Source organism: Microbispora sp. NPDC046933, assembly GCF_040644635.1.
GTDB lineage: Bacteria > Actinomycetota > Actinomycetes > Streptosporangiales > Streptosporangiaceae > Microbispora.
On sequence record NZ_JBEYWW010000052.1, the window covers coordinates 1 to 53,274 of the forward strand.

At 71.3% G+C, this 53,274-nt stretch carries 49 protein-coding genes, 1 pseudogene and 2 riboswitches; of the genes and pseudogenes, 16 read left to right on the forward strand and 34 right to left on the reverse strand.

Going from position 1 to position 53,274, the window contains the following annotated elements:
- Positions 1-567: 567 nt before the first annotated feature.
- The 3 genes from ABZ857_RS40550 to ABZ857_RS40560 form a co-directional block, all read right to left on the reverse strand.
- Positions 568-912 (reverse strand): Lsr2 family protein, encoded by a 345-nt coding sequence (locus tag ABZ857_RS40550; RefSeq protein WP_357055037.1) that lies wholly within the window; start codon positions 910-912, stop codon positions 568-570.
- A 1,302-nt stretch (positions 913-2,214) separates the two neighbouring features.
- The gene (locus tag ABZ857_RS40555; RefSeq protein WP_357055040.1) at positions 2,215-3,582 is read right to left on the reverse strand and encodes an RDD family protein; all 1,368 of its coding nucleotides are present in this window, start codon (positions 3,580-3,582) and stop codon (positions 2,215-2,217) included.
- Positions 3,583-3,729: 147 nt separating this feature from the next.
- The gene (locus tag ABZ857_RS40560; protein WP_357055042.1) at positions 3,730-4,281 is read right to left on the reverse strand and encodes an amino-acid N-acetyltransferase; all 552 of its coding nucleotides are present in this window, start codon (positions 4,279-4,281) and stop codon (positions 3,730-3,732) included.
- Positions 4,282-4,682: 401 nt separating this feature from the next.
- A riboswitch (cyclic di-AMP (ydaO/yuaA leader) is annotated at positions 4,683-4,836 on the forward strand.
- Positions 4,837-4,989: 153 nt separating this feature from the next.
- Here ABZ857_RS40560 and ABZ857_RS40565 point away from each other — a divergent pair.
- Positions 4,990-5,949 (forward strand): NlpC/P60 family protein, encoded by a 960-nt coding sequence (locus ABZ857_RS40565; protein ID WP_357055045.1) that lies wholly within the window; start codon positions 4,990-4,992, stop codon positions 5,947-5,949.
- A 36-nt stretch (positions 5,950-5,985) separates the two neighbouring features.
- Here the strand turns inward: ABZ857_RS40565 and ABZ857_RS40570 are convergent, their stop codons facing one another.
- Together ABZ857_RS40570 and ABZ857_RS40575 are read right to left on the reverse strand one after the other, a co-directional pair.
- Positions 5,986-6,234: a LuxR C-terminal-related transcriptional regulator gene (locus ABZ857_RS40570; protein ID WP_357055048.1), complete on the reverse strand. Its 249-nt coding sequence runs from the start codon at positions 6,232-6,234 to the stop codon at positions 5,986-5,988.
- Positions 6,235-6,307: 73 nt separating this feature from the next.
- Positions 6,308-6,718 carry a helix-turn-helix domain-containing protein gene (locus tag ABZ857_RS40575; RefSeq protein WP_357055051.1) on the reverse strand — a complete coding sequence of 137 codons (411 nt, stop codon included), beginning with the start codon at positions 6,716-6,718 and terminating at the stop codon, positions 6,308-6,310.
- A gap of 95 nt (positions 6,719-6,813) precedes the next feature.
- Here ABZ857_RS40575 and ABZ857_RS40580 point away from each other — a divergent pair, with 95 nt between their 5' ends.
- Entirely contained in the window at positions 6,814-7,737 is a 924-nt protein-coding gene (locus tag ABZ857_RS40580; RefSeq protein ID WP_357055054.1) for an NADP-dependent oxidoreductase, read from the forward strand.
- A 318-nt stretch (positions 7,738-8,055) separates the two neighbouring features.
- Here the strand turns inward: ABZ857_RS40580 and lysS are convergent, their stop codons facing one another.
- The 4 genes from lysS to ABZ857_RS40600 all read right to left on the reverse strand — a co-directional run bounded on the left by lysS (position 8,056) and on the right by ABZ857_RS40600 (position 13,812).
- Positions 8,056-9,741, reverse strand: coding sequence for a lysine--tRNA ligase (gene lysS / locus ABZ857_RS40585; RefSeq protein WP_357055057.1), 1,686 nt, complete (start codon positions 9,739-9,741; stop codon positions 8,056-8,058).
- Between the two features lie 59 nt (positions 9,742-9,800).
- Positions 9,801-10,583: a type III pantothenate kinase gene (locus tag ABZ857_RS40590; RefSeq protein WP_079319601.1), complete on the reverse strand. Its 783-nt coding sequence runs from the start codon at positions 10,581-10,583 to the stop codon at positions 9,801-9,803.
- 7 nt (positions 10,584-10,590) lie between these two features.
- Positions 10,591-13,095 carry an L-aspartate oxidase gene (locus ABZ857_RS40595; RefSeq protein ID WP_357055060.1) on the reverse strand — a complete coding sequence of 835 codons (2,505 nt, stop codon included), beginning with the start codon at positions 13,093-13,095 and terminating at the stop codon, positions 10,591-10,593.
- 66 nt (positions 13,096-13,161) lie between these two features.
- Positions 13,162-13,812: a helix-turn-helix domain-containing protein gene (locus ABZ857_RS40600; protein WP_357055063.1), complete on the reverse strand. Its 651-nt coding sequence runs from the start codon at positions 13,810-13,812 to the stop codon at positions 13,162-13,164.
- A gap of 60 nt (positions 13,813-13,872) precedes the next feature.
- Between ABZ857_RS40600 and ABZ857_RS40605 the strand changes: the two genes are divergently transcribed.
- Complete coding sequence (locus tag ABZ857_RS40605; RefSeq protein WP_357055066.1) at positions 13,873-14,517, forward strand: class I SAM-dependent methyltransferase; 645 nt, start codon at positions 13,873-13,875, stop codon at positions 14,515-14,517.
- A gap of 1 nt (position 14,518) precedes the next feature.
- Here ABZ857_RS40605 and panC read toward each other — a convergent pair whose 3' ends face one another.
- On the reverse strand, positions 14,519-15,373 hold the full coding sequence (gene panC / locus ABZ857_RS40610) for a pantoate--beta-alanine ligase (RefSeq protein WP_357055069.1): 855 nt from the start codon (positions 15,371-15,373) through the stop codon (positions 14,519-14,521).
- Entirely contained in the window at positions 15,364-16,254 is an 891-nt protein-coding gene (locus ABZ857_RS40615) for a DUF2520 domain-containing protein (RefSeq protein ID WP_357055072.1), read from the reverse strand. The genes panC and ABZ857_RS40615 overlap by 10 nt, the downstream gene beginning before the upstream one ends.
- 161 nt (positions 16,255-16,415) lie before the next feature.
- Here ABZ857_RS40615 and ABZ857_RS40620 point away from each other — a divergent pair, with 161 nt between their 5' ends.
- Positions 16,416-17,384: an SAM-dependent methyltransferase gene (locus ABZ857_RS40620; protein ID WP_357055075.1), complete on the forward strand. Its 969-nt coding sequence runs from the start codon at positions 16,416-16,418 to the stop codon at positions 17,382-17,384.
- On the opposite strand, the gene ABZ857_RS40625 is transcribed toward ABZ857_RS40620, so the two are convergent.
- Entirely contained in the window at positions 17,374-18,573 is a 1,200-nt protein-coding gene (locus ABZ857_RS40625; RefSeq protein ID WP_357055078.1) for a cytochrome P450, read from the reverse strand. The genes ABZ857_RS40620 and ABZ857_RS40625 overlap by 11 nt on opposite strands.
- 76 nt (positions 18,574-18,649) lie before the next feature.
- Between ABZ857_RS40625 and ABZ857_RS40630 the strand changes: the two genes are divergently transcribed.
- Complete coding sequence (locus tag ABZ857_RS40630; RefSeq protein WP_357055081.1) at positions 18,650-19,327, forward strand: pentapeptide repeat-containing protein; 678 nt, start codon at positions 18,650-18,652, stop codon at positions 19,325-19,327.
- A 60-nt stretch (positions 19,328-19,387) separates the two neighbouring features.
- A riboswitch (SAM riboswitch) is annotated at positions 19,388-19,503 on the forward strand.
- 44 nt (positions 19,504-19,547) lie between these two features.
- Positions 19,548-20,825 (forward strand): aminotransferase class V-fold PLP-dependent enzyme, encoded by a 1,278-nt coding sequence (locus ABZ857_RS40635; protein ID WP_357055084.1) that lies wholly within the window; start codon positions 19,548-19,550, stop codon positions 20,823-20,825.
- Between the two features lie 42 nt (positions 20,826-20,867).
- Here ABZ857_RS40635 and ABZ857_RS40640 read toward each other — a convergent pair whose 3' ends face one another.
- Together ABZ857_RS40640 and ABZ857_RS40645 are read right to left on the reverse strand one after the other, a co-directional pair.
- Positions 20,868-21,215, reverse strand: coding sequence for a helix-turn-helix transcriptional regulator (locus tag ABZ857_RS40640; protein ID WP_357055087.1), 348 nt, complete (start codon positions 21,213-21,215; stop codon positions 20,868-20,870).
- A 2-nt stretch (positions 21,216-21,217) separates the two neighbouring features.
- On the reverse strand, positions 21,218-21,454 hold the full coding sequence (locus tag ABZ857_RS40645; protein ID WP_357055171.1) for a type II toxin-antitoxin system RelE/ParE family toxin: 237 nt from the start codon (positions 21,452-21,454) through the stop codon (positions 21,218-21,220).
- Between the two features lie 259 nt (positions 21,455-21,713).
- Here ABZ857_RS40645 and ABZ857_RS40650 point away from each other — a divergent pair, with 259 nt between their 5' ends.
- Complete coding sequence (locus ABZ857_RS40650; protein WP_357055174.1) at positions 21,714-22,898, forward strand: NADH-quinone oxidoreductase subunit D; 1,185 nt, start codon at positions 21,714-21,716, stop codon at positions 22,896-22,898.
- Positions 22,899-22,915: 17 nt separating this feature from the next.
- On the opposite strand, the gene ABZ857_RS40655 is transcribed toward ABZ857_RS40650, so the two are convergent.
- The 7 genes from ABZ857_RS40655 to ftsH all read right to left on the reverse strand — a co-directional run bounded on the left by ABZ857_RS40655 (position 22,916) and on the right by ftsH (position 28,261).
- A complete protein-coding gene (locus ABZ857_RS40655; RefSeq protein WP_357055090.1) occupies positions 22,916-23,365 on the reverse strand; it encodes a DUF3180 domain-containing protein in 450 nt (149 codons plus the stop codon).
- A gap of 18 nt (positions 23,366-23,383) precedes the next feature.
- On the reverse strand, positions 23,384-23,884 hold the full coding sequence (folK, locus tag ABZ857_RS40660; protein ID WP_357055093.1) for a 2-amino-4-hydroxy-6-hydroxymethyldihydropteridine diphosphokinase: 501 nt from the start codon (positions 23,882-23,884) through the stop codon (positions 23,384-23,386).
- On the reverse strand, positions 23,881-24,261 hold the full coding sequence (gene folB, locus ABZ857_RS40665) for a dihydroneopterin aldolase (protein ID WP_357055096.1): 381 nt from the start codon (positions 24,259-24,261) through the stop codon (positions 23,881-23,883). The genes folK and folB overlap by 4 nt, the downstream gene beginning before the upstream one ends.
- Positions 24,258-24,701: a nuclear transport factor 2 family protein gene (locus ABZ857_RS40670; RefSeq protein WP_357055098.1), complete on the reverse strand. Its 444-nt coding sequence runs from the start codon at positions 24,699-24,701 to the stop codon at positions 24,258-24,260. The genes folB and ABZ857_RS40670 overlap by 4 nt, the downstream gene beginning before the upstream one ends.
- A gap of 4 nt (positions 24,702-24,705) precedes the next feature.
- Complete coding sequence (gene folP / locus ABZ857_RS40675) at positions 24,706-25,578, reverse strand: dihydropteroate synthase (protein ID WP_357055101.1); 873 nt, start codon at positions 25,576-25,578, stop codon at positions 24,706-24,708.
- A gap of 74 nt (positions 25,579-25,652) precedes the next feature.
- Positions 25,653-26,252, reverse strand: a complete 600-nt coding sequence (gene folE, locus ABZ857_RS40680; protein ID WP_357055104.1) for a GTP cyclohydrolase I FolE — start codon at positions 26,250-26,252, stop codon at positions 25,653-25,655.
- A 2-nt stretch (positions 26,253-26,254) separates the two neighbouring features.
- Positions 26,255-28,261 (reverse strand): ATP-dependent zinc metalloprotease FtsH, encoded by a 2,007-nt coding sequence (ftsH, locus tag ABZ857_RS40685; protein WP_357055107.1) that lies wholly within the window; start codon positions 28,259-28,261, stop codon positions 26,255-26,257.
- Between the two features lie 446 nt (positions 28,262-28,707).
- Here ftsH and ABZ857_RS40690 point away from each other — a divergent pair.
- Positions 28,708-28,900, forward strand: a pseudogene (locus tag ABZ857_RS40690) (transposase); the annotation flags it as partial.
- Positions 28,901-28,930: 30 nt separating this feature from the next.
- Here ABZ857_RS40690 and hpt read toward each other — a convergent pair.
- From hpt to dacB, 4 genes are all read right to left on the reverse strand, one after another.
- A complete protein-coding gene (gene hpt, locus ABZ857_RS40695; RefSeq protein ID WP_357055110.1) occupies positions 28,931-29,488 on the reverse strand; it encodes a hypoxanthine phosphoribosyltransferase in 558 nt (185 codons plus the stop codon).
- Between the two features lie 12 nt (positions 29,489-29,500).
- Positions 29,501-30,529, reverse strand: coding sequence for a tRNA lysidine(34) synthetase TilS (tilS, locus tag ABZ857_RS40700; protein ID WP_357055113.1), 1,029 nt, complete (start codon positions 30,527-30,529; stop codon positions 29,501-29,503).
- Positions 30,530-30,596: 67 nt separating this feature from the next.
- Positions 30,597-31,646 carry a zinc-dependent metalloprotease gene (locus ABZ857_RS40705; RefSeq protein WP_357055116.1) on the reverse strand — a complete coding sequence of 350 codons (1,050 nt, stop codon included), beginning with the start codon at positions 31,644-31,646 and terminating at the stop codon, positions 30,597-30,599.
- Positions 31,647-31,703: 57 nt separating this feature from the next.
- Positions 31,704-33,089 carry a D-alanyl-D-alanine carboxypeptidase/D-alanyl-D-alanine-endopeptidase gene (gene dacB, locus ABZ857_RS40710; protein WP_357055118.1) on the reverse strand — a complete coding sequence of 462 codons (1,386 nt, stop codon included), beginning with the start codon at positions 33,087-33,089 and terminating at the stop codon, positions 31,704-31,706.
- Positions 33,090-33,175: 86 nt separating this feature from the next.
- Between dacB and ABZ857_RS40715 the strand changes: the two genes are divergently transcribed.
- Complete coding sequence (locus ABZ857_RS40715; protein WP_357055120.1) at positions 33,176-33,679, forward strand: inorganic diphosphatase; 504 nt, start codon at positions 33,176-33,178, stop codon at positions 33,677-33,679.
- 84 nt (positions 33,680-33,763) lie between these two features.
- Here ABZ857_RS40715 and ABZ857_RS40720 read toward each other — a convergent pair whose 3' ends face one another.
- The 5 genes from ABZ857_RS40720 to ABZ857_RS40740 all read right to left on the reverse strand — a co-directional run bounded on the left by ABZ857_RS40720 (position 33,764) and on the right by ABZ857_RS40740 (position 40,937).
- Positions 33,764-34,918 carry an NlpC/P60 family protein gene (locus tag ABZ857_RS40720; protein ID WP_357055123.1) on the reverse strand — a complete coding sequence of 385 codons (1,155 nt, stop codon included), beginning with the start codon at positions 34,916-34,918 and terminating at the stop codon, positions 33,764-33,766.
- Positions 34,919-35,057: 139 nt separating this feature from the next.
- Positions 35,058-37,151, reverse strand: a complete 2,094-nt coding sequence (locus ABZ857_RS40725) for an RNA polymerase sigma factor (protein ID WP_357055126.1) — start codon at positions 37,149-37,151, stop codon at positions 35,058-35,060.
- Between the two features lie 164 nt (positions 37,152-37,315).
- Positions 37,316-38,413 carry a saccharopine dehydrogenase gene (locus ABZ857_RS40730; RefSeq protein ID WP_357055129.1) on the reverse strand — a complete coding sequence of 366 codons (1,098 nt, stop codon included), beginning with the start codon at positions 38,411-38,413 and terminating at the stop codon, positions 37,316-37,318.
- Between the two features lie 47 nt (positions 38,414-38,460).
- The gene (locus tag ABZ857_RS40735) at positions 38,461-39,234 is read right to left on the reverse strand and encodes an FxLYD domain-containing protein (RefSeq protein WP_357055132.1); all 774 of its coding nucleotides are present in this window, start codon (positions 39,232-39,234) and stop codon (positions 38,461-38,463) included.
- A gap of 92 nt (positions 39,235-39,326) precedes the next feature.
- Positions 39,327-40,937: an ABC-F family ATP-binding cassette domain-containing protein gene (locus ABZ857_RS40740; protein WP_357055135.1), complete on the reverse strand. Its 1,611-nt coding sequence runs from the start codon at positions 40,935-40,937 to the stop codon at positions 39,327-39,329.
- A 598-nt stretch (positions 40,938-41,535) separates the two neighbouring features.
- Here ABZ857_RS40740 and ABZ857_RS40745 point away from each other — a divergent pair.
- The 5 genes from ABZ857_RS40745 to ABZ857_RS40765 all read left to right on the forward strand — a co-directional run bounded on the left by ABZ857_RS40745 (position 41,536) and on the right by ABZ857_RS40765 (position 47,082).
- Complete coding sequence (locus tag ABZ857_RS40745) at positions 41,536-42,111, forward strand: RNA polymerase sigma factor (protein ID WP_357055138.1); 576 nt, start codon at positions 41,536-41,538, stop codon at positions 42,109-42,111.
- Entirely contained in the window at positions 42,104-43,282 is a 1,179-nt protein-coding gene (locus tag ABZ857_RS40750) for a CU044_5270 family protein (protein ID WP_357055141.1), read from the forward strand. Before ABZ857_RS40745 ends, ABZ857_RS40750 begins: the two co-directional genes overlap by 8 nt.
- 178 nt (positions 43,283-43,460) lie before the next feature.
- Positions 43,461-44,555, forward strand: coding sequence for a phenazine antibiotic biosynthesis protein (locus tag ABZ857_RS40755; protein ID WP_357055144.1), 1,095 nt, complete (start codon positions 43,461-43,463; stop codon positions 44,553-44,555).
- Positions 44,555-45,925 carry an aldehyde dehydrogenase family protein gene (locus tag ABZ857_RS40760; RefSeq protein WP_357055146.1) on the forward strand — a complete coding sequence of 457 codons (1,371 nt, stop codon included), beginning with the start codon at positions 44,555-44,557 and terminating at the stop codon, positions 45,923-45,925. The genes ABZ857_RS40755 and ABZ857_RS40760 overlap by 1 nt, the downstream gene beginning before the upstream one ends.
- 32 nt (positions 45,926-45,957) lie before the next feature.
- A complete protein-coding gene (locus ABZ857_RS40765) occupies positions 45,958-47,082 on the forward strand; it encodes a prolyl oligopeptidase family serine peptidase (RefSeq protein WP_357055150.1) in 1,125 nt (374 codons plus the stop codon).
- Here the strand turns inward: ABZ857_RS40765 and ABZ857_RS40770 are convergent.
- Positions 47,069-47,791: a GNAT family N-acetyltransferase gene (locus ABZ857_RS40770; protein ID WP_357055153.1), complete on the reverse strand. Its 723-nt coding sequence runs from the start codon at positions 47,789-47,791 to the stop codon at positions 47,069-47,071. The genes ABZ857_RS40765 and ABZ857_RS40770 overlap by 14 nt on opposite strands.
- A 538-nt stretch (positions 47,792-48,329) precedes the next feature.
- Between ABZ857_RS40770 and ABZ857_RS40775 the strand changes: the two genes are divergently transcribed.
- Both ABZ857_RS40775 and ABZ857_RS40780 read left to right on the forward strand, forming a co-directional pair.
- A complete protein-coding gene (locus ABZ857_RS40775) occupies positions 48,330-48,986 on the forward strand; it encodes a class I SAM-dependent methyltransferase (protein ID WP_357055156.1) in 657 nt (218 codons plus the stop codon).
- Positions 48,987-49,241: 255 nt separating this feature from the next.
- Positions 49,242-50,291 carry a hypothetical protein gene (locus tag ABZ857_RS40780; protein ID WP_357055159.1) on the forward strand — a complete coding sequence of 350 codons (1,050 nt, stop codon included), beginning with the start codon at positions 49,242-49,244 and terminating at the stop codon, positions 50,289-50,291.
- An 83-nt stretch (positions 50,292-50,374) separates the two neighbouring features.
- Here the strand turns inward: ABZ857_RS40780 and ABZ857_RS40785 are convergent, their stop codons facing one another.
- From ABZ857_RS40785 to ABZ857_RS40795, 3 genes are all read right to left on the reverse strand, one after another.
- Positions 50,375-51,019: a permease-like cell division protein FtsX gene (locus ABZ857_RS40785; protein ID WP_357055162.1), complete on the reverse strand. Its 645-nt coding sequence runs from the start codon at positions 51,017-51,019 to the stop codon at positions 50,375-50,377.
- A 109-nt stretch (positions 51,020-51,128) separates the two neighbouring features.
- The gene (locus ABZ857_RS40790) at positions 51,129-51,656 is read right to left on the reverse strand and encodes a sigma-70 family RNA polymerase sigma factor (protein WP_357055165.1); all 528 of its coding nucleotides are present in this window, start codon (positions 51,654-51,656) and stop codon (positions 51,129-51,131) included.
- A gap of 187 nt (positions 51,657-51,843) precedes the next feature.
- On the reverse strand, positions 51,844-53,274 hold a 1,431-nt coding region (locus tag ABZ857_RS40795; RefSeq protein WP_357055168.1), incomplete at its 5' end, for a DUF11 domain-containing protein.

Below are 53,274 nucleotides of genomic sequence, written 5' to 3' on the forward strand. Positions count from 1 at the left end.
TGCTCAGTACCGATGTAGTTGTGGTTGAGCATCCGGGCCTCTTCCTGGGCCAGGACGACAACCCGCCGCGCACGGTCGGTGAACCTCTCGAACATCTCGTCGCTCCTCACAGAGCGGTCAGGCGAGCACGGGAGATCCGGCCCGTCGTTCCGCATGGTAGCCCCGGCCCAGTGACCCGCTCCTTGGCAAGAGGGTTCCCCAAGCGCAGGGCGTTCATGCTCTATCCAACCCCCTGCCGGGGGTGACATGTTCCCGATACGCCGCAAGCGAACGAGGTTTTAAGGGAGCGCAAACACAATCGCGCGGTTATGCGATCGTCAGGTCCTCCGACGACCGGCATAACCGCGCGATCAAGGTTGGAGTTAGAGAGTGTCCCGCAGATCTTGCCGTAGCGAGGATCGTCCATGTGGATGCGTCGCAAGGGGGAGGAGCCAATAGCGGAGGTATTGGCCACTCCGGGCCCCGCGAAGATTCCGAGTCTGCAAGGAATCTTCGCAGGTGGGCTGACAACGCAGCCAGGCGCCACCTGGACGACCGCAGGAGGCAGAAGATCTAAGGGACACGCCCTTAGTGCGCGTCCTCGTACGCCTGGACGATCGAGGCGGCAATGCGGCCGCGCTCGCTCACGGGGTGTCCGTGAGCCTTCGCCCAGGCGCGGATCTCCGCGCTCTTCTCGCGAGTCATGGCTCGCTGGCCTCCGCCGCCCGCACCACGACGGCGCCCACGGGCCTGCCCGCTGTCCGCGCGCCGCGCGCTGGTGACGAAAGGCGACAGGGCCTCGCGAAGCCGCTTCGCGTTGCCGTCGCTCAGGTCAATCTCATAAGACGTGCCGTCAATCGCGAAGGTGACCGTCTCATTGGCCTCGCCGCCATCGAGATCGTCGATGAGAATCACCTGCGTGTGCTTGGCCATCCGGCAATCCTTTCGCAGCCCATAGTTTGATTCGTCAGCCAAACATATACCCGGTTTCCCCTGGCTGACAATTCAAGATTGCGGATTCTCAGGAACCTCTGAGTCCGGTGACTTCTCGCGTGGCTCCCGTGCCGTGCGGAGGCCGGCCGCGTCGGAACGTACCAACTTTACGATGCCGTAGACGACCGCGCCGGCGACGACCGCGGAAGGTATCAAGGCGGACAATACCTCTGTCATTCTGCCTCGCTCGTGCCGGGGGTGTCATTAGGTGCACCCGAGGAAATTCCGAGGACGTGGCAAGGCCGCCGGCCTCTTGCCGGGCCGGGCGCCCTGATACGACCATAGCGCCGGGAGGGACCAGACGCGCCTTCCGGGGTGCCCCCGGAGGGCCGAGGTAATCCTCGTCTCTCCAGCGGCCTTACCGGATGCACTCGAAATCGTACCCAGAATGCCGACCCCGGCGGTCACCGATCCGGGGCCGCCCGGCCGTTTCAGCCGCTTGCGCACTTCCCCGGCGACGGCGGGCGGCGGGGGCCGCACACCCTCGGGTTCCCCGGTTCCCGCACCGTAGCCGCAGGTGAGCGGCTTGCCGACGGGGACGGACAGGCACGCACCGACAAGCGTGAAGCGGCAAACACGTCCTGCGGAAAAGACCGGACCGGGACCTACGAGCGTTGAAGAGCCGGGTGAAACGAGGAGCCCCTGTCACGGCGGCAGGATCTTCACAAGGGGTCCGGCGCCCTTCTCGTAGGGCGCGCACGCCTTGCCGGGATATACGCGCAAGCAGATCGCCACAGCCCGGAAGCCTCGCAAAAAGAGAGGACCGGCCGGTTCCGTCAAGATCGACGAGCGGGACGTCTGAAGATCGAAAAAAGGAGCGGGGGCACAATCAGGCGGACGGCCCGGGCGGCCCTGGCGTCAGAGTTTCCCACGGCCAAACGATCCCCGCATTCCACGGGCCGCGCCTGCGGCCGGGTAGAGCGGGCGAGCATCCGGGAGCGCCATAAGGGCCTGTGCGGCTCCATACGGCCCCATAAGCGCCCCTGACGGTTCCTTAAGCCGCCCGTGGACGGATATGACCCCCCTGGGACGGCGAGGACCCACCTTAAGGATTGGCGCCGGGGGCGGTCTCGCGGTCATTGGGCACCTCTCGGGACGGTGAACCCAAGCATGGCATGCCCGGGCCGCCGCGCAAGGTTTTTCCGTCACAGCAGGGTTGAGCGGGCGGTGCGGACGGAGCCATAGCGACCCCATACAAAAACGGGGCCGATGGTCCGTTCCCATCGGCCCCGCCTGTCGTGGTTACTTGACCTTGACCACCACCGTGTTGGCGACCTTGTCATGCAGTGCCTGATGCAGCGGCTTGTCCCACAGCAGCCACAGCACGTTCAGAAGGGAGGCGAGGCTCGCGAGGTAGCTGATAACGGGAATCCACTGCAGGAACTCGAATCCGAAGAGCACGCCGGCGCGCTTCACCGCCACGTCCTGGGGAAGCCCGCCCGCGTCGAGAGTGCCGCCGACCGGAACGACCTTGATGCCCATGACTTTCTTACCGAGCGTCTGCCCCTGCGCCCGCAGCATGAGGAATTCGTAGGCGACCATGACGATGCCGCCCAGAATCGCGGTGAGCAGCGACGCCAGGAAGTAACCGCCTCCGGCGTCCACCACCCCGCTGGTCATGTTGATGCTCGGGGCGGTGACGACGATCCCCGTGATCACGAGCGTGATGATCCAGAAGGGAATCCCGACGATCACGCCGTCGATGATGCGGGCGACGAGGCGCTGCCACCACTCCGCGAGCGGGGCCGGTGCGCCGGGCGGGATCTGGCCCGCCGCCCCGTACGGCTGCGCGAAGCCGGGCTGACCGTACCCCTGCTGGCCGTACTGCTGGCCATAGCCCTGCTGCTGCCCGTAACCCTGCTGCGGGGCCTGCTGTGCGTACTGCTGGCCGTAGCCCTGCTGCTGGCCCTGCTGGGCGCCGTAGCCCTGCTGCTCGTACTGCTGCTGCCCGTAGCCGGGTTGCTGACCGTAGCCCTGCTGCTGACCCTGCTGCTGACCCTGCTGGGCGCCGTAGCCCTGCTGGCCGTACTGCTGCTGCCCGTAGCCCGGTTGCTGGCCGTAACCCTGCTGCTGACCGTAGTCCTGCTGCTGGCCGTAGTCCTGCGGGGCGGCCTGCTGGCCGTAGCCGCTCTGGGACGGCTGACCGTACTGCTGCTGGCCCTGCTGGGCGCCGTAGCCCTGCTGGCCGTACTGCTGCTGCCCGTAGCCCTGCTGCGGGCCGGTCTGGCCATAACCCTGCTGGCCGTAGCCCTGCTGCGGGGGCTGCTGCGGGCCGGTCTGCCCGTAGCCCTGCTGGCCGTACTGCTGCTGCCCGTACTGCTGCTGGCCGTAGCCCTGCTGCTGGGCGGCCTCCTGGCCGTAGCCCTGCTGCGGGCCGGTCTGGCCATAGCCCTGCTGGCCGTACTGCTGCTGGCCGTAGCCGCCCTGGGCGGGGTCGTAGCCGGGCGGCTGCTGCGGGCCCGTGTGCTGCCCGGGGTGGCGATAACTGACGACCGTGACGTCGGGGTCGTAGTCCTGGGCCTGTCTGTCCGTGTTGTACCCGGGGTTCGATGACGGCGGTGGCGTCCCGTCCGACTCGTCCTGGGGGTACGGCGGCTGTCCGGTGCTCACCGTGTCACCTCGTTTCGAAGACGCATGCGCCGCATGTCTGTAGCACACGCTGATATTGCCAAAAGTAGCGACAGGTGTATCAACAGTCACCTTTGCAGCAGATGACAATCACCGTCAAGATCGATGATCAATGCCCATCAATGGCGATCAATGACGGTCGAGGTGCAGCAACATCCGGGTGTTCCCCAGCGTGTTCGGCTTGACGTGCTCCAGGTCGAGGAACTCGGCGACACCCTCGTCGTACGACGCGAGCAGTTCCGCGTACACCTCCGGAGAGACCGGGGTGCCCTGGATGGGCCTGAAGCCGTGCCTGGCGAAGAACTCCACGGCGAACGTGAGGCAGAAGACCCTCCGCACGCCGAGGTCCCTGGCGGTCTCGATGAGCGCGGCGACGATCCGGTGGCCGACGCCCCCGCCGCGTGCCGTGGGGTCCACCGCGACGGTCCTGATCTCGGCCAGGTCCTCCCACAGCACGTGCAGCGCGCCGCAGCCGACGACCTGCCCGCCCGTCTCGGCCACCCAGAACTCCTGGACGTCCTCGTACAGGGTGACCGTGCTCTTCTTGAGCAGGCGGGGACCGGAGCCCGAGTACGCGTCGACGAGGCGCCGGATCACCCGGACGTCCGGCGTCCTGGCCCGGCGCACCGTCACGGCCGTGGCACCCGATCCGCTGGATGTCTGCGCGGCGACCTGCTCCATGGTCGGCCAGCCTAGCCGGACCTCCGCCGATCCCATGGGGTCGGCGCGGAGCGTCTTCCTCGCGTCTTCCTGGATAACGGTCATTCCCAAACGCCGCATCCGACATGGCGCCTGACCGTCCGTAGCCTCCAGGATACGGACGGATGCACAGCCGCACCCCGAGGTGGCCGTTCCAGTTCGTCCCACTTTTTCCAGCAGTCCGAGCAGCACATCCAATGCCTCAGATCGCTCTAAACCCAGGTGAACACGGACGCATCACTACCGAGCCCGTGACCCGACTGTGATCGTTTGGTTGTCAAACGTAGACGGGTTTCGGAGTTCTGGTTGAGCAAGAACTCGCCGTGCACTATCGTCCAGCGACGATGCCGGTCATCGTGAGCGCTCACGGCGACCGGGCGCCGAATCTTCGAGCACCGAGTGCGAAGGGGAACCGGGGACCCAACTGCAGGATCAGGATCGGTTCGGTCTGAGATCGTCAAGGGGTGAATCCGCCAAGGTAGGGCTACTCCGGCCCGAACCCGTCAGCTAACCCGGTAGGCGCTCAGTAGTGCCCCGCAGTACGGCCCCGTCCCGACGACACGGGCCCGCCGGCGGGGCACATGTGGGAGAGGAGCTCGGTTGCGCATGCGTGGAGGACGGCCGACGGGCAGGCACGCCCGCCGCCGACGGTCCGGATCCGGCACGGCCGGTCCGGGTGCCATCCGCCGCTTGGCGTTCGTCGGCGTCGCGCTCACCGCGATCACGTTCGGCGCCCCGGTGGTCCGCGCCACCGCCGACCCCAAGCCGAGCCTCAAGGAGCTCACCGAGCAGGTCGAGAGCCTCTACACCGAGATCGAGACCCTCACCGAGCAGTACAACGGCGAGCGCGTGCGTCTGAAGGCGGCCGAGCGGTCCGCCGACCTCGCCAAGAAGAACCTCGCCAAGAGCGAGGCCGAGCTGGAGGTCCGCCGGCAGAAGGCGAGCGCCCTCGCGCAGCACTCCTACATGACCAACGGGCTCGGCAACGCGCTCGTGCTCATCGACAGCGACGCCGACCCCCGGCAGTACCTGGACCAGGCCTCCACGCAGTACGCGCTGGAGCTGCAGGAGAGCCAGGAGGTCGCCGAGGTCACCAAGGCCATGGACGCCGCCGCACGGGCCAGGGAGAGCGCCTCCGCCCGGCAGGCCGAGGTCAAGAAGCTCCTCAGCGGCCTCGACTCGCAGCGCGACAAGATCACCAAGCTGATCAAGAAGACCGAGAGCAACCTTTACCGGCAGGTCTCCCGGACGGTCGGCAGCGAGACGCGCAGGAGGATGTCGTTCCCCATCGTGGGCGACGGCAAGGCCGCCCAGGCGGCGCGCTGGGCCCTCGCGCAGCAGCTCAAGCCGTACGTGTGGGGCGCCGAGGGGCCCGGCTCCTTCGACTGCTCCGGCCTGGTCATGGCGGCCTACCAGTCCGTCGGCATCAGCCTGCCCCACTACACGGGCGACCAGTGGACGGCCGGCACGCACATTCCCCGTGACCAGCTCCGCCCCGGCGACCTGGTGTTCTTCTACTCCGACCTGCACCACGTGGGCATCTACATCGGCGGTGGCTACATGATCCACGCGCCGCGCACGGGAGACGTCATCCACATCGCGAAGATCGCCGGGCGGCCGTTCGCGGGAGCGGTGCGCGTCGCCGACTGAGCCTCCCCAGAGGGAGGCCGTGGGGGCGGAACGCGGTCAGATGAGGCGGCGGCGCGCCGCCCAGGCGACCGCCTCGATCGCGGTCGCGACGCCGATGCGGTCGCAGATGCACCGCAGCCGGCGCCGCACGGTGCGCCCGCTGACGTCGAGACTGCGGCCCACCCGGTCGGCGGTCACGCCCTTGGCCAGCTCCGCGAGGAGAAGCAGGTCCTCTTCGGTGAGACCGGCACGGTCAAGCTCCGAGGCGAGATTGTCACCTCGGTAGACGACCTCGGGAACACCCATCGTCCGCCCTCCCCCACGACGATGATTCGTCGGCCCACCCTTCAGGGACGGTAAACGCCTGCAATGAAGGTCGTCAAGGTTCGGGGTCGAGCCGCCGGTCGTACGCCTCCCTGGCCGCCTCCACATCCTCCATGTGAACCTCGGCCCAGCGCTTGATCGCTTCCAGCAGCGGCATGAGGTCCTCGCCCAGCGGCGTGAGCCGGTAGTCGACCCGGACCGGCACCGAGAGGGTGACCGTACGGGAGACCAGGCCGTCGCGCTCCATCGTCCGCAGCGTCTGCGTGAGCATCTTCTGGCTGACGCCGGCGATCGTCCTCGCCAGCTCGCTGTACCGGAGCGGGCCGTGGGCGAGCGCGGTGAGCGCCAGGCTCACCCACTTGTCGCTGAGGGTGTCGAGCAGCTTCCGCGACGGGCAGGTCGCGACGTACGCGTTGTACCGCTGGCGCGCCTCCTCGCGGCGCTCGGCCGCCGTCCGGGTGGCCATGTCTTCCCTCCGCCTCCCTTACGCACTTTCAGGTGCCTTCTTACCCGGAGAGAGTAGCTCTCCCTACCCTGCTTGCCGTACGGAAGGAGGAATTCATGAGAGCACTGGTGGCACAGGGCGGCGCCGTACGGGTCGTCGACGTCGCCGAACCCGAGCCGGGGCCGGGACAGGTGCGGATCAGGGTCGAGGCGGCGGCCGTGAACCCCGTCGACCTGCTCACGGCCGCGGGCGCCCTCGCCGATCACAAGCTCATGCCGCACCAGGAGACGTACGCACTCGGCTGGGACGTGGCGGGCGTGATCGATCGCGTCGGTCCGGGCGTGACGGGCATGCGCCCGGGGGAGCGGGTCATCGGACTGTCGGACCGGCTGACGGATCCACTCAAGGCCCAGGCGGACCTGGTGGTGCTGGACGAGACGGCCGTCGCGCCCGCGCCCGCCGGAGTGGCCGCGCCCGAGGCGTCGACGCTGCCGCTGAACGCGCTCACCGCCGCCCAGGCGCTCGATCTCGCCGGGCTCGCCGAGGGTGGGACCCTGCTCGTCACGGGCGCGGCCGGTGGCCTCGGCGGCTATCTCGTGGAACTGGCCGTGGCACGGGGGATCAGGGTCGCCGCGGTCGCCGCGCCCGGCGACGAGTCACTGGTGCGGGGCTTCGGCGCCGAATGGTTCGTCCCGAGAGGCGCCGACCTGGCCGGGGCGGTCAGGGCCCTCGTTCCCGGCGGTGTGGACGGTCTGGTGGACGCGGCGGTCGTCGGCCTGCCCGCCCTGGACGCCGTGCGCAACGGGGGCGCGTTCGTCGCCGTCGGCGCCGGGCAGGCCCCGATCCCGCTGCGCGGCATCCGGGTCTCGACGGTGTTCGTCCGCGCCGACGCGGCCCAGCTCCGGGACGTCGCCAAGCTGGCCGAGGCGGGACGGCTGACCACGCGGGTCGCCGGCACCTATCCCCTGGAGCGGGCGGCCGAGGCGCACGAACGCCTGCGGAGGGGCGGCCTGCGCGGCCGGCTGGTGCTGTTGCCCTGAGTTGCCGAACACCCTGAGTTGCCGAACACCCTGAGTTGCCGAACACCGTCACCTGCCGGACACCCCGAGCTGCCGGCACCCTGAACTGCCGGGCACCCTGAACTGCCGGGCACCTTGAACTGCCGGACACCCTGGCGTGCGGGTCCCTGCCTTTTGGGCGCTCTGACGCCGCCACCGGTCCGCGAGGCGACCCGGAGGCGTCCCGGAGGCGTCCCGGAGGCGTGTCGGCACGGCCGCGGGCCGGACGGCCGTGCCGTCCGGCCCGCGGCGCCGGCGTTCAGGCGGTGTGACCCGCCTCCAAGGAATCCGACACGCCGATCAGGCGCGACCGAGCAGCTCGCGCACCCGGTCGCGGCCCACGGCCAGCAGCAGCGTGGGCAGCCGCGGGCCGGTGTCGCGGCCGACGAGCAGCCGGTAGAGCAGGGCGAAGAACGCGCGCTGGGCCGCCTTCAGCTCGGGCGTGGCCGCCTTGGCGTCCATGTCGAGCCCGGCCTGCACCTTCGGCACGCCGTACACGAGCGTGGTCAGCCCGTCGAGCGACCAGTGCTCGTCGAGGCCCTCCGCCAGCAGGCGCAGCGACTCCCGGTCCTGCTCGCCGAGCGTGTCGAGCAGCTCCTTGTCGGGCGTCTCGCGCACCTGCGTGCGGTCCTCCGCGGGCACGTACGTGTTCACCCAGTGCTGGGCGCGGTCGAGCCGCGGCCGCAGCTCGTCCAGCCCGGCGATCTCCGGGTCGAACGCGCGCAGGATGCGCAGCGTCTGCTCCTCGTGCCCGGTGGCGATGTCCACGACCGAGGCGAGCGTCCGGTACGGCAGCCGCCGCGGCGTCTCCGGCAGGACCCGGGAGGCCGTGCTCGACGCGCGGCGGTAGGCCGACTGGTCGGCCGGCAGCGCCGTGCCGTCCTGCACCTTCTTGGTCAGCGTGTCCCACTCGTCGTACATGCGCTGGATCTCCTGGTCGAAGGAGACCTTGAACGACTGGTTGGGGCGGCGGCGGGCGTACAGCCAGCGCAGCAGCGCGGGCTCCATGATGGACAGAGCGTCGGCCGGGGTCGGCACGCCGCCCTTGGAGCTGCTCATCTTGGCCATGCCGCTGATGCCGACGAAGGCGTACATCGGCCCGATCGGCTGCGGGGCGTCGAACACCTCGCGGACGATCTGGCCGCCGACGACGAACGACGAGCCCGGCGAGCTGTGGTCCACACCCGACGGCTCGAAGACCACGCCCTCGTAGGCCCAGCGCATCGGCCAGTCGACCTTCCACACCAGCTTGCCGCGGGTGTGCTCGGACAGCAGGACGGTCTCGCCGTGGCCGCACACACAGGTGTAGGACATCGCGGTGGTCTCGTCGTCGTACGACGTGACCGTGGTCAGGTCGCGGTCGCAGGCCGAGCAGTAGGGCTTGTAGGGGTAGTAGCCCCCGGCGCCGGAGCCGTCGTCCTCACTCGCGGCCCCCGAGCCCTCCAGGGCGGCAGCCTCGTCGGCGTCCACGACCTCCTTGGCCTTCGCCTTCTTGGTGCGGTACTGGTCGAGGATCGCGTCGATCCGCCGCCGCTCCCGCATGGCGAGCAGCACCTGCTCCCGGTACGCCCCGGAGGTGTACATCTGCGTCTGGCTGATGCCGTGGAACTCCACGCCCAGCTCGTTGAGCGCGGCGATCATCGGCGCCTTGAAGTGCTCGGCCCAGTTGGGGTACTCGCTGCCGGGCGGGGCCGGGACGGTGGTCAGCGGCTTGCCGATGTGCTCGTTCCAGGCGGGGTCGATGCCCACGGGAACCTTGCGGAAGCGGTCGAAGTCGTCCCACGAGATGATGTGCACGCACTCGTAGCCGCGCCGCCTGATCTCGTCGGCCACCAGGTGCGGGGTCATGACCTCGCGCAGGTTGCCCAGGTGGATCGGGCCGGACGGGCTGAGGCCGGACGCGCAGACGACGGGTTTGCCCGGTGCGCGCCGTTCAGCCTCGGCGATGACCTCATCGGCGAAACGCGCCACCCAGTCGGCGTCCATCACGTCAGTCCTCTCTGAACGGGATCCTGCCTTCTATGGTCCCGTACGCGAGGGAGTCGTCAGGACGCGTTACGGGCGTAGACCAGCCGCAGGCCGATCAGCGTGAGCCAGGGCTCGTGCACGTCGATCGTACGGGCCTCGCCGATGACGAGCGGCGCACCGGTGCCCGTGGCGACCACGGTGACGTCGTCGGGGTCGGAGGCCAGCTCGGCCGTCATGCGGTCGACGATGCCGTCGACCAGGCCCGCGAAGCCGTAGATGATGCCCGACTGGAGCGCCTCCACGGTGTTCTTGGCGATCACGGACCGCGGCCGGACCAGCTCGACCTTGTGGAGCTGGGCCCCGGCCGTGGCCAGCGCGTCCACCGAGATCTCCAGGCCGGGCGCGGTCACCGCGCCGACGTACTCGCCCCGGGCCGAGACGGCGTCGAACGAGGTGGCCGTGCCGAAGTCGACGATCACGCACGGCCCGCCGTACAGGGTGGTGGCGGCGAGCGCGTTCACGATGCGGTCGCTGCCGACCTCCTTGGGGTTGTCCATGCGGACCGGAACGCCGGTGCGCACGCCGGGCTCGACGACCACCGCCGTGACGTCGCCGTAGTAGCGCCGGGACATCTCCCGCATCTCGTTGAGCACCGACGGGACCGTGGAGCAGATCGCGATGCCGCTGATGTCGGCGTCCTTGAGCAGCGGCGACTGCCCGAGCAGACCCTGGAGCACCACCGCGATCTCGTCCGCCGTACGGCGGGGGTCGGTGGCGATCCGCCAGTGCTCGATCACCTCTTCACCCTCGAACAGGCCCAGCACCGTGTGGGTGTTGCTGACGTCGATGGTGAGCAGCATTCCCTGATTATGCATCACGAAGATCTAGACCCAGGTCGAGTGCCGGGGCCGAGTGCGTGAGCGCGCCGACGGCCAGGTAGTCGACCCCGGTCTCGGCGACCGCGCGGGCCGCGTCCAGGGTCAGCCCGCCGCTCGACTCCAGCCGCGCCCGCCCGGCCACCAGCCGTACGGCCTCGGCGAGCTGGTCCACGGTGAAGTTGTCGAGCAGGATCTCGTCGGCGCCCTCGGCCAGGACCGGCTCGATCTGGTCGATCCTGTCCACCTCGACCTCGATCGGCAGGCCGGGGAAGGCCTGCCGTACGGCCCGGAACGCCTCGGCGACGCCCCCGGCGGCGACGACGTGGTTGTCCTTGATCAGGGCGGCGTCGTGCAGGCCCATCCGGTGGTTGACCCCGCCGCCGGCCCGGACGGCGTACTTCTCCAGGGCCCGCAGCCCGGGCAGGGTCTTGCGGCTGTCGCGGACGCGGGCGCCGGTGCCCTCGACGGCGTCCACCCAGCGGCGGGTCTGGGTGGCGATGCCGGACAGGTGGGTGAGGAAGTTGAGCGCGGTGCGCTCCAGCGTGAGCAGGTCCCTGGTCGCGCCCCGCACGGTCATCACCACGTCGCCGGGGCGCACGCGGTCGCCGTCGGCGGCGTGCCGCTCGACCTCGACCGGCACGGCGGCCTGGCGGAAGACGGACTCGGCGACGGCCAGGCCGGCGACCACGCCCTCCTTGCGGGCCACCACGTCGGCGACGGCCCGCTGGTCGGCGGGGATGGTGGCGACCGAGGTCACGTCCTGCCCCCCGGCCAGGTCCTCCTCCAGCGCGGCGCGGACGAGACGCAGCACGGCGTCCGGGTCGAGGCCGGCCTTCTCCAGTTCGGTCCGCGGTTCCTCGTGGGGCGCGTACGTCAAGGTCAGTCCCTCCGCTGTCAGGGCGATGTCGATGTGCGCCCGCCAGCGGGCGTCGTCGCGGTCGGGGTGGTCCTCCCGCCAGTGCGAACCGCGGGTCTCCTCGCGCACGGCCGCCGCGGCGACCAGCGCGGAGGCCACCGTGAGGAGGTTGGTGGCCTCCCACGACTCGGTGCAGGGCTCGACCTCGACCGGCGTCCAGCGGGCGTCCGAGAGCGCGCGGGCGACCTGCGCGAGGGTCCGGTCGCTGCGGAGCACCCCGGCGCCCCGGCTCATGTGGCTCTGGACCCTGGGACGCGTACGCGGGTCCACCAGGCCCTCGGGCCGGTCGTCGCGCTCGGCGGGCTCGCGGGGCGCGAGGTCGCGGGCGGCCAGATCGGCGGCGATGCGCTCGCCGTAGACGAGCCCTTCCAGCAGCGAGTTGGAGGCCAGCCGGTTGGCGCCGTGCACGCCCGTGCAGGCCACCTCTCCGCAGGCGTACAGGCCGGGCACGCTGGTCCTGCCGTACAGGTCCGTGCGCACGCCGCCGCTCGCGTAGTGGGCGGCCGGGGCGACGGGGATGGGCTCGGTGACGGGGTCGATGCCGTGCTCCCGGCAGACCGCGAGGATCGTGGGGAACCTGGTTCGCCACTTCTCCTCGCCGAAGTGGGTGGCGTCGAGGTAGACGTGGTCGGCGCCGGTTCGCGCCATCTGGCGCATGATCGCCTTGGCGACCACGTCGCGGGGCGCGAGGTCGGCCAGCTCGTGGACTCCCTGCATGAAGCGCTTGTGCTCCGAGTCGATCAGCACGGCGCCCTCGCCGCGCACGGCCTCGGAGACGAGGGGCTGCTGGCCGGTCGAGCCCTCCCCCAGCCACAGGACCGTGGGGTGGAACTGCACGAACTCGATGTCCCTGACCACCGCGCCGGCCCGCAGAGCCAGTGCGACACCGTCCCCGGTGGACACGACGGGGTTGGTGGTGGCCGCGTAGACCTGGCCCATGCCGCCGCTGGCCAGCACCACGGCCCCGGCCCGTACGGCGCCGACGCCGTCGCGGGCGCCCTCCCCCATCACGTGGAGCGTGACCCCGCAGGCGTGGCCCTCGGCGTCGAGGAGGAGGTCGAGCGCGAGGGCGTGCTCGATGACCTCGATGCGGGGCTCGGCCAGCACGGCCTCGGCGAGGGCCCGCTGCACCTCGGCGCCGGTCGCGTCGCCGCCCGCGTGCACGATGCGGTTGCGGTGGTGGCCGCCCTCGCGGGTGAGCTGGAGCTCGCCGTCGGTGTCGCGGTCGAACTCGGCGCCGTGGCTCATCAGCCGCTTCAGCGCGTCGGGGCCCTCGGTGACCAGGACGCGTACGGCCTCCTCGTCGCACAGGCCGACCCCGGCGACGAGCGTGTCCCTCAGGTGCTCGTCGGGGGTGTCCTCGGGGTCGAGGACGGCGGCGATGCCGCCCTGGGCCCAGCGGGTGGACCCGGCCGACAGCACGTCCTTGGTGACCACGAGCACCCGCGCCCGGGGGTCGAGTTCGACGTGGCGCAGCGCCACGGTGAGGCCGGCGATGCCGGACCCGATCACGACCGCGTCGGCCTCGACGGTCCAGCCGGGTGCGGGGGCGGTGAGTCTGCGTGCGAGCGCCACCATGAGGGGATCCCCTTTCGTCATAATGACGATAACGCCCCCCGGGCGATGGTGACGCCCCGGCCCCTCCTACAAGGGGCGCACCGCGGGGTCGGCGCAGAGTTGGGCGGTCAGAGTGGCGTAGGCCCATTCCTCCCACCGGTCCGGCGACCAGCCGCGGTCCTGGACGAAGAGCAGGTACAGCTGCGGGCTGAGCAGGCAGAACAGCAGGTCCGCGGCCATCGCGACGGAGACGTCCGGGCGGGCGCCGGGCTTGCCGGCCAGCGCCTGGGCCGCGGCGTGCTGCACGATGTAGCGCGGATCGGGCCCGTCGGGCCACTGCGCGGCGATCTGCGGATCGGCGGCCCCGGCGGACTCGATCATCGGCATGATCGGAGCGACCCGGCCGAGGATCTCACTCGTGCCGCGAACGTGCGCGCGCAACTGGCCGGCCGCGGTGGGCTCGGCGCACGCGGCGCGGAACCATTCACGGTCCATGATGGCCACCGGCTCGGTGTCGCCGGCGATGGACGTGTCGACGACGTCCTTGAACAGCGTGCGCTTGTTGCCGAAGACGAAGTAGACCGTCTGGACGGCCACGCCCGCCCGGTCGGCGACCTCCTGCAGGCTCGTCGCCCCGTAGCCCTGCGCGACGAACAGCTCCCGCGCCGCCTGGATGACCTTCTCCCGGGTGCGGCGTGAGCGCTCGGCCCGTTTGTCCGGCCGCTTGACGGTGTCCATGGCGTGAGTCTATCTCTAGAGTTAGTCACTAGAGTTCAGCTCTAGAAACCTGGAGGGATCATGGACATGCCGAACACGGGCGCGGACGTGGATCAGGAAGAGGCCGTGCGCCGAGCGCTCGAGGAGTACTACCGGGCCGGCAAGCCGCCGTGGGACACCGGCGTGACGCCGCCCGAGCTGGTCGCGCTGGTGGAGGGGCGAGGGCAGGGGCACGGGGAGAGGCACGGCGCACTGCCGCCCGGCCGCGCCCTGGAGCTCGGCTGCGGCACCGGAACCAACGCCATATATCTGGCCCGGCACGGCTGGGAGGTCGTGGCCGTCGACCTGATCGACCGCGCGATCGAGCAGGCCCGGGAGAAGGCCGACGCGGCGGGAGCGGCCGTACGGCTGCTGCACGGAGACGCCACCCGGCTCGACGAGCTGGACGCGCCCGGCCCCTACGACCTGTTCTTCGACCTGAGCTGCTACTGCGGCATCCCGCCGCACCGCCGCGACGCCTACGCCGCCGGGCTCACCCGCCGCGCCGCTCCCGGCGCACGGCTGTTGATGTTCGGGTACGGCCCCGGGACGCTCGACGACACGTTCTCCGGCGTCACCGCCGACGAGCTGCGTGCCAGGTTCGCCGGCTGGGAGCTGGTCGACGTCACACCCGGCACGAACCCGTTCCCCACTTTCTGGTTCACGCTGCGCGCCGGGGCAGCCTGAGCTACAGGCTCAGGACCACGTTGTCGATGAGGCGCGTGGTACCCACCTTGGCTGCCACGGCCAGGATCGCCTCACCCCGGTGGTCGTCGCCGACCGGCGCGAACGTCGCGGGGTCGGCCAGGATCAGGTAGTCGAGCAGCAGCGGCGGGTCGAACCGGGCGGCCTCCTCCAGCACGGCCCGCGCGGCGTCGAGGATCCCGGCCGGCCCGGCTGTCCCGGCCCGCGCCGCGCCGGCCCGCAGCGCCCGCGACAGCGCGAGCGCGGTGCGGCGGTCGGCCTCCGACAGGTACCGGTTGCGGCTCGACAGAGCGAGGCCGTCGGGCTCCCGCACGGTCGGGGCGCCGACGACCGACACCGGGACGTCGAGGTCGGCCACCATCCGCCGGATCAGCGCGAGCTGCTGGGCGTCCTTCTGCCCGAAGACCGCGACGTCCGGCCGCACCAGGTTGAACAGCTTGAGCACCACGGTCAGCACGCCGTCGAAGTGGCCGGGCCGGAAAGCGCCCTCGACCACCCCGCCCATGCCGCCGGCCGAGACCTCCACCTGGCGGTCCGGCAGGTACATGTCCTCGGCCGAAGGCGCGAAGACCACGCCCACGCCCTCCTCCTCGCACACCCGGAGGTCGGCGTCGAACGTACGGGGATAGCGGGAGAAGTCCTCGTGGGGGCCGAACTGCAGGGGGTTGACGAACACGCTCACCACCACGTGGTCGGCGTGCTCGCGCGCCAGCCGCATCAGCGACCGGTGCCCCTCGTGGAGCGCCCCCATCGTGGGGACCAGGGCGATCCTCCCGGGGCCGAGGGCGTCCCTCGCCTTGTCGAGGGCGGCGCGGTCGGCGGCGACGGTCAGGTCCATATGTTCCCTCCCAGGGCGTCCAGCAGGCGTTCGGCCGCCTCGGGCTTGAGCAGGCCCGCCGCGAGCGCCCGGTCGGCGGTGAGCCTCGCGAGGGCGACGTACGCGTCCGCGGCCTCGGGGGCGGCCAGGATGAGGGCGTCGACGTGCTTGCGCACGGTGCCCGCGTCGCCGCGCACGACGGGGCCGGTGAGCCCGCTGATGCCGAGGCGCAGCACGTTGTCGAGTGCCGCGCTCAGCAGGGGGCCGAGCATCCGGCCCGGATGCTCCACGCCGATCTTCGCGAGCAGTTCCTGCGACTCGGCGACGAGCGTCACCATGTGGTTCGCGGCGCCGGCCAGGGCGGCGTGGTAGAGCGGCCGGTCCTGGTCGGCGATCCACACCGGCTCGCCGCCCATCTCGATCACCAGCGCCTCGGCCACCGGCCGCAGCAGGTCGGGCGCGGTGACGCCGAACGAGCAGCCGTTGAGCCGGGTCAGGTCGTCGCTCCTGCCGGTGAAGGTCATCACCGGGTGCAGCGCGAGCGGCAGCGCCCCCGCCTCGGCCGCGGGGTCGAGCACGCCCAGGCCGTACGCGCCGCTGGCGTGCACGAGCAACTTGCCGCGCAGGTCGGCGCCGGTGGCGGCGAGGCCGGAGACGAGACCGGGCAGCACGTCGTCCGGCACGGTCAGCAGCACGAGCTCGGACCGGGTGATCACCTCGTCCGGCCTGCTGAGCTTCAGGCCGAGGCGGTCGGCGGCCCGCCGCGCCGACGCGTCGGACACGCCGCTGGCCGCCACCACCCGATGACCCGCGAGCATGAGCGCGGCTCCGAGCACGGAACCGACCCGTCCCGCGCCCAGCACTCCCACGGCGAGCCGCGCCGGGCGGTCACTTGTGTCCATGACGCCTCCCCTCGGTTCAGCGTAGCGGCGGCGCTCCCGCCGGCCCGGGCGTGGGCCAACGGTCGGATTTTGTCCCGTTTCTCACGGGCCTATGTTGAGCCATAAGTACGAAAGTGACTACTTTTCGTCACGGCCTCGGCGTGTCGGTACCGTAAAGCGCTGTGGAGGTCACCTGGCGGGAGGCCATGCGGCGGGCGCTCTACGGCGCGGAGGGCTTCTACCTGCGGGAGCGCCCCGACCGCCATTTCCGCACGTCGGTGCATGCCTCGCCGGTCTTCGCCGAGGCGGTGCTGGGCCTGCTCCGGCGGGTCGACGCCGCCCTCGGCCGGCCCGATCCTGTCGATCTCGTGGACATGGGCAGCGGCAACGGCCTGCTGGCCGCGCGGGTGCTGGCCGCCGCGCCGCCGGACCTCGCGGAGCGGCTGCGGGTCACCGCCGTCGACCTGTCCCCCCGGCCCGGCGATCTCGACCCCCGCGTCGCCTGGGAGCCGGAGGCGCCGTACGGGGTCGCCGGCCTGGTGATCGCCAACGAGTGGCTCGACAACGTGCCGCTCGACATCGCCGAGATGACGCCGGACGGCCCGCGCCTGGTGCTCGTGGACACCTCGACCGGCGAGGAACGGCTCGGGCCCGCTCCCGGCCCCGAGGACCTGGCCTGGCTGGAGCGCTGGTGGCCGCTGCGCTCACCGGGGGAACGCGCCGAGATCGGCCGCCCCCGCGACGAGGCGTGGGCCTCGGTGATCGCGCGGCTGGCGCGCGGCACGGCGGTCGCCGTGGACTACGCCCATCTGGCCGGGCGGCGGCCCCCGCTCGGCACGCTCGCCGGATATCGCGACGGCTCGGTGGTGCCGGCCGTGCCGGACGGGTCGTGCGACGTCACCGCCCACGTCGCGCTGGACGCCTGCGCGGCGGCCGGCGAGCGGGCGGGGGCGGAGGCGACCACGCTCACCACGCAGCGGGAGGCGCTGCGCGACCTGGGCGTCACCGGCGCCCGCCCGCCGCTCGCGCTCGCGTCCGCCGATCCGGCCGGGTACGTACGCGCGCTCGGCCGGGCCTCCCAGGAGGCCGAGCTGATCGACCCGGCCGGCCTCGGCGGCTTCGGCTGGCTCAGCCAGGTGGTCAGACGGTGACCTTGAGTGACTCCAGGCCGCGCATGATGTAGCTGGGCTTCCAGGTGGGCTCCTCGGCGAGCTCCAGCTTGGGCGCCAGCCGCAGCAGGACGCCGAACGACTCCGCCATCTCGACCCGCGCGAGCGGGGCGCCGAGGCAGAAGTGGATGCCGGCGCCGAACGAGATGTGCGGGTTGTCCGCCCGGCCGAGGTCGAGACGGTCCGGGTCGGCGAAGACCTCGGGGTCGCGGTTGGCGGAGCCGAACAGCAGCGCGATCTCCACACCCCGGGGGATCGTCACCCCGCCGACCTCGACGTCCTCCAGCACCCACCGCTCGAACATCTGCGCCGGGGTGTCGTAGCGCAGCAGCTCCTCGACCGCCGTGGGCATCAGGCCGGGGTCGGCGCGCAGCCGCTCCAGCTCACCCGGGTTGCGGAACAGCGCCCACCACCCGCTGCCGGTGGCGTTGACCGTGGCCTCGTGCCCGGCGTTGAGCAGCAGCACGCAGGTGCCGATCAGCTCGTCCTCGGTCAGCCTGTCCCCGTCGTCCACCACCTGGGCCAGCGCCGAGATCATGTCGTCGCCCGGCCGTTCCCTGCGCGCCCTGGCCAGCTCCCGCAGGTACTCCGCGAACTCCGTCGCCGCGCGTACGGCGGTGTGCTGGGCCTCCAGCGAGGGATTCAGCTCGTACATCCCGCAGATGTCGGCCGACCAGGGCCGCAGCAGGTGGCGGTCGGCCTCGGGCACGCCCAGCATCTCGGCGATCACGGTGACCGGCAGCGGCTCGGCCACCTCGGCCAGCAGGTCGCCGCCACCGCGTTCGACCAGTGCCTCGGTCAGCTCGGTCGCGATCTTCCGTACGCGGGGGCGCAGCGACTCGACCATGCGCGGCGTGAACGCCTTGGACACCAGGCGGCGCAGCCGCGTGTGGACCGGCGGCTCGACGTCGAGCATCCCCGCCCGGATCACCCGCCAGAACGGTTCCTGGAACTCCGGTTCGGGCTCGCGGCCGAACGCCTCGTGCGTGGCCATGTGCAGGTAGGAGCGGCCGAGGCGCCGGTCGCGCAGCAGCGCGTTCACATCCGCGTGGCGGGCGATCAGCCACTGCCCGGTCGGCTCGAAGAAGCTGACCGGCTCGTTGTCGCGCAGCTCGCGGTAGGCGTCGTAGGGGTGCGCGATGAACTCGGGATTCCAGGGATCAAACCTCACAAGGGACAACAATACGTATAAAAGACCTGGTCGGGGAGTACGGATGCCCGGGTCCGCCATGGCGTAGGTTGGGGCGATGCCGAAGCGCCGAGAACAGCACCGCAGAGAACCCCGCGAACTCGGCGAGCTGCCCTATGCCGGTCACCTCGAACCGTTCGACGGCCCGCTCACACAGGGCGGCGACTACGACACGATCCTGTTCGACGGGCAGGAGTTCGAGGACGCCGACGCCGGAGGCGCCCGGTTCATGGAGTCGGCGTTCACCTCGGTGACGTTCGTCGGCGGCCGCTATCGGCGTGCCCGGTTCTCCGACGTGTGGCTGAACGGCGTGCGCTGGGTGGGCGGCGACCTCACCGAATCCGTCTGGGCGGACGCGGAGATCATCATGAGCGCCCCGGCCGGCACGGCGCTGCCCGGCGCCGAGATGACCCACGTGACCTTCCACCGGTGCAAGCTCGACTCGGTCAATCTCCGCGCGGCCGAGCTGCGGGAGGTCTCGTTCGTCGAGTGCACGCTGCGCGACGTGGATTTCGCGGGCGCGACGCTGACCGGCGTCGCCTTCCCGGGCTCCACCCTGGAACGGGTGCGGTTCGACAAGGCGCGCATGTCCCGGGTCGACCTGCGCGGCGCCGTGTCCCTGGGCATCTCGGACGGATACGACGCGCTGCGCGGCGCGACCATCAGCGGCGTCCAGCTGATGGAACTCGCGCCGATGTTCGCCCACGTCCTCGGTGTCACGGTCGACAACGGCTGAATTCGCCCGAGCCCCCGGCACTTGCGACCGGGGGGCCGGGTCGGGTTATAGTGCCGTCCAGGTCATGAGTGCCAGCGTCAAGCCCCGGCTTGCTGGCCGGCAACCCTCGCGCTCGCGGCGGGGTGCCCCGGGTGAGGACCGGGTCCGGCACGAGGTGTGCCGGGCAAGCGCGGGCTCCGCCTTCCGACGCCATGGCCGGGGTCCCCGACCCCGAGGAGGCATGGCGTTGTCCGCACTCACCTTCGTCCAGCAGGCCGTCAACCGCATCTCCGAGCCCGTGCGCCTCCCCGCTGTCGTGGGAGCCGACCTGGAGGTGCCCGTCAGGGGCGGCAGGCTCGTGCCGTACGCGAACCTCGACTACGCGGCGAGCGCGCCCTGTCTCGAGCCGGTGAACGCCGCCGTCGCGGCGGCGCTGCCGGCCTACTCCAGCGTCCACCGGGGCGCGGGCTACGCCTCGCAGCTCACGACGGCCAGGTACGAGCAGGCCAGGCACACCGTGCGGGCCTTCGTCGGCGCCCGCCCCGGCGACGCGCTGGTCTTCGTGCGCAACACGACCGACGCGATGAACCTGCTGGCCCGCAGCCTCCCCGAGGGCACCACCGTCGTGGTGTTCGAGACCGAGCACCACGCCTCGCTGCTGCCCTGGCCGAACGCCGTACGGCTCGCGCCGCCCGCCTTCCCCGGCGAGGCGATCCGGGCGGCCGACGAGGCGCTGGCCGCGATCGAGGGCCCGGCCCTGCTCGTCGTGACCGCCGCCTCCAACGTCACGGGCGAGCTGTGGCCCATCGCCGGGCTGGCCCACGTCGCCCACCGGCACGGCGCGCGGATCGCCGTGGACGCGGCCCAGTTCGTCCCCCACCGCGGGCTCAACCTCGCCGCGCTCGACCTCGACTACGTGGCCTTCTCCGGGCACAAGCTCTACGCCCCGTTCGGCGCCGGGGTGCTCGTGGGCCGTCCCGACTGGCTCGCCGACGCCGATCCGTACCTGCGCGGCGGCGGAGCCGTACGGGCCGTGGGCGAGACCACCGAGTGGAGCGACGACCCCGAGGCGCGGCACGAGGCGGGCACCCCCAACGTGCTCGGCGCGATCGCGCTCGCCGCCGCCTGCGACGCGCTGACCGCGACCGGCTGGACCGCGCTGGTGGCGGAGGAGGAGCGGCTGCTCGCCCGCCTGCGCGCCGGGCTCGCCGCGATCCCCGGCGTACGCGAGCTGTCGCTGTGGGGCCAGGACCACCCGCGCGTCGGCATCGTGTCGTTCACCGTCGAGGGCCGTCCGGCCCGCGAGGTCGCCGAGGCGCTGTCGGCCGAGCACGGCATCGGCGTCAGGGACGGCAAGTTCTGCGCCCACCCGTTCGTCCGCCACCTCCTCGGCGGCGGACAGGACGGCGGCTGCGCGGACGGCACGGTCAGCGCCGTACGCGCCTCGATCGGCATCGGCACGACCACCGAGCACGTCGACCGCCTCGTCGAGGCCCTACGCGAAATCGCCGGCGCCTGACGACGGAAGGTCAGGTTGGGGTCTCGTCCAGGAGGCCCCCAATCACGCGGCATCCGTCGACTTCTCGCTGACAGGCAAGCGCAGTGTCCGATCACCGAAGTCGACGACCAGGTCCAAGCGGGCCCCGAGCGCCTCTACATAGCGAGCGATGACATCGAGAGATGTAACTTCTCCATGCTCGATCTGAGAGACCCGGGCAACACTCAGACCCATGACAGCCGCGACGTCCCTCTGACCGAGCCCAAGCTGCTTTCGCGCCTCGGCGAGCTGATGACCGCGCGCCTCGGCGAGGAGCTTTCTGGCGCCCTGCTCGATCAAGGAAGGGGAGACGCCGGCCTCGTGCAGTTCCCGCTCGAGGTCGGCCCAGTCCCCCAGCACTCTCTTCGGCATGTTCACTCCTCTTCGTCGCTGGTGTAGTCGAGGTAAAGCTGTATGGCCAGGGGGATGTTCTCCTTGTGCCACCGGTTCCAGTTCCCGGCTTTGTCGCCGCCCAGCAACAGCAACGCCGCCCGCGTAGGGTCGAAGGCGAAGATGATCCTGATGTCCGATCGCCCACGCGATCCTGGGCGCAGTTCCTTGAGATGATGCAGGGAGCTTCCCTTGAGCCGGTCGACGAGGGGCCTGCCCAGCGTTGGCCCCTCCTCCCGGAGAGAGCGACGGCCTGAGCGACCTGAATCGCCGAGTCAAGATCCTCCTTGAGGAGCGTCCTGAACCAGGCGGCATACTCACCTGTAACCTTCACCGTCCACGCCAAGAGCGCCTCCGGGAGTCAAGGCTAGCCTTAAGTCGGACAGCAGGCTACTGCCGTCGACATGAGACGGTGGTCGAGTTCGTCTGATGCCTTCGTCGTCTTCGCTCCTGCATGACGAGCGTGAAAGCATGGACGGCATGACGACCGAGCAGGAGGGCGCGCGCCGGGAACGCATCGTGGGGATCGGCGCGGGAGCCGACGCCGTGCAGGCGAGGGAGCTGGCCACCGAGGACATGATCCTCAACATCGGCCCGCAGCACCCGTCCACCCACGGCGTTCTGCGGCTGCGGCTCGTCCTCGACGGCGAGCGCATCACCGCCGCCGAGCCGATCGTCGGCTACATGCACCGCGGCGCGGAGAAGCTGTTCGAGGTGCGCGACTACCGGCAGATCATCGTGCTCGCCAACCGGCACGACTGGCTGTCGGCGTTCGCCAACGAGCTGGGCGTCGTGCTCGCGGTCGAGCGCATGCTGGGCATGCAGCCCCCGCCCAGGGCGGTGTGGGCCAGGACCCTGCTGGCCGAGCTCAACCGCGTGCTCAGCCACCTGATGTTCCTCGGCAGCTATCCCCTGGAGCTCGGCGCGATCACGCCGGTCTTCTACGCCTTCCGGGAGCGGGAGACCCTGCAGCACGTCATGGAGGAGATCTCCGGCGGCCGCATGCACTACATGTTCAACCGGGTGGGCGGGCTGAAGGAGGACCTGCCCCTGGGCTGGCTCGACCGCGTCACCGCCGCCGTCGCGGCCGTGCGGCGGCGGCTGCCCGACATCGAGGAACTGATCGCGGGCAACGAGATCTTCCTGGCCCGCACCCGCGGGGTCGGCGTGCTCGACCGCGAGACGATCATGCAGTACGGCGTGAGCGGCCCCATCGCGCGGGCCTCGGGCGTCGACTTCGACCTGCGGCGCGACGAGCCCTACCTCGCGTACGGCGAGCTGCCGGTGAAGGTCGTGACCCGGTCGGCCGGGGACTGCCAGGCCCGGTTCCAGGTGCTGCTCGAACAGGTCAAGGTGTCCCTCGACCTGGCCGACGCCTGCGTCGAGCGCCTGCGGCACCTGCCGCCCGGGCCGATCAACCAGCGGCTGCCCAAGGTGCTGAAGGCGCCAGAGGGCCACACGTACGCGTGGACCGAGAACCCGCTCGGCCTGAACGGTTACTACCTCGTGTCGCGGGGCGAGAAGACGCCGTGGCGGCTCAAGCTGCGCAGCGCCTCCTACAACAACATCCAGGTGCTGCGGGAGATGCTGCCGGGCAACCTGGTCGCCGACATGATCGCGATCCTCGGCTCGATGTTCTTCGTGGTCGGCGACATCGACAAGTAGATCGACACGTAGCGGGGTCAGGTCTCCCCGGAAGGCTTGCCGGGCACCCGGCAGCAGTGTTCGAGGAACAGCGCCGCGCAGATCAGGATCACGCAGGCCACGAACGACCCGCCGCCGACGAACGCGTCCTGGCGGGGCTTCTCCAGGTCGAGCAGGTCGAGCACGCGCACCACGAACCCGGCGAAGATGCCGCCGAACACCGCCCCGACGTACGCCGAGGCCTTGGCCAGCGCCGCGAGGCGGGCGACGGCCAGCGGCTCGACCGGCTTGGTGCCCGGGCGGCGCAGGATCCTCGCCCTGGTCAGCCAGCCCGTGTACGCCTCGCCGACGGCCAGCAGCAGCGTGGTGGGGATCGCGGTCCACGGCAGGGTCGGCACCACGGAGTAGAACTGCCGCAGCAGTCCCCAGGTGAGCAGGGCGAACACGACCACGAGACCGACGAGCACGCCGGGATTGCTGGGCTTCACGCGGGGACTCCTCGTCGATCAGACCGGGGGTTCGAGCACGAGGTCGGGCCGCAGCCGCACCCCGCTCTGGTCCATGTCGGCCAGCAGGGCCGCCACCGACCCGCGCCCGGGCAGCACCGCCGCCGGATCGGCCTGCGCCCACGGGACCAGCACGAACGCCCGCTCGTGCGCCCGGGGGTGCGGGAGCGTGAGCTCGGGGTCGTCCGACATGAGGTTCCCGACCGCGATGAGGTCCACGTCGAGCGTCCGAGGGCCCCACCGCTCCGTGCGCTCGCGACCGAACGCGTTCTCGACGCTCTGCGCGCGGTCGAGCAGCGTGCGCGGGTCGAGCATGCTCTCGGCGATCACGACGGCGTTGAGGTAGGGGCCCTGCTCGGGGCCGCCGACCGGATCGGTCTCGTAGACCGGCGACACCGCCACGAACGTGAGCCCGGGGGCGTCGAACAGCGAGTCGACGGCTCCCTGGAGGTTGTCGATGCGGCGGCCGAGGTTGCTGCCGAGCGCGATCACGACCCTCATGCGCGACCCCTTCTGATCGTCACCACCACGTCGCCGAACGGCAGCGGGATGGGCGCCGCCGGTTTGTGCACGCTGACCTCCGCCTCCTCGACCAGCTCGTGGGCCAGGCAGGCCGCCGCCAGCCGCTCGGCGAGGGTCTCGATGAGGTTGACCGGCTCGCCCTCCACGATGCGGATGAGCTCCCCCGCCAGTGCCCCGTAGTCCACCGTGAGGGTCAGGTCGTCGGCCGCCGCCGCCGGGGCGGTGTCGAACCACAGGGCCACGTCGACCACGAACTCCTGGCCCAGCTCGCGCTCGGCGGGCAGGCAGCCGTGCCTGCCGCGGGCCCGCAGCCCCACGAGGCGCACGGTGTCGCGACTGGGGTCACGACTCGTCACTGCTCCTGGTCCTCCTCGTCGTCGTCGCTCTGGAGCACCGGTGAGCCGTGGTAGAGCCACAGCCGCCACCCGGTCCTGGTCCGCACGTAGGTGCTCGACGCGACGACCCGCCCGGCCGCGAAGCCCGGCTCGTCGGTGTCGGCGGCCGTGAGGATGTTCTCCGCGCAGGTGACCACGGCGACGTCCCCGATCACGGTCGTCTGCACGTCGGTCAGCACGAACTGGATGTACGTGGTGTTGGCCATGATGAGCGCCCACGAGCGCAGCACCTCCGACCGCCCGGTCAGCATGGGCCAGCCGGGGTGGACGCACATGGCCGGACGTCCCGGGACGTCCTCGATCCAGATCTCCGACATCTTGTCGAGGTCGCCGCTCTCGATGGCGTTGTAGAACGCCTGGTTGAGCTCCTCGATGTCCTTCATCGGCGTCCCTGTCGGCATGTCGTCACCGGCCCTCGTCAGCGTGTCGTACGGCTGCTGCCCCCCACGCGGCGGCCACACGCACCGCGTCGGCGTTCGGCCGCACCCGGTGCACCCGCACGCACCACGCGCCGGCCCGCGCCGCGAGCGCCGTGACGGCGAGCGTGGCGTCGTCGCTGCCGTCGAACGGCCGGGGCTCGCCGTCCGGCCCCGCCAGCAGGCGGCCGAGGAAGCGTTTCCTCGACGCTCCGATCAGCAACGGGCGGCCGAGGCTGTTCAGTTCGCCGATGCCGGCCAGCAGGGCCCAGTTGTGCTCGGCGTTCTTGGAGAACCCGAGACCGGGGTCGAGCACGATCTGCTCCTCCCGCACGCCCTCGGCCAGCACGGAGTCGACCCGCTTGCGCAGCTCCTCCGCCACCTCGGTCACGACGTCGCCGTAGATGGCCCGGCTGTCCATGTCGCGGCTGTGCCCGCGCCAGTGCATCACGACGTACGGCACGCCGGTCGCGGCCACCACCCGCGGCATCGCCGGGTCGGCCAGCCCGCCGCTCACGTCGTTGACGAGCTTCGCCCCGGCCGCGACGGCCACCTCGGCTACCTCCGCGCGCATGGTGTCGACGCTGACCGTCACGCCCTCCTGGTCGAGCGCGCGGATCACCGGCTCGACGCGGCGCAGTTCCTCCTCCAGCGAGACCCGTGCCGCGCCCGGACGGGTGGACTCGCCGCCCACGTCCACGATGTCGGCGCCCTCGGCCACCAGGTCGAGACCGTGCCTGATCGCGACGTCGACGTCGAACCACTGCCCGCCGTCGGAGAAGGAGTCGGGGGTCACGTTGACCACGCCCATGACCAGGCAGCGCCCGGACTCGGGCATACCGGGCACACTCCCTGAAGCCATGGGGTCAAGACTAATGCCCCATGGCTCGGTGCCCGTCGGGCAGGAGCGCCGTCCCAACCCGGCCGTGCCCGCGCTCAGCCGCGCAGGATCAGCGACATGGCCTCGGCCCTGGTCGCCTCGCTGGAACGGAAGTCACCACGGACGGCCGACGTGATCGTCTTCGCGCCGGGCTTGCGCACACCGCGCATGGTCATGCACATGTGCTCGGCCTCGATGACCACGATCACTCCACGCGGCTCCAGCACCTGCATCAGGCCGTCGGCGATCTGGGAGGTCATCCGCTCCTGGACCTGCGGCCTGCGGGCGTAGACGTCCACCAGCCTGGCCAGCTTGGACAGGCCGGTGATGCGTCCCTTGTCGTTCGGGGTGTAGCCGATGTGGGCCACGCCGTGGAACGGGAGCAGGTGGTGCTCGCAGGTGGACATCACCTCGATGTCCTTGACGAGCACCATCTCGTCATGGTCCGCGTCGAACATCGTGGTCAGCGCGTCCTCGGGCCGCTGGCCCAGGCCGGCGAACTGCTCCGCGAACGCGCGGGCCACCCGGGCCGGGGTGTCCCGGAGCCCGTCGCGATCGGGGTCCTCCCCGATCGCGAACAGGATCTCCCGGACCGCTTTCTCGATCCGGTCGTGGTCGAAACCGGGGGGCGGACCCGCCACGTGGGGTTCGGCCACGGTCAGGCCTCGTCCCGCTGCGCCGACTGGTCGTTGACCCACGGGGTGGAGCCGGTGCCGCCGGCGGGCAGCGCGGAGCCGTTGCCGTTCGCGCGCTCCTTGGGCGTGATGACCGGAGGACGGTCGGACGGCAGGCGCTTGCCGTACCCGGCGTAGGAGGGGCGCTTCTCCTTGGGCACGACGGGCGAGAAGATCTCGAGGACCTGCTCCCGGGAGAGCGTCTCCTTCTCCATCAGTTCGAGCACGAGGTTGTCGAGCACGTCGCGGTACTGGACGAGGATCTCCCACGCCTGGTCGTGCGCGCTCTCGATGAGGCGGCGGACCTCCTCGTCGATCGCCGAGGCGATCTGCTCGGAGTAGTCGCGTTCGTGGCCCATCTCACGGCCGAGGAAGACCTCGCCGTTGCCGCTGCCGAACTTGCGGGCGCCGAGCCGCTCGCTCATGCCGTACTCGGTGACCATGCGCCGGGCGATCGAGGTCGCCTTCTCGATGTCGTTGGACGCGCCGGTGGTGGGCTCGTGGAAGACGAGCTCCTCCGCGGTGCGGCCGCCGAGCAGCATGGCGAGCTGGTCCATCATCTCGGACCGGGTCGCGAGGAACTTGTCCTCCATCGGCAGCGTCATCGTGTAACCGAGGGCGCGGCCGCGGGACAGGATCGTGATCTTGTGGACCGGGTCGGAGTTGGGCAGCGCGTGGGCCACCAGGGCGTGACCGCCCTCGTGGTAGGCGATGATCTTCTTCTCCTGATCCGACATGACCCGGGACTTGCGCTCGGGACCGGCCATCACGCGGTCGATCGACTCCTCCAGAGTCGTCATCGTGATGAGCTTCTGGTCCTGGCGGGCGGTCAGCAGGGCCGCCTCGTTGATCACGTTCGCGAGGTCGGCGCCGGTGAAGCCGGGGGTCCTGCGGGCGATCACGTCGAGGTCGACGTCCTGCGCGAACGGCTTGCCGCGGCCGTGGACGCGCAGGATGCCCTTGCGGCCCTCCAGGTCGGGCCGGTCGATGACGACCTGCCGGTCGAAGCGGCCGGGACGCAGCAGGGCGGGGTCGAGGATGTCGGGGCGGTTGGTGGCGGCGATGAGGATCACGCCGCCCTTGACGTCGAAGCCGTCCATCTCGACGAGGAGCTGGTTCAGCGTCTGCTCACGCTCGTCGTGGCCGCCGCCGAGGCCCGCGCCGCGATGCCGGCCGACGGCGTCGATCTCGTCGATGAAGATGATCGCCGGGGCGTTCGCCTTGGCCTGCTCGAACAGGTCGCGGACGCGGGAGGCGCCGACGCCGACGAACATCTCGACGAAGTCGGAACCGGAGATCGAGTAGAACGGCACGCCCGCCTCACCCGCGACGGCGCGGGCGAGCAGGGTCTTGCCGGTGCCGGGCGGGCCGTACAGCAGCACGCCCTTGGGGATCTTGGCGCCGATGGCCTGGAACTTGGCCGGGGCCTGGAGGAACTCCTTGATCTCCTGGAGCTCCTCGATGGCCTCGTCGGCCCCCGCGACGTCGGCGAAGGTCGTCTTCGGGGTGTCCTTGGTGATCAGCTTCGCCCGCGACTTGCCGAAGTTCATGACCCGGGAGCCGCCGCCCTGCATCTGGTTCATGATGAACAGGAAGATCAGGACGATGATGATGATCGGCAGGAAGCTGACCAGCAGGCTGACGAGGAAGTTCTCCTTCGGCACCTCGACGGTCCAGCCCCCGGAGGGCTTGGCCTGGTCGAGTGCCTGTGTGAGCTGGACGCCCTGCCCCTCGACCCAGGGTGCCTGGATGCGGCTGGTCGTCTTGCCCGCGACCTCGATGGGCTTGTTCAGCGTCAGCTCGACGCGCTGGTCCTTGTCGACCACGGTCGCGTTCTTGACATTGCCCTGCTGGATCTGCTGGACGACCGTCGAGGTGTCAGCGGTTGTGTAGTTGCCGTCTCCGCTGAACATCGTGGTGACGAGCAGGAGAAGCAATACGATGCCCAGGATCCACAGCAGTGGGCCACGTGTAAATCGCTTGAGATCCATCCGTTGCGGAACCCCGGCGGGCCCGTCCCTTCCTGACCAAGGCCTGCCCCGGGAAACCCCGGGGTCGCGGCATCCCTTACCGCTCCTTCTGGCTACCGCGGTCCGGCCTGACGGCCCCCCACGGATATCCGAAGGTACACCCGGCAGCCGCGTCGGGTAACTGCCCGAGCGGCTCCGGCTTTGCCTTTCCAACGTACGTCAGCCAACCCCGTGTTCCCCGACCTGGCGCCCAATAACGCACGATTCGAGGGTCACTTCGCTAAGGGCTTACTCCCCTCCCCTTCAGGGGGCCGGGAGGAATCCGGGCCCGTAAGGGGTGGCCCTGCGAAGCCGGGACAGCCCAGAGCGCCAATCGCTCATGATTTGCTCCTTTCACTGACGGTCAGGCAAAGCGCTCGTAAAATGCGAACATGCGTACGGCATGCGTTGGTGTGGTCCTGGCCCGAACCCGGCTGGTCCGCGACCACGACATCGTGATCGAAGACCTCAACGTGCGCGGCATGGTCCGCGACCACTGCCTGGCGCGGGTGATCTCCGACTGCGGGTGGGGTGAGTTCCGCCGCCAGCTGGAGTACAAAGCCCGGCGGTACGGGCGGTTCCTGGTCCAGCTCGAAGACGTGCAGTGCGTGCGGGCACGTCCCGGTCCTTCAGCTTCAGGCCGGGAGGAAGTCAATCCCCTCCGTACACATGAGGCGCAAGAGTCCCGATGAACGGCAGGTTGCGATACCGCTCCGCGTAATCGAGGCCGAACCCGATGACGAACTCGTTGGGGATGTCGAAACCGACGTAACGGACATCCATCTCGACCTTGACCGCGTCCGGCTTACGCAGCAGGGTGCAGATCTCCACGGACGCCGGGTTGCGCGACTTCAGGTTGTTCATCAGCCACGAAAGGGTCAAGCCGGAGTCGATGATGTCCTCGACCACCAGCACGTGCCGGCCGGCGATGTCGGTGTCGAGGTCCTTCAGCACCCGCACCACGCCGGACGACTTGGTCCCCGCGCCGTACGAGGAAACGGCCATCCAGTCCATCTGCACGGGCACGTGCAACGCGCGGGCGAGATCGGCCATGACCATGACCGCCCCCTTGAGCACGCCGACGATCAACAGTTCCTTGCCGGCGTAGTCGGCGTCGATCTGGCCCGCCAGCTCCCTGATCTTCTCCTGTAGCTCCTGCTCCGAGATGAGGACTCTGGAGAGATCCTTGCCCATGTCAGCTGCGTCCACCTGGGGTTTTCCTTACGCGAGCGAGAGTTTGTCCACGGCGAAGACAAGGGTGCCACAGCGCCTGACCACTCCCACCCCCCCGGGTAGGTCCACCCCCTTCTGCCCGTGCCAGCCGGTCACCAGCCGCTCGACCGCCTCGATGTGCACCGCCGCGAGCGCGGCGGCGTGCGCCCCGGCCTCCACCGCCGCCCGCTGGATGACCCTCCGCCGCACCGCCCCCGGCACGCCCGCCAGCACGGACACGTCCAGCTCCCCGCCGGGCCCCCGCGACTTCGCGTGGACGGCGTCCGCCCACTCGTCCAGGGCGTCGGCGTCGTCCCGGCACAGCCGCGCCGTGCGGGCCAGCGCCTCGGCGATCCCCGGCCCCAGCGCGGCCTCCAGCGCCGGGAGGGCGTCGCGCCGCACCCGGACCCTCGTGTACGCCGGGTCGTCGTTGTGCGGGTCGTCCCAGGGCCGCAGGCCGAGGGCGTCACAGGCCTGCCTGGTCCGCTCGCGGCCGAGCCCGAGCAGGGGCCGCCGATAGATCCCGGAGGCCTCCGCCATGCCGGAAAGGGACCGCGTGCCGCTGCCGCGGGCCAGGCGCAGCAGCACGGTCTCCGCCTGGTCGTCGCGGGTGTGGCCGAGCAGGACCGCCGCGGCGCCCAGCCGCTCGGCAGCGGCGGTCAGCGCGGCGTAGCGGGCCTCCCGCGCCGCGGCCTCGGGGCCCCCGGCCGTGCCGACCGTGACGGTCAGCGCCTCGGCCGGGTCGAGACCGAGCGAGGCCGCGAGCCGTACGACGTCGCGGGCCCGGCCGGCCGAGCCCTCCTGCAGGCCGTGGTCGACCGTCAGCAGCCCGGCGCGCAGGCCGAGGCGAGGGGCCGCGAAACCGGTGGCCGCCGCCAGCGCCAGCGAGTCGGCGCCGCCGCTGCAGGCCACGAGAACGAGCGCGCCGGACGGCTCCCCGGCCCCGCCGGGGGCGGGGGAGTCGCCCGGCGCGGCGAGGTCCGCGAGCGACAGCCGTACGGCGCGGCGGACGTCGGCGACGGCGGGATGCGGGCCCATGCGGCCATTCTGGCCGCCCGCGGCGGACATGGGGAAACGCGCGTCGGGCGGACCCGGGCAGGTGGAATCAGGCGGAGGCCAGGACGCGGGACATCCAGGCGTGCGGGTCGGCGATCTCCTCGCGGTCGGGCAGGGTCTCCGGCGAGGTCCAGACCTTGTTGAACGACTCCATGCCGGCCTCGTCCACGACGGTGCGGACGAAGCGGGAGCCCTCGGCGTACTGCTTCATCTTGAGCTCGATGCCGAGCAGCCGGCGGACGAGCTGGTCGAGGCGCGAGCCGCCCTCGCGGCGGCGCTGGAACTTGGCGCGGATCTCGGCGACCGACGGCACGACGGACGGGCCCACCGCGTCCATGACGTAGTCGCCGTGCCCCTCGACCAGCGTCATCACGGCCGTCACGCGGTCGAGCACGGCCTTCTGCTCGGGTGTCTGGATGGCTTCGATGAGGTTGCCCTCACCGCCCCTGAAGGCGTCGGCCACGGCGTCGGAGGCGGCGCGCAGGCGCTCCAGCAGGGTGGCCAGGTCCATCTCGGACGCGAGGAGGAACTCGGTCATCTGGCTGCGGACGTACTCCCGGAGCCAGGGGACGCCGGTGAACTGCACCCGGTGGGTCTCCTCGTGCAGGCACACCCACAGGCGGAAGTCACGGGGATCGACGCCCAGCTCGCGCTCGGCGTGCACGATGTTGGGCGCCACCAGCGTCAGGCGGCCGGTCGGGGCGTGGCCCGAGGGGTCGGGCGGGAGGAACAGCTCGTACTGCCCGAGCACCCGGGAGGCGAGGAAGGCCAGCACCGCGCCGACCTCCAGGCCGGTGATGCGCGAGCCGACCGCGCCGACGACCGCCGGCATGTTCGACATCTTCTGCGTCAGCGGCTCGAGCACCACGCGGAAGCCGTCCACGTTGGCGCGGATCCACCCGGGACGATCGACCACGGTCGCCGCCTCCGGCGTCGCCGAGTCGATGCGGGTGAACTCCCGCACGTGCCCCTCGGCGTCCCGCGACAGCCGCCGCAGTTCGAGGACCGCCTGTCTGGCCTCCTCGCGGCTCACCTGAGGGCCGGGCCGCACGAGGCGCACCCCGGTCGCGACGGCCAGATCCCAGTCGATCACCTGCATACCCACCACCGTACGTTCTCCGACTTCTCGCCGCGCATGCAGACGCGAGGGGGATGGCTAGCTCTGGGAGACGATCGTGGCCATTTTGTCGAGGGCGGCGATCGCCTCCGGCGGGTTGGCCACCTGGTCGGCCATGAACGCGAAGGTCAGCAACCGGCCGTCGGATGTGTACGCGATGCCCGCCAGGGTGTTCACCCCGTTCAGAGTGCCCGTCTTCGCGCGTACCAATCCGGCGCCGGCCTTCGAATCGGACTTCTCGTAACGATTGTGCAGAGTCCCGGTGAAACCCGCGACCGGCAGGCCGCTGATCAGCGAGTGCAGTTCCGGATGGGCGGCGGACGCCGCCACGGCCAGGATGCGGGCGAGGGCCGTCGGCGTGATCCGGTTCTTCGTGGACAGCCCGCTGCCGTCGTGGACCTCCACTCCATCGGTCACGCCGAGGCGGGTGAGCACCCGCCCTACCGCCGCGGGCACGCCCTGGAAGGTGTGCGGGAGGCCCTCCTTGATGGCGGCCTGGCGGGCGAGCGCCTCGGCCAGGTCGTTGTCACTGTGGGTGAGCATCCGCTCCACAAGCGCGTAGATCGGACCGGACTCCACCCGGGCCAGCTCCTGCGCGGGGGGCGCCGCCTTGGCCGGGTCGACCCCCTTGCCCACCCTGATGCCGTTCTTTCTGAGCAGCGTGGCGAACGCGTCGGCGGTGGCCTGCGCCGGGTCCGGGTAGCGGGCGCCGTTGGCCGCCCGGCCCTCGTCCATCATGAGCGCGGACACCGGGGCGACACTGCCCTCCGGGATGTACGTCGGCTTCCAGCCCGGCGCCGTCCGCGGCCCGCCGAACAGGGAGGCGTCGTACGACAGGTCCACCGAGGTGAGCTTCGCCGCCTTGAGCGCCTTGGCCGTACTCGAGGCGAGCCGGGCGAGCGACGCGGGCCGCGGGTAGATCTCCTCCTGCTCGGCGGCGCTCGTCCGCGGGCCTGCCAGGGTCGGGTCGCCGCCGCCGACCAGGACGATCGACGTGGCGGAGGACCCTCGGACGACCCGGGTGGCCAGACGGGCGTCCGGCCCCACCGAGGCCAGCACCGTCAGCGCGGTAACGACCTTGGTCGTCGAGGCCGGGGTGATGGGAGTGCCCGAGCGGCCGTCGAAGATCGGCGTTCCCGTCGCGGCGTCGAGCACGATCCCGGCCACGCTGCCGCCGAGGGCGGGGTCACCCATCGCAGCGGTGAGCCGGGTGGTCAAAGTACCCTTGGCGGGGAGAGCCCCGTCCCCCGCCGCGGCCAGAACCGGACCCGCGGTCACCAGGGGGATCGGGGTCGGCTTCGGGGACGCGACCGGAGCCGGGGTCCTGTCGGCGTCATGGGTGATCAAATAAGTGCCCGCGAGGACGACGAAGATCTGCAGCAGGGCGAGGGTGGCCACCACCATCCACCGCTCACGTCGCACCACTACACCCTCATTTCGCGCCGACCTTGACCACGCCTACGAGACATTAACGCCAGCCCGGGAGACCGGGGACTCATGCGGAGGAACGAGTGGAGTTCGACGTTGTCGTTGAGATCCCCAAGGGACAACGGAACAAGTACGAGGTTGACCACAAGACCGGCCGCATACGTCTGGACCGCCTGCTTTTCACGTCTACCCAGTACCCCGCCGACTACGGGTTCATCGAGAACACTCTCGGCGAGGACGGAGACCCGCTCGACGCGCTCGTCCTGCTCCAGGAGCCGACCTTTCCCGGTTGCCTGATCCGCTGCCGCGCCGTCGGGATGTTCCGGATGACCGACGAGAAGGGCGGCGACGACAAGGTCCTGTGCGTTCCGGCGACCGATCCGCGGATGGAGCACATCCGTGACATCCACCACGTCGCCGAGTTCGACCGGCTGGAGATCCAGCACTTCTTCGAGGTCTACAAGGACCTGGAGCCCGGTAAGTCGGTCGAGGGCGCCAACTGGGTCGGCCGTACCGAGGCCGAGGCCGAGATCCTCGCCAGCATCGAGCGCTTCCAGGAGACCGAGCACCAGGACGAGGAGCACTGAGTTCTGGGAGTGTCCCGCGGATCCCTCCGTAGGGAGGCGCCGCCCGGGCGACCGCGGTAGGCAGAAGATCCAAGGGGCGCGACCCTAGCCGGGCCGGGTGGCGCCGACCAGATCGTGGCGCCAGATGGGCGAGATGCGCACCACGTCCCCCGTCTGGGGGGCGTGGACCATCATGCCGCGCCCGATGTATATGCCCACATGATGGATGGTGCCGGGATTACCACTCAACCGGCCGTAGAAGATGAGGTCACCGGTGCGCAGTTCCTTGAGCGGGACGTGCCGTCCCGAGGTCCACTGCGTGCCGGTCCAGTGATCGAGTGACACCCCGGCCCGCTGCCAGGCCCGCATCGTCAGCCCCGAGCAGTCGAACCCCGACGGGCCTGCGGCGGCCCACACGTATGGCTTGCCTATCTGTTTGAGCGCCCATTGGGCGGCCATCTCGCCCGGTCCCGACCCGAGCCGGCCGGTCCAGGCCGGCACCGCCAGACTTCTGCGCGCGGGGAGGGCCGCCTGCCGGGCCTTGCTCCTCGCCTGTTTCAGCTCGTCGACGCGGTCGCGGGCGGCTTCCAGCCGTTTGGAGATCTCCGCTTTCTCCTGCTCGATCCGTTTGGTCTGTTCGAGCTGTTCCTCGACGGCCCGCTGTGCCGCTTCCTTCGCCTGTCGCACCTCGTCGGCGCCGCGCGACTGCTCGGAGTAGGCACGGGCCGCCTGTTCTCGGAGGATCTCGAAGACCTGTTGCGCGTCTTTCAGCCGTTGCAGCGCGGCGGCCTGTTCGTCGCCGAGTTGCGTCAGCATGCTTGCTCTTCGCAGGAAGCCGTGCACGTCGCCAAGACCGCCGAGCATGGCCGCGGTGGACGGTGACAGCCGCACCCCGCTGTACCCCTCGGCCACCCTCGCCGCCACCTCGCCGCGCAGGCGGGCGACCTGGTCGGACGCCTGGCCGACGCGTCGCACCGACTGCTCGTACGCGGCACGCGCCTGCTCGAGCTGGACGAGTTGCCCGTTGTACGTCTCAACGAGCCGCTCCGCCTCGGCGTCCAGCGCCTCCCGGCGCGCCTGCGCGACCGCGAGGTCGGCCTCGGCCCTGCCCAGTTCCCGTACGCGCTCCTGCACCTGCTGCCGCGCCTTGGCGACGTCCTTGGCCGACGGCTTCGGATCGGCTCCCGCCGGGGCTCCGAAGGTCAGGACGAGACTTGACCCGAGCCCGGCGACCAGCCCCGATGCTCTGAGGAGTGGCATTCCTTCCCCTTCCCTGCTCCACTCCCCTCACTTCCCGGCGACTACTCTCCGTACACATCTAAGCTACGTCCAGTAATCAACCTATGTGGTGGGTCGTCCCGTTAAGGCAGGGAAAGAGTGGGCCAGCGCCCGGGGACTTCTAAACGGCCTCCTGGCCGGCCCGGCCCGGGCCGCCGCCCGGGGCGGTCCCGCCTCCGGGTTCTCCAGGTCCTCCGGGTTCTCCAGGTCCTCCGGGACCTCCTGGGCCTCCGGAGCTTCCGGCCGCGGGGTCGCCGGATGTGCCACGGCGCTCCGTTCCGCGTTCGGGACCGCCGTCCCGGGTTCCGCCGCGTACGCCCGGCAGAGAGCCGTCCCGGCCCGGGCGGTCGGGACCAGGACCGTCGCGGCGCGAGCCGTCCCAGCCGGGGCGGTCGGGACCCGCACCGTCGCGGCGCGAGCCGTCCCGGCCGGAGCCGCCGGGCCGGGCGTGCCGTGGCGGGCCTCCGGCGGAACCGCCTTGTGCCTGCCCGCCTCCGGCGCCCTGTGCCTGCCCGCCGCCTCCGGCGCCCTGCGCCTGCCCGCCGCCTCCGGCGTCCCGGGCCTCGTGCCCGCCGCCGTGTCGGCCGCGCCAGGGAGGTACGGCCGAGGGCCCGCCGTGGTCGCCGGAGGGCGTGTGGGAAGGCACGGGAGTCGGCGGGCACTCCCGGTGGGGGCGGGGATGGTGCTGGTGGTCGCGCCAGGGCGGACGGTGTCCCGGCCAGTGCGCCGGCGGTGGCCCGCCCCGGGGCGGCCGGCCCGGCCCGTGCCCGCCAGAACCGGGCCCGCCAGAACCGGGCCAACCAGAGCCAGGCCAGCCAGAACCGGGCCAACCAGAACCGGGGCTCCCGGAGCCGGGGCCGCCGGAACCGGAGCCGCCGGGGCTGGGCTCCTCGCCCGGCTCCGTGCCCGGGGTGATGCTGGGCACGGGCGACGGGCCGGACGGCGATGCACCCGGGCCCTGCGGTGAGGACGACCCTCCGGTGGGGCGCGCGGACGGCTTCCCCGGCGGCACGGGACGGTGCGGCCGTCCGGCGGAGGGCGGCACGGGAGCGGGCAGGGGCGCCGGGCGCGGCAGGGCGACCGGCCTCGCGGGGACCACGGGCACGACCGGCTCGGCCAGGTCCCGGGAGCCCGGAGGCTCGGGCGAGCGCTCGCCGACCCCGTCGGCCTCGTCCCGAGACCCCTCCGGAGAGGCGGCGCCGTCGGAGGGGCCGGCCGTGGCCTCGGCCGGGGGGAGCCGGCGGGGGGCGATCGTGTCGGCGGCCTGCTCACGCAGGTTTCCGGCGAACTGGGCGAACACGAGCGCGATCGTCGCCACCGCCGCCAGGGCGGCCACGGCGCCCGCCACCGCCTGCGCCAGCCTGCCCTCGCGGCGGCCGGCCCTCGGGAAGCCCGCGGCGTTCAGCCCGCCGACGCGCTTGGCGACGTACCGCCGGTAGGGGACGAGTTCGGGATCGATGAAGCTGCTGAGCACCCGCACCCGCAGCGTCTCGGGCATGGCGACCTGCGGAAGCAGGCCGAACACCTTGGCCGGGGAGATCTGCCGGACCCGCTGTCGTCCACAGGTCTCGCACCGCGCCAGGTGCCGGATGAGCTGGGCGCGCACCTGCGGGGCGAGCTCTCCCGTGAAGCCCGCGAGGATGGCGGACGCCCGCTCGCAGTCGTGGGTGGCACGCCTGGCCAGGATCTCGACGGTCACCGTCTCACGCAGGCGTTCCGTGGCCGCGTCGAGGAGCCCCTCGGCGTACCGCTCGCCCGCGCCGAGCACGGCGGCCAGGTCCTGGCCGGTCATCCCGTGCCGGGCCGCCAGTTCGAGCACCTCCCGGTCCTCGACGGACAGCGCCCCCACGGCGCTGCTGGCGACGAGGCGCAGGTCGGCCTCGGCGCCGTCGGCCGTGACGCCGGGGAAGGGCACGGTCGCGACGGGGACCGGCCCGGTCTCCGGCCCGTCCTCCTCCCCCGGCGTGCGACGGCGCAGGCACTCGCCGCGGGCCAGGGCGTACAGCCAGGGACGGAACCTGTCCGGGTCGGCCAGCGAGCCGACGAGGGCCTCCCCGGCGATCAGCGTGTCGCGCAGCGCGACCTGGGCGGTGTCGGGCCCGGCCAGCAACGTGCGGCAGTATCGGTAAAGATTCTCCGCATATGTGTCATAAAGGGCGGCCAGCGCTCCCGGATCCCGGGCCCGCAACGCCTCGACCAGGACGCCATCATTCATATAACGGAGCGTAAATGCTCAGTAACTCCCCGCTCCACCCATTCAGGCGAAGTCACATAACTACATCGTCGGCTTTTACACTCCGCCATCCAGTTGATTTGCCGGAATCTGCCGCTTAATTACGCGACTAATCATGAAAAATCCGGCGCGCCGTACAGGCGATGTCACTCCCGTACGGCCATTCCCACCTCGGCGCAGCCCCGCGTGAGCGCGTCGAGACCGAAGGCGTCCACTGGGCCCAGGGCGCCGGTGCCGTGCACGCCCTCGGCCAGCGCCGTCGTCGCCGCCCAGGCCAGCACGCCGGCGGTGAACTCGTACGGGTCGCCTCCGGCCAGGTGGACGGCGGCCAGGCGGCGGCCTTCCCCGTCGTACGCCTCGGCGACGATGCGCGACAAAACGCCCGCCCCGGCCGGCGCGCCGCCCCCGCCCGTACGGAGCACCCGGTCGGCCAGCGCCTCGGTCGCCCGCCGGATCCCCGGCAGCGCGGCGAGGGCGGGGGTCGCCTTGGCCAGCACGCCCGCGACCCTGGTCAGCCCGCCCAGCCAGCCGAGGTAGACGTTCACCTCGCGCAGGCCGGGATGCGCCGGAGGCAACGTGAAATGCTCCGAAGCGCCCATGGACAGGCCGTGCCGCACGCGGCCGTCCACGAGGAACTTGCGGGTGCGGCCGTGCTCGGGGACGATGCGGCCCTCGCGGAAGCCGTACATCGGTTCGAGGATCATTCCCAGCGCCGAGGCGCGGGTCCCGGCGCTGGCGCGACGCGCCATGCCGCCGTCCACGAAGTAGCCGACGTCCACGCGGACGGCCCCCGGCCCGGCCTTGCGCAGGGCCAGGGCCGCGGCGAGGTTGCCGGGCACGTAGTCGTACCCGAAGGCGGTGATCAGGGCCGCGCCCCGGGCCGCCGCGGCGGGGCCGTACCGCTGGAAGATCCGCTTGACGAAGGTGGGCTCCCCGGTGCTGTCGAGGTAGACCGCGCCCGCCTCGGTCGCGGCGGCGACCGCGGCCTCTCCCCAGCGGACGAACGGGCCGACGGTCGAGATCAGCACGTCGCCCGGCCCGACGATCCGGCGTACGGACTCGGGGCGGCCGACGTCGGCGACCGCGGTGGGCAGGTCGCCGCCCAGCGTGTCGGCGAGTGCGGTGAGCCGCGTCTGGTCCCGTCCGGCCAGCAGCGGCCGGGCCCCGCGTGCGGCGAGCGCCTCGGCGGTGAGCCTGCCGGTGAAGCCGGTGGCTCCGAACAGCACGATCCTGGGGGTGGCCATCCCGCTACGGTAACCCGCCCGTGGTGTCAAGATCGGCAGTGGGCCGCTCACTGGCGCCGGTCATTGGGCGGCGGATACCCGCGGTCCTTGGCGAACGGCTCCGTCGTCGGCGCGACCGTGTGCAGCGAAACGGCCCCGGCCCGGGCCAGGTCCTCGTACGTCTTGGCGGTCGAGCCCCAGGTCGTGGCCTGCACGTCGGTCGCGCCGACCGGCCCGCTCACGCCCTCGACGGTGATGACGAACCTGCGCTTGGCCCCCGGCCGCACGTCGTCCACGTACGACGTGGCCCCGCCGACGAGCTTGCCCGCCGCGTCACGCAGCAGAGCCGTGACGGCGAGGGCGCCGGCGGGCTTGCGGAACGGGTCCAGCACGTAGCCCGTGACGAGGTAGGACCCGTTCGTGAGCTTGTCCGTGTGGACGTCGGAGATCGGGAACTTGAGGAACGCAGACGGGACGCGCGGGATGGGCCGCCACGAGGCGGGACGGTAGTCGATCTTCACGCGGACCGGCTGGGCGGCGCTCGGGACCTGGCCGCCGAAGGCCAGCGGGCGGCCGGGCGGCACCGCGTCCAGCGGCTGCTCCAGGTGGACGACCTCCTTGCCGGCGGCGTCCACCGCCGTGATCACGGCGACCGCGTTCTCCCCGAAGTGCCAGCGGTTGGGGTTGCTCAGCACCCCCGCCCAGGTCACCGCGTATCCGGCCCCCGAGCGCACGATCGAGGACACCTGCTCCTTGAGGGCCAGCGGTTGCGGGCCCTCCTGCTTGTCTTCCCTCGCGCACGACGCCATCGCCAGCGCGGCGAGGGCGAGTGCGACGGTCATGTGGCAACGTCGCGTCACTTAGCCGTCATAACCGCTGAATGGGACGCCGCCTCCAGGACACGCGCGCTCCCGCCGGTATCTTTACCGGCCGTCTATCGCGGGCGGACCACGCGTGTCTCGTCCCAGACCGGCTCGGGCGACTCGTACACCCGGCCGTCCGATCCGAAGACGAGGTAGCGGTCGAAGTCGGCCGCGAACCAGCGGTCGTGCGTCACCGCCAGCACGGTCCCCTCGAAGGCGTCCAAGCCTTGTTGCAGGGCCTCGGCGCTGGCCAGGTCGAGGTTGTCGGTCGGCTCGTCGAGCAGCAGCAGCGTGGCTCCCGACAGTTCGAGCAGGAGGATCTGCAGGCGGGCCTGCTGACCGCCCGACAGCGTCTCGAACCGCTGCTCGGCGACCCGGCCGGCGAGTTCGTAGCGGGCCAGGGCCTTCATCGCCTCGTTCTTCAGCCGGGCGTGCTCGGTCATGACGATCTCGCAGGGCGTACGGCCGAGCAGCTCGGGCCGGGCGTGGGTCTGGGCGAAGTGCCCGGGCACCACCCGCGCGCCGAGCCTGACCGTCCCGGCGTGCCGCACGCCCTCTCCCGCCAGCAGGCGGAGGAAGTGGGATTTTCCGGAGCCGTTCGAGCCGAGCACGGCGACCCGCTCGCCATACCAGATCTCCAGGTCGAAGGGCTTCATGAGGCCGGTCAGCTCCAGGCCCTCACACATCACGGCCCGCTTGCCCGTACGGCCACCGCGCAGGCGCATGCTGATGACCTGGTCCTTCGGCGCGAGCTCCGGCGGCCCGGCCTCCTCGAACCGGCGCAGCCGGGTCTGCGCCGCGTGGTAGGCGGAGGCCATGCCGTCGTTGTAGGTGGCCTTCTGCTTGAGCATGACCACCAGGCGCTTGAGCTTGGCGTGCTCCTCGTCCCAGCGCCTGCGCAGCTCGTCGAGCCGCTCGTTGCGCTCCCGCCGCGCCTCGGCGTACGTCGCGAAGCCGCCGCCGTGAATCCAGACGTTGCCGGACTCGACCGTGACGATCCTGTCGGCGGCGTTGGCGAGAAGCTGGCGGTCGTGGGAGACCAGCAGCACGGTCTTGGGCGTCTCACGCAGCGCCGTCTCCAGCCACACCTTGCCCGGCACGTCGAGGTAGTTGTCGGGCTCGTCGAGCAGCAGCACCTGGTCGGGCCCGCGCAGCAAGGCCTCCAGCACCAGCCTCTTCTGCTCGCCGCCGGACAGCGTGGCGACCTCGCGATACTTCACCCTGTCGTACGGCGCGCCGAGGGCGGCCATCGCGCAGGCGTCCCAGAGCACCTCGATGTCGTAGCCCCCGGCGTCGGTGTAGTCGGTGATCGCCTGGGCGTACCGCATCTGGGTCTTCTCGTCGTCGCGCTCCATCATCGCCAGCTCGGCGCCGTGGAGCCGTTCGGCCGCCGCCCTGACCCGTTCGGGCGCGACGCTGAGCAGCAGGTCCTGGACAGTGCGGCCGTCCCGGATGTTGCCGACGAACTGCCGCATCACACCGAGACCGCCCGAATGGGCCACCGTGCCCTCGACCGGCTGGAGATCACCCGCGATCATCCGGAGCAGGGTCGTCTTGCCCGCGCCGTTCGGGCCGACCAGGGCCGCCTTGACGCCCTCTCCCACCCGGAACGAGACGTCGTTCAGGAGCAACCTGCCGTCCGGCAGCACATGTGTCAGATGCCCGACCTCGACATGTCCCACCGCGAATCTCCTGCTCGGATATGTTCATGCGCTTCCCGCGCAGGCTACTCATCACTTCTGCAAGTGGCATCTCGTTTTCCGCCGGCCACCGCCCCCGACGTGACGAGATCTTTGAGGCTGAGCCCAGCGAGTGAGCCGACCGGCCTCGAAGCGTTCCCATCCCCGGGCCATAAGAACGGTTCGCGGCCAAGTGTTCGTAGGGAGCGAAGGGAGGAACGTCCTCACAGAGGTCAAACTTAGATCTCGCGGACGCGCCGAGGATCCACGTGGAGGACATACCGACCCTCCATCGGAAGTTGCTCGGCGGAACTCGAGACGAGCGCTTCGGCGGACAGATCAGGACCGAGCAGAACTGGGTCGGTGGGACCGGGATGTCACCGTGCACAGCCGACTTCGTTCCTCCCCCACCCGACCGAGTCCATGTGATTTCCCGGAGAGGCTACCTGCCGTCCGCCACAGCGGGCACGCCGTTTTCCCGGCGTCACGACGGCCTGGGGGCCGGAGCATCGGCATCGTGAACCATTCCGGAGGCGGCCGGTAATAACGGGCGACCGTACCCGCCATCGCGAAAGGCGACTGATGAAGGGGTCCACGATTCATGCCGGAATCCGCAACGGCCGTTGACGCCGCAGACACGACGCTCATCCAGCGGTCGTTGCGGGAGCCCGAGGTCTTCGCCGTGCTCTTCGACCGGCACGCCCCCTCCCTGCACCGGTACGCCGCCCGGCGCCTGGGGCCGGACGGCGCCGAGGACGTGGTGTCCGAGACGTTCCTCGCCGCGTTCCAGAGCCGGCATCGCTACGACGTCCGGCACGCCGACGCCCGTCCCTGGCTGTACGGCATCGCCTCCAACGTCATCGGCAAGCGCCGGCGCAGCGAGATCACCGTCTACCGGGCGTACGTCCGCAGTGGCGTCCATCCGGCCGCCGTGTCCGGCGGCCTGGTGGAGGACGGGGTGACGACGCTGGCGGTGAACCGGCCACTGGCGGCGGCGCTCGCCGCGCTCAGACCGGGCGACCGTGACGTGCTGCTGCTCGTCGCCTGGGCCGACCTGACCTACGAGGAGGTGTCGCGGGCGCTCGGCGTCCCCCTCGGCACCGTCCGCTCACGGCTCAACAGAGCGCGCAGGAAGATCCGCGAGGCACTGGCGACCACGGAGGACCACGATGGATGAGATCACCACTGTCAGACGCCTGTGGGCCGAGGTGCCCGAGGGGTCGGGCGAGGACCTGCGCGGCGCGCGTGGCGCGCTGCTGGCCGCGGCCCGCGCGCCGCGGCCGCGGACCTGGAGGACGCGAATCCCCCGGACAGGGCTCAAGATCGCGCTCGCGGGCGGCGTGGCCGCCGCGCTCACCGCGGGAGTGCTCGTAGCCGAGATCCGGCCGGACGGATCTGATTCCCGCGGCGTCGCCGGGCTGCCGGCCGCACCTCCGGCGAACGCCCGGGAGCTCCTGGAGCGCGCCGCGCGGACCGCCGCGGCCGAGCCGGAGCCGCGGCCTCGCCCCGGTCAGTACGTCCACCTCACGATGCGCACGGTGACCTACTGGTCCATGGAGGGTGCCGGGATGCAGGTCACCGGCACCGAGGAGCGCTGGCTCCCGGCCGGCGGCACCGGCCCCTGGCTCAGGCGTGAACGGCAGATCAGCGCGGCTCCGGCGCCCGGCATCCCGCTGCCCAGCCGGCCGCCACAGCTCCAGAGGGAGCCCGAGGACACGCTGACCGAGACCCCTGCCTGCCCCTCGGGCGACGCCGTCGCCGCCTCCCGGATGGCCCTTTGGCCGCTGGACGAGGCCTGGCTGCGGCGACGGGTCGAGACCGAGGCGGCCAAGGCCACGGCCGTGCCGGAGCACCTGCGGACCTGGGGAGCCGTCGGGAACCTCATCCGCGACAGCGTCTTCCGCCCGTCCCTCACGGCGGCGCTGTTCCGGATCGCCGCCCGAATCGACGGGATCACGATGGTGCCGGACGCCGTGGACGCGGCGGGCCGGCACGGCATCGGGGTCACGATCGAGGAGGACTACACCCGGACCGAGCTCATCTTCGACAAGAGCACCTACCGCTACCTGGGCGAGCGCACGGTGGCGACCCGCGACAGGACGAGATCGTTCACGACCCGGCCCCTGAGCAAGGCGCACGTCGACCGCATCGTCCGGGAGATGGTCGCCAGGGGCGCGGATCCCAAGGAGTCGCGCCGTGAGCTCGAACGGGACGGGAAGCCGAGGAAGGTGACCACGCGCACGCCGAAGGGGGCGGTGATCGGCTCCACGGCCGTCGTCGGGGTGGACGTGGCGCAGGCCCTGCCCTCCCTCGCACCCCACCCCTCCCACGAAAAGGTGTCCTGCTGACGGTTCGCCCCGCCTCCGTACGGGAACCTTGCGGCGGGGACGCGAGAGGACGGGCGAAATCCGGCACTGAGATCCCGCGTCCGATCTTTTCCACAGTCCCGGAATCTCTTGACCTGGCGGCGAATCACCCGGAAATAGCCTGGCTTTTCAGGGGATTTCCGAGTCAAAGGGGCCGGATATGTCAACAGATCCGATCCTCGACTGCCCGCTCGACCAGGTCCCGGAGGGCCCGGAGCTCATCGAGGCCGCCATGCGGTGGCACTTCAGCCCCGAGACCGGCTCGCCGTTCTGGCTGGAACGGGCGAAGACGCTCGGCTTCGACCCGCGTGAGGACGTGCGCACCTTCGAGGACCTGCGCCGGTTCCCCAACGTGGCCAACGAGCTGCGCGACGTCCGGGTGGAGGACCTGATCCCCCGGGGGTACGGCCCGGACGCCGACGTGATCGGCGTGTACGAGAGCGGCGGCACGACCGGGCCGCCCAAGCGCGTCGTCCTGCTGCGGGACTGGATGGACCGGCTGATGCACCGGGCCGAGCAGGACCTGCAGGCCAGGGGCTATCCCGAGCGCGGCCACTGGCTGTCGCTCGGGCCGACCGGGCCGCACGTCTTCGGCGAGCTGGCCCGCTGGCAGGCCGCGCGGCGGGGCGGCATCCGGTTCACGGTCGACATGGACCCCCGGTGGGTGAAGAGGTGCATCGCCGAGGGCCGCGGCGACGAGGCCGAGCGCTACGCCGAGCATCTGATCGACCAGAGCACCTACATCCTGGAGACCCAGGACGTGCGGGTCCTGGTGACCACGCCGCCGCTGCTGACCCGGCTGGCCCGCAGGAACGCGCTCGTCGACCTGATCAACTCGAAGATCGTCGCGATCAGCTGGGGCGGCGCGCACATGGACCCCGACACCCGCTACCTGCTCCGCACCGAGGTGTTTCCCGAGGTCAAGCTGTACGGCACGTACGGCAGCACGATGATCCTCGCCGGGCTGGCCGAGCGTGTCGCGCCGCCCGACGAGGACCTCGTCATCTTCGACACGTTCTCGCCCTACGTCACGCTCTCGGTCGTGGACCAGGAGAGCGGGGAGGTCGTCCGGTACGGCGACCGCGGCCAGGTGGTGATGCACCACGTCAGCAAGAGCTTCCTGCTGCCCAACAACCTCGAACGCGACCTGGCCACTCGCGTGGTGCCGCCGCCGGGGCAGATGGGCGACTCCGTCGCCGACGTCGGCCCGCTCCCCACCTTCGAGAACGAGACGGTCATCGAGGGGGTGTACTGATGGACGAGCTGATCCGGCTCGACGCGCTGGGCGCGGGCGGGCCCTACCACAGCCGCAGCCGGCTGACGATCACGGAGCTGACCGGGACGCCGGTCGCGGAGCTGAGCCTGGTGCCGCGGCTGTTCGTCCAGCGGACGATGGCGGCCCTGCGCGAGGCGCGGACCCTGCCGGCCCACGAGCGGGCGGCGGCCCTCGCCCGCGCGGGACGGCTCTTCGCGACCGGCGTGGTGGACGGCGTTCCGGCGGAGGAGTATCAGCACATCGTCAGCCGCGTCTCGGGGATGCCGATCACCGTGGTCCGCTCGGCGACCTCGGGCATCGGGCGGCGCGCCGGAGAGGCGTACCGCACCACCCGGTACGCCCGTCCCGAGGGCGCGGTGGACGACTGGCGCGACCCGCTCACCCGCAACGGCCAGGCGGTCTGGACGCGGCGCGGCGACGTCTTCGCCGTACACGCGGCGGGCAACCACCCGGGCGTGCACACGCTGTGGCTGGAGGCCCTGGCGCTCGGCTACCGGGTCGCGGTGCGCCCCTCGCGGCGCGAGCCGTTCACCCCGCACCGCCTGATCACGGCGCTGCGGGAGTCGGGGTTCGGCGAGGACCAGGTGGTGCTCCTGCCGACCGACTACGCGGTGGCCGACGAGATCATCCGCGACGCGGACCTCGCCATGGTGTACGGCGGCGAGGAGGTCGTGAACAAGTACGGCAACGACGTCAGGGTGCTGCCGCAGGGCCCGGGACGGTCCAAGATCCTCCTCGCCGGGCACGACTGGGAGTCCCACCTCGGCACGATCGTGGAGTCGGTCAGCGCCTTCGGGGGCACGGCCTGCGTGAACACCACCGCCGTCTTCGTGGAGGGCGATCCCGCGCCGGTGGCCAAGGCCGTCGCGGAACGGCTCTCGGCGATCCCGAGCCTGCCGCCGGAGGACGACGGCGCGGTGCTGCCCGTCCAGCCGGTCGCGGACGCGCACGCGATCGAGAAGTACCTGCTCGACCACGTGAACGGGGCGACGCCGGTGCTCGGCGGCGACGGCGTGGTGGACGACCTGGGCGACGGCAGCGGGGTCCTGCGACCGGCCGTCTTCCGGGTGGACCGGCCGGACGCCCCCCAGACGGGCATCGAGCTGTCGTTCCCCTGTGTGTGGTTCGCGCCCTGGAGCCGGGCGGACGGCATCGAGCCGCTGCGGAACACGCTCGTGCTGACCGCGATCACGGAGGACGCCGGGCTGGTCGACCAGCTGGTGGAGGACCCGTCGATCAGGAACGTCTACCTGGGGGACACCCCCACCTACCTGATGCCGCCATGGGTTCCGCACGACGCGTACCTCGGCGAATTCCTCATGCGCACGAAGGGTGTCATTCGCACTTAAACAACTAGAAAAGGCCCAGTAGATTCTGGGTCATGGGTCGGACGACACGATGGCGGCGCCGCCTGCTGTGGACGCTCGCCGTCGTCGTGGTGCTCGCGACGGCCGGCGTCGGCGGCGCGGGCTGGTACTACTCGGGCCTGGTGATCGATCCCGTCCACACCTCCGGTTATCCCCTGGAGGTGACGGCCGTCAGCGGCGACCAGGTCACGATCAAGGGCGGCGCCGACACGGCCGCCCCCGGCACGTACGGCCTGACCTGGGCGGACGGGAACGCACTGGTGGGACAGGTGATCGCGACCGGGGCCGGCGCGGTGACGAGGAAGGTCACCGAGGTCGTCAGGGGCGAGCTGCGTCCCGGGGTGCGCGCCTACCTCGACCGATGGATGTGGGGCCACGCGACCCCGGCCGCCGCGGGGGTGCCGTACACGGACGTGAGGATCCCCTCGCCGCTCGGCGACTTCCCCGGCTGGCGGACCGAGGGCACCTCGACGACCTGGGTGATCGCCGTGCACGGCCGCAACGGCGGCCCGGCCGAGGCGCTGCGCGTGCTGCCGGTTTTCCACAGCCTGGGGATGCCGGTGCTGGGCATCACCTACCGCAACGACGAGGGCGCCCCGGCGAGCCCGGACGGCAAGCTCCACCTCGGCGCCACCGAGTGGCAGGACGTGGCGGCCGCCATCACGTACGCCAAGGGCCAGGGCGCGACCGGGATCGTCCTGTACGGCTGGTCGATGGGCGGGGGCATCGTGCCGATGGCCGTACGCAACCTGCCCGGCGAGCCGATCACGGCCATGATCCTCGACAGCCCGGTCATCGACTGGCGGGCCCCCATCGCCCTCGGGGCCGAGCAGATGGGCGTGCCCGGCTTTCTCGTGCCGGTGGGCGAATGGGTCGTCGAGCGGCGCACCGGCCTGTCGTTCGACGACATCGACCACCTGCGGCACGCCCGCGAGTTCAGGATCCCCACGCTGGTCTTCGTGGACGACGGCGACGCGACCGTGCCGATCGGCCCGGCGCTGCGGTTCGCCGAGGCCCGCCCCGACATCGTCAGGCTCGTACGGACGAGCGGGGGCGGACACACGGGCTCCTGGAACGCGGATCCCGGGCGCTACGAGCGGGAGTTGAAGGAGTTCGTCACGTCGATCAGCCCGGGATGACGACGGTCATCGAACTGCCGACAAGGGTGAAGCCGAGCCGTTCGTAGACGCGCCTGGCCGGGTTGCCCTCGGACACGACCAGGCCCAGCCGCTCCCAACCGCCGGCCGCCGCCTCGTCCCGTACGGCGGCCAGCATGCGCGCGCCGAGGCCGGAGGGTGTGCGGGCGGGGTGGCGGAAGACCTCGACCACCCAGGGCCGATCGTGGAAGAGAGTGACCACGACGCCGCCGGCCACCGCGTCCTCCCCGTCCAGGGCGAGCAGGCTGCAGGGCAGGATCTCCCCGGTCACCTTCCCCTCCAGCAACGGGGTGAGAATGTCGCGCAACGCGGCGGCGTCGTCCACCGCACGGTGGTCGGGGTGGCCCGGCGGATAGGCCGCCCGCCACGCCGCGAACACCTCCTCGGCGGGCCGGTCGCAAGGCGCGAACCGGAAGCCCTCGGGCGCCCCGGCCTCGGCGGGCGGCGCCGTACGCAGCTCACAGGTCATCTCATGGGCGTGCCGCCGCACGCGGGCGCCGCGCGCGACGAGCGCCTCGCCCAGGTCGACCGGCCCCGCCACCGCCCAGCCCGGCAGCTTCGTCATGATCGCGTCGACCGCGCCCGGGCCCACGACCTCGACCAGATCGGCGCACGGCAGCCCGTACCGCTCGTCCTCGACATAGCTGACGGCCGGAGCCCCGTCCGGCCCGGCAAGAATCACTCGCTCCACAGGAGGGAGACTTCCCGAGCACGACGAGGCCGGGCAACACCTTTTCCGGGCCGCGGGACGGATCGGCCGGGGCCGCGGGCGCCTCCGCGTCCACCTGCGCGAACAGGAGGAGGCCAGGACCTTTGATGCCCGGTCCTCGCCTTCCCCGGCACGTCCGGAAAGACCGTCTTCCTCCGCGATTGAGCACGGAGCTCCGGAGATCGGCCCGGAAAAAGATGGCGTGGCCCGGGAACAACGGGTGCGTACACGTGGTTGGATGAAGCGTGGCCGGTGTGCAGGTGTCCCCGGGCCTCACCTAATTTGCCTTCGCGGACTACCGTTCGGCTGGAGCCGCGTTGTGCCTTTCGCCGAGAGGCGACCCGGCACCGGCACCACACGTGCGGGACCCCGGCAGGAGATCCTCCTGCCGGGGTCCTCGCGTTTCACGGGACCACTCGGGGTGAACCGTTCACTCCCGCAGGCCCTCTGACCCATGCGGATACCTCCCGTCTTACCCTTTGCATCCACTTTTGTCGGCGACGGGTGACAAGATGCGTCCGTGCCCGATCTGGATCCCCAGTCGATCGCCTCCTACTGGGACGCGGAGGCCGACACCTTCGACGACGAAGCCGACCACGGGCTGCACGACCTCCGGGTTCGCGCGGCCTGGGCGGGCCGGCTGCGGTCCTGGATGCCGCAGGCGCCCACCAACGTCCTTGACCTGGGCTGCGGCACCGGCTCGCTGACGCTGCTGCTGGCCGAGCAGGGACACCGGCCGGTGGGCGTGGACCTGTCTCCCAGGATGGCCGAGGCGGCCCGGCGCAAGCTCGCCGCCGCGGGCTTCACGGCGCCCGTCCTCACCGGCGACGCGAGCGAGCCGCCGGCCGCCGCCGGAAGCTCCTTCGACGTCGTCCTGGCCCGGCACCTGCTGTGGACCCTGCCGGCGCCGGAACGCGCGTTGCGCACCTGGATGGGTCTGCTGCGCCCCCACGGCCGGCTGATCCTCATCGAGGGCAACTGGCGGGCCTCCGGGGACGGCCCGCCGTACGTGCCGGGGGCCGGCTCCCTGCCCTGGCTCGGCGGGGTGAGCGCCGAGCCCCTCGTCGACGTGCTGCGGCCGTACGCCGCGAGCGTGCGGGTGGAGCCGCTGACCGATCCCGTGCTGTGGGGCAAGCCCGTCCACGACGAGCGGTACGCCGTCATCGCCCACCGCTGAGACTGCGCTTTCCCGCAAAACACGCAATGCCGAATCCGTAAACGTCTCGGCAATTAGTCGAAGCGCATTGTCCGCGGAATGCGGGGGCAAAACGGAGCCCGGTCATCGACGCCGTAACCGACACCCACGCCCATTGGCACACATGAAATGGCACAGCGAACGGCCCGGGAGGGGTCAACTTGCCTGGACGGGCTCCGGCGGCGTGTGCCAACGATTGAGATACGACCCGATCGCTGATCGGAGAGGAGTATCTCTATGCACGGCACTCGATTCTCATTACTGCTGGGTCCGGCAGTCCTGTCCGCCATCACGCTCTGGCCGGCCATCGCATCGGCCTCCACCGCCGCCCACCCGTCCGGCCTCGCCGCCGCGCTCAGCGCGCCGCGGGCCGAGGAGCCGGGCACCAGCCTCGGCGAACAGTCGGAGGAGGCGGGTCAGCAGAGCGGACGCGCGTACGAGGAGGAGAGCGGGTACGGGCGGGAGAGCGCCCAGAAAGGTTCATCGAGCGAGGAGTCGAGCGGCCAGTCCGGAAGCAACCTCGCCTACCACCACTCGCGGGCCTCGCTGCGCGAATCGTCGCTGCGCAGCAGCAGGCTGGCACTGCGCGAGCAGCCGTCGTACAGCCGTCCGATCAGCTACACGCGGACGATCACCTACCGGCGCCCGGTCACCGAGACGCGTATGGTGACCGAGAGCCGTCCGGTCACGTTCACCCGGCAGGTCACCTTCCGGCGCCCGGTCACCGAGACGCGGCTGGTCACCCGGATGCGTCCGGTCACCGAAACGCGTGAGGTGTCCTTCCAGCGCCCCGTGACCTACACGCGCATGGTCACCGAGAGCCGCCCGGTCACCCGCCAGGTGACCTTCCAGCGCCCGGTCACCCAGACGCGGTACATCACCGAGTCGCGTCCGGTGACGCGGTACGTCACCTACCAGCGCCCGGTGGTGCGCTACGTCACCGAGACCCGGCCGGTCACCCGCCAGGTGACCTACCAGCGGCCCGTCACCGAGACGCGGTACGTCACCGAGAGCCGTCCGGTGACCGAGCGGGTCACCTTCAGGCGCCCGGTCACGGAGACGCGCTTCGTCACGGAAAGCCGTCCGGTCAGCTACACGCGGATGGTGCCGGAGACTCACGAGGTGAAGTCCACGCACTTCGTCAGCGAGAGCCGTCCGGTCAGCTACACGCGGATGATGACCTACCGGCGTCCGGTCAGCGAGACGCGGTACGTCACCGAGTCACGGCAGATCAGCAGTTACAGCCGGCCCATGATGCGGTCCTCCAGCTCGGACTGCGACCCGTGAGCCGGGAAGCGAGGTCCTGACATCCAGTAGGGCCATGAGGGGCACGGGCGTTCCGCCCGTGCCCCTTCCGCGTGTCCGGGCGCTCAACGTCCCGCGCCCCGGAAGCTGCATTGCCTGGAGCTCCCCGCCGGCCGGTTCAGGTTCTCCCTCAGGCACCCTCCGTCGACGACGTTGGACACCCCGGGCAGTTCGCTCGCCGCCCTGGCCATGGCCAGGTGGTCGGCGCCGGGGGCGACTTTCAGGCGGAAGGACTCCGGCATGTCCTCAACCCTGATCACCTTCAGCAGCCTCGGATTCGTCTCGGATCTGCGGAAGTTCTCGAACGCCGTCCGCCGGTCCTCGAACACGATGGTCTTCACGTCGGAGCGGGCCTGGAGAGCCCGCTCGATGTTCTCCTTCTCCCTGTCGGTGGCCGCGCCGCCCTTGCAGTTCTCGAAGGGGGAGGAATTCGCACAGAGGTAGACCGAGACGTCGACCCCGTCCGACGAGGCTGCGGCGCCGCTCAGCGCCATCACGGCGAGGCTGACCTCCCGGGGGTCCGGAGACGGCTCCGCGAGCCGTGCCACGCCCACGATCGTGCCGGCCACCGCGAGGGCCGCGGCGGCGATCGCGAGGCCGCGCGGCCGGTTTCGGCGTGGCGCGGGCAGCGCGAGCACGCGGCCGTCGTCCCGCACCGTACGCGCGCGGGCCGCCATGGCGTCACGCAGCCGATCCTCGATGGTGCTCATGCCGCCTCCTCGCCTTCGGCTCCGAGAGCTCGGAGTCGGGTCGTGCCGCAGGCGCGCGGTTCAGCACCTCGCCGGGCAGTGCGTTCCCTGATTCGGTCGCTACGCTCGCTCATGCGTCCTCTCCCAGTTCGCGAAGGAGTCTGGCCAGGGCTCGTGCGGTCGTGGACCTGACGGTGCTCTGCCCCACCCCCATGACCAGGGCGATCTCGGAGTCCGCCAGGTCGAGGTAGTAACGCAGCACCAGCGCCTCCCGCTGCCGCCGGGGCAGCCGGGCCAGCGCCAGCAGCACCTGCCTGCGGGACTCGCCGAGAAGGACGGCGGTCTCCGCCGAGTCGGCCAGGTCGGTGACCCGCTGCGTCCGGCGCAGCATGACCGCACGGCGGCGCAGCACCGACCGCGACCCGTTGAGCACACAGGTCCTCAGATAGGCGAGCGTCAGGTCCGGGGGCCGCCGCCGGCCGTGCAGCCGGGCGAAGACGTCCTGCACCACGTCCTCCGCCGTCTCCAGGTCGCCGACGAGCAGCACCGCGAGCCGCACCAGGCCGACCCGGTGCTCGCGGTACAGGCCCGCGAGATCGGTCTCGGGAGGCGGCGCGGGCGGCGCGAGCGCCGTCGGCCGTAGGGATTCACGATCCATGCAGTGTGAACGCGCGCACCCGCCGATCCGCTGCTCGCGTCTCTCCGGCACTCCGCCGCTTCCGTGTTTCCGGCAGGTACGCGAGAAGGCCCCTCCGGATGCTCCCGGAAGGGCCTCGCGATTTCGTGACCTCACCTCACGGGCGTGGGCCGCCGGGAGACGTCGGCCCTACTCGCCCACGGGCGCGTCACTTCCCGCTGCTCTGCTCGCTCCCAGGCGTGCAGTAGGGGCAGAACGGCTCACGCTGGACGCAGACCTTGACCGCGTCGCTGTCGTTGGCCGGGTCGAGGTCGAGCTCCTTGCCGCCGACGGTGGCGGTGTTGACCGTCTCTCCGACCGCGGTGGCCTTCGCGTGGACGACCAGTGTGGCCGTCGCGCCACTGGCCAGCGTCCCCACGTTCCATGTTCCACCGGCGTACGCGCCGGTCGAGGGCGCGGCCGACAGGAAGGCCAGGTTGGCCGGCAGGGCGTCCTTGACGGCGACGCCGGTGGCGTCGTTGGGCCCGGCGTTGGCGACCGTGACGCGGTAGGTGACGGTCTCACCCACGGTGACCTCGGTCTTGTCCGCGGACTTGACCACGCTCAGGTCGACGGCCGGGTTGACCTCGGTCACGGCGTCACCGCTGGTGGAGGTCAGCGGCTCGGGCTCGGCGCCGAGCCGGTTCTCGTAGGCGACCGCGCCGCTGTTGACGACCTGCTTGCCCGCGACCGACCTGCCGACCTTGACCCGGAACTCCACGGTGGTGCCGTCCGGCAGGGTGGTGTCGTTGGCCAGCCGGCCCCCCGCCGTGCCCGTGGCGCCGTCTCCCAGCCTGAAGGAGATCGCACCGGTGGCCGCGTCGAACTCCGCCTGGTCGTCGCCGGCCTGGTCGGTCATGGCGCCGCTGCCCGGGCCGTCCACGACGCGCAGCGAGCCGGGCACGTAGGTGGTGCCGGCCGGGACCTTGTCGGTGAGCCGGACGTTCTGCGCGACGTCGCCGCCCTTGTTGACGGCGGTCAGCCGGTAGGTGATCTCGACGCCGACGTTCACCGGTCCCTTGGGACTGGCGGACTTGGTGACGACGACGCACGGCGGGGTGCCGAAGAAGATGTCGTCGAGGAAGTTGCCGATCGCGCCGTTCCCCCCGGCCGCCGAGACCGAGCGGAAGGCGAACCTTGTGGTCGTCTGCCCGGCGGGCACGGTGTAGCTGCCGTGGTAGCTGCCCCACTTCGCGGTGCCGTCGGACATGGTCCCCTGCTGGGCGGGGCCCGAGGGGGCGCCGATGTCCAGAGCCATCACGTCGGTGCCCTGACGTCCGCGGTGGGACAACCGCCAGTACAGCTTCTGCCCGGGGGTGGTCGGACGGTCCTGGTAGAGGGTCGAGACCTGGTTGGCGTTCAGCTCGGCGAACTGCGCGCCCTCCGCCGCCGGAACGCCCATGCGGGGGCTCCAGACCTCGATCCTGTGATCGGTGGCGGTCGTCCGCCAGCCCGGCACCGCGCCCGCGCCGCCCTGGGAGGCGTCGGGGAGCGACGCCCACGTGCCGGTGACGACGGGGTTCTCGAAACCGCCGTTGACCAACGCCACCTGCTCGGGGCACGCCGCGGGATTCGGCGCCGCGGCCCGCGGCGCCGCGGC

Bases quoted from the DNA above. Each gene is read 5' to 3' on its own strand.
- ABZ857_RS40780 (WP_357055159.1), top strand. From the start codon at position 49,242: ATGCACGGCACTCGATTCTCATTACTGCTGGGTCCGGCAGTCCTGTCC.
- ABZ857_RS40760 (WP_357055146.1), top strand. From the start codon at position 44,555: ATGGACGAGCTGATCCGGCTCGACGCGCTGGGCGCGGGCGGGCCCTAC.
- ABZ857_RS40790 (WP_357055165.1), bottom strand. From the start codon at position 51,656: ATGGATCGTGAATCCCTACGGCCGACGGCGCTCGCGCCGCCCGCGCCG.
- ABZ857_RS40575 (WP_357055051.1), bottom strand. From the start codon at position 6,718: ATGGCCACCCGGACGGCGGCCGAGCGCCGCGAGGAGGCGCGCCAGCGG.
- ABZ857_RS40630 (WP_357055081.1), top strand. From the start codon at position 18,650: ATGCCGAAGCGCCGAGAACAGCACCGCAGAGAACCCCGCGAACTCGGC.
- ABZ857_RS40735 (WP_357055132.1), bottom strand. From the start codon at position 39,234: ATGACCGTCGCACTCGCCCTCGCCGCGCTGGCGATGGCGTCGTGCGCG.
- ABZ857_RS40705 (WP_357055116.1), bottom strand. From the start codon at position 31,646: ATGCAGGTGATCGACTGGGATCTGGCCGTCGCGACCGGGGTGCGCCTC.
- ABZ857_RS40595 (WP_357055060.1), bottom strand. From the start codon at position 13,095: ATGGTGGCGCTCGCACGCAGACTCACCGCCCCCGCACCCGGCTGGACC.
- ABZ857_RS40615 (WP_357055072.1), bottom strand. From the start codon at position 16,254: ATGGACACAAGTGACCGCCCGGCGCGGCTCGCCGTGGGAGTGCTGGGC.
- ABZ857_RS40600 (WP_357055063.1), bottom strand. From the start codon at position 13,812: ATGGACACCGTCAAGCGGCCGGACAAACGGGCCGAGCGCTCACGCCGC.
- ftsH (WP_357055107.1), bottom strand. From the start codon at position 28,261: ATGGATCTCAAGCGATTTACACGTGGCCCACTGCTGTGGATCCTGGGC.
- ABZ857_RS40590 (WP_079319601.1), bottom strand. From the start codon at position 10,583: ATGCTGCTCACCATCGACGTCAGCAACACCCACACGGTGCTGGGCCTG.
- ABZ857_RS40605 (WP_357055066.1), top strand. From the start codon at position 13,873: ATGGACATGCCGAACACGGGCGCGGACGTGGATCAGGAAGAGGCCGTG.
- folP (WP_357055101.1), bottom strand. From the start codon at position 25,578: ATGGCTTCAGGGAGTGTGCCCGGTATGCCCGAGTCCGGGCGCTGCCTG.
- ABZ857_RS40640 (WP_357055087.1), bottom strand. From the start codon at position 21,215: ATGCCGAAGAGAGTGCTGGGGGACTGGGCCGACCTCGAGCGGGAACTG.
- ABZ857_RS40570 (WP_357055048.1), bottom strand. From the start codon at position 6,234: ATGGGTGTTCCCGAGGTCGTCTACCGAGGTGACAATCTCGCCTCGGAG.
- ABZ857_RS40785 (WP_357055162.1), bottom strand. From the start codon at position 51,019: ATGAGCACCATCGAGGATCGGCTGCGTGACGCCATGGCGGCCCGCGCG.
- ABZ857_RS40765 (WP_357055150.1), top strand. From the start codon at position 45,958: ATGGGTCGGACGACACGATGGCGGCGCCGCCTGCTGTGGACGCTCGCC.
- panC (WP_357055069.1), bottom strand. From the start codon at position 15,373: ATGGACCTGACCGTCGCCGCCGACCGCGCCGCCCTCGACAAGGCGAGG.
- tilS (WP_357055113.1), bottom strand. From the start codon at position 30,529: ATGGGCCCGCATCCCGCCGTCGCCGACGTCCGCCGCGCCGTACGGCTG.
- lysS (WP_357055057.1), bottom strand. From the start codon at position 9,741: ATGGACGCCGACTGGGTGGCGCGTTTCGCCGATGAGGTCATCGCCGAG.
- ABZ857_RS40550 (WP_357055037.1), bottom strand. From the start codon at position 912: ATGGCCAAGCACACGCAGGTGATTCTCATCGACGATCTCGATGGCGGC.
- ABZ857_RS40560 (WP_357055042.1), bottom strand. From the start codon at position 4,281: ATGGAGCAGGTCGCCGCGCAGACATCCAGCGGATCGGGTGCCACGGCC.
- ABZ857_RS40755 (WP_357055144.1), top strand. From the start codon at position 43,461: ATGTCAACAGATCCGATCCTCGACTGCCCGCTCGACCAGGTCCCGGAG.
- ABZ857_RS40725 (WP_357055126.1), bottom strand. From the start codon at position 37,151: ATGAATGATGGCGTCCTGGTCGAGGCGTTGCGGGCCCGGGATCCGGGA.
- ABZ857_RS40670 (WP_357055098.1), bottom strand. From the start codon at position 24,701: ATGCCGACAGGGACGCCGATGAAGGACATCGAGGAGCTCAACCAGGCG.
- ABZ857_RS40580 (WP_357055054.1), top strand. From the start codon at position 6,814: ATGAGAGCACTGGTGGCACAGGGCGGCGCCGTACGGGTCGTCGACGTC.
- ABZ857_RS40720 (WP_357055123.1), bottom strand. From the start codon at position 34,918: ATGCCACTCCTCAGAGCATCGGGGCTGGTCGCCGGGCTCGGGTCAAGT.
- ABZ857_RS40650 (WP_357055174.1), top strand. From the start codon at position 21,714: ATGACGACCGAGCAGGAGGGCGCGCGCCGGGAACGCATCGTGGGGATC.
- ABZ857_RS40745 (WP_357055138.1), top strand. From the start codon at position 41,536: ATGCCGGAATCCGCAACGGCCGTTGACGCCGCAGACACGACGCTCATC.
- ABZ857_RS40635 (WP_357055084.1), top strand. From the start codon at position 19,548: ATGGCGTTGTCCGCACTCACCTTCGTCCAGCAGGCCGTCAACCGCATC.
- ABZ857_RS40730 (WP_357055129.1), bottom strand. From the start codon at position 38,413: ATGGCCACCCCCAGGATCGTGCTGTTCGGAGCCACCGGCTTCACCGGC.
- ABZ857_RS40750 (WP_357055141.1), top strand. From the start codon at position 42,104: ATGGATGAGATCACCACTGTCAGACGCCTGTGGGCCGAGGTGCCCGAG.
- folK (WP_357055093.1), bottom strand. From the start codon at position 23,884: ATGAGGGTCGTGATCGCGCTCGGCAGCAACCTCGGCCGCCGCATCGAC.